56 protein-coding genes (1 of these 56 cut by a window edge) are annotated in these 57,671 nt (G+C 45.4%); 21 read left to right on the top strand and 35 right to left on the bottom strand.

Going from position 1 to position 57,671, the window contains the following annotated elements; translation table 11 throughout:
* The coding region (locus ASC49_RS19940; protein ID WP_211261998.1) for a hypothetical protein at nt 1-1,090 on the bottom strand (1,090 nt) is incomplete at its 3' end.
* A gap of 116 nt (nt 1,091-1,206) precedes the next feature.
* Between ASC49_RS19940 and ASC49_RS00930 the strand changes: the two genes are divergently transcribed.
* Nucleotides 1,207-1,557 (top strand): hypothetical protein, encoded by a 351-nt coding sequence (locus ASC49_RS00930; RefSeq protein WP_055461331.1) that lies wholly within the window; start codon nt 1,207-1,209, stop codon nt 1,555-1,557.
* 19 nt (nt 1,558-1,576) lie between these two features.
* On the opposite strand, the gene ASC49_RS00935 is transcribed toward ASC49_RS00930, so the two are convergent.
* The 5 genes from ASC49_RS00935 to ASC49_RS00955 are packed head-to-tail and all read right to left on the bottom strand — an operon-like array spanning nt 1,577 to nt 5,875.
* Nucleotides 1,577-3,526: an EAL domain-containing protein gene (locus ASC49_RS00935; RefSeq protein WP_055461332.1), complete on the bottom strand. Its 1,950-nt coding sequence runs from the start codon at nt 3,524-3,526 to the stop codon at nt 1,577-1,579.
* Between the two features lie 10 nt (nt 3,527-3,536).
* Nucleotides 3,537-4,235 carry a transglutaminase-like cysteine peptidase gene (locus ASC49_RS00940; protein ID WP_407067166.1) on the bottom strand — a complete coding sequence of 233 codons (699 nt, stop codon included), beginning with the start codon at nt 4,233-4,235 and terminating at the stop codon, nt 3,537-3,539.
* A gap of 7 nt (nt 4,236-4,242) precedes the next feature.
* Nucleotides 4,243-4,539 carry a DUF1244 domain-containing protein gene (locus ASC49_RS00945; RefSeq protein ID WP_055461333.1) on the bottom strand — a complete coding sequence of 99 codons (297 nt, stop codon included), beginning with the start codon at nt 4,537-4,539 and terminating at the stop codon, nt 4,243-4,245.
* An 11-nt stretch (nt 4,540-4,550) separates the two neighbouring features.
* The gene (locus ASC49_RS00950) at nt 4,551-5,153 is read right to left on the bottom strand and encodes a tRNA-uridine aminocarboxypropyltransferase (RefSeq protein ID WP_055461334.1); all 603 of its coding nucleotides are present in this window, start codon (nt 5,151-5,153) and stop codon (nt 4,551-4,553) included.
* Nucleotides 5,150-5,875, bottom strand: coding sequence for a pyridoxine 5'-phosphate synthase (locus ASC49_RS00955; RefSeq protein WP_055461335.1), 726 nt, complete (start codon nt 5,873-5,875; stop codon nt 5,150-5,152). Before ASC49_RS00955 ends, ASC49_RS00950 begins: the two co-directional genes overlap by 4 nt.
* Before the next feature lie 131 nt (nt 5,876-6,006).
* Here ASC49_RS00955 and ASC49_RS00960 point away from each other — a divergent pair, with 131 nt between their 5' ends.
* The 3 genes from ASC49_RS00960 (at nt 6,007) to ASC49_RS00970 (ending at nt 7,679) form a co-directional block, all read left to right on the top strand.
* The gene (locus ASC49_RS00960) at nt 6,007-6,681 is read left to right on the top strand and encodes a DNA-3-methyladenine glycosylase I (RefSeq protein WP_055461336.1); all 675 of its coding nucleotides are present in this window, start codon (nt 6,007-6,009) and stop codon (nt 6,679-6,681) included.
* A gap of 10 nt (nt 6,682-6,691) precedes the next feature.
* On the top strand, nt 6,692-7,336 hold the full coding sequence (locus tag ASC49_RS00965; RefSeq protein ID WP_055461337.1) for a DsbA family oxidoreductase: 645 nt from the start codon (nt 6,692-6,694) through the stop codon (nt 7,334-7,336).
* Nucleotides 7,337-7,481: 145 nt separating this feature from the next.
* Entirely contained in the window at nt 7,482-7,679 is a 198-nt protein-coding gene (locus tag ASC49_RS00970) for a (2Fe-2S)-binding protein (RefSeq protein WP_055461338.1), read from the top strand.
* On the opposite strand, the gene bfr (ASC49_RS00975) is transcribed toward ASC49_RS00970, so the two are convergent.
* The 3 genes from bfr (ASC49_RS00975) to parC all read right to left on the bottom strand — a co-directional run bounded on the left by bfr (ASC49_RS00975) (nt 7,676) and on the right by parC (nt 10,985).
* A complete protein-coding gene (gene bfr, locus ASC49_RS00975) occupies nt 7,676-8,158 on the bottom strand; it encodes a bacterioferritin (RefSeq protein ID WP_055461339.1) in 483 nt (160 codons plus the stop codon). The two genes, ASC49_RS00970 and bfr (ASC49_RS00975), sit on opposite strands and share 4 nt — an antisense overlap.
* A gap of 12 nt (nt 8,159-8,170) precedes the next feature.
* Complete coding sequence (gene bfr / locus ASC49_RS00980) at nt 8,171-8,638, bottom strand: bacterioferritin (protein WP_055461340.1); 468 nt, start codon at nt 8,636-8,638, stop codon at nt 8,171-8,173.
* A 76-nt stretch (nt 8,639-8,714) separates the two neighbouring features.
* A complete protein-coding gene (parC, locus tag ASC49_RS00985) occupies nt 8,715-10,985 on the bottom strand; it encodes a DNA topoisomerase IV subunit A (protein ID WP_055461341.1) in 2,271 nt (756 codons plus the stop codon).
* A gap of 188 nt (nt 10,986-11,173) precedes the next feature.
* Here parC and ASC49_RS00990 point away from each other — a divergent pair, with 188 nt between their 5' ends.
* On the top strand, nt 11,174-11,848 hold the full coding sequence (locus ASC49_RS00990) for a hypothetical protein (protein WP_055461342.1): 675 nt from the start codon (nt 11,174-11,176) through the stop codon (nt 11,846-11,848).
* A 1-nt stretch (nt 11,849) separates the two neighbouring features.
* On the opposite strand, the gene ASC49_RS00995 is transcribed toward ASC49_RS00990, so the two are convergent.
* The 13 genes from ASC49_RS00995 to ASC49_RS01055 all read right to left on the bottom strand — a co-directional run bounded on the left by ASC49_RS00995 (nt 11,850) and on the right by ASC49_RS01055 (nt 23,918).
* Nucleotides 11,850-12,728 carry a GNAT family N-acetyltransferase gene (locus tag ASC49_RS00995; RefSeq protein WP_055461343.1) on the bottom strand — a complete coding sequence of 293 codons (879 nt, stop codon included), beginning with the start codon at nt 12,726-12,728 and terminating at the stop codon, nt 11,850-11,852.
* 311 nt (nt 12,729-13,039) lie between these two features.
* Entirely contained in the window at nt 13,040-13,999 is a 960-nt protein-coding gene (gene lipA / locus ASC49_RS01000) for a lipoyl synthase (RefSeq protein WP_055461344.1), read from the bottom strand.
* Nucleotides 14,000-14,005: 6 nt separating this feature from the next.
* Complete coding sequence (gene lipB / locus ASC49_RS01005; protein WP_055461345.1) at nt 14,006-14,644, bottom strand: lipoyl(octanoyl) transferase LipB; 639 nt, start codon at nt 14,642-14,644, stop codon at nt 14,006-14,008.
* A 3-nt stretch (nt 14,645-14,647) separates the two neighbouring features.
* Nucleotides 14,648-14,953 (bottom strand): YbeD family protein, encoded by a 306-nt coding sequence (locus tag ASC49_RS19945; RefSeq protein ID WP_055461346.1) that lies wholly within the window; start codon nt 14,951-14,953, stop codon nt 14,648-14,650.
* 18 nt (nt 14,954-14,971) lie between these two features.
* Nucleotides 14,972-16,120 (bottom strand): D-alanyl-D-alanine carboxypeptidase family protein, encoded by a 1,149-nt coding sequence (locus tag ASC49_RS01015; protein WP_055461347.1) that lies wholly within the window; start codon nt 16,118-16,120, stop codon nt 14,972-14,974.
* Nucleotides 16,121-16,203: 83 nt separating this feature from the next.
* Nucleotides 16,204-17,136: a septal ring lytic transglycosylase RlpA family protein gene (locus tag ASC49_RS01020; protein ID WP_055461348.1), complete on the bottom strand. Its 933-nt coding sequence runs from the start codon at nt 17,134-17,136 to the stop codon at nt 16,204-16,206.
* A complete protein-coding gene (mltB, locus tag ASC49_RS01025; protein ID WP_055461349.1) occupies nt 17,123-18,160 on the bottom strand; it encodes a lytic murein transglycosylase B in 1,038 nt (345 codons plus the stop codon). The genes ASC49_RS01020 and mltB overlap by 14 nt, the downstream gene beginning before the upstream one ends.
* The gene (gene rodA, locus ASC49_RS01030) at nt 18,160-19,281 is read right to left on the bottom strand and encodes a rod shape-determining protein RodA (protein WP_055461350.1); all 1,122 of its coding nucleotides are present in this window, start codon (nt 19,279-19,281) and stop codon (nt 18,160-18,162) included. Before rodA ends, mltB begins: the two co-directional genes overlap by 1 nt.
* The gene (gene mrdA / locus ASC49_RS01035; RefSeq protein WP_055461351.1) at nt 19,278-21,155 is read right to left on the bottom strand and encodes a penicillin-binding protein 2; all 1,878 of its coding nucleotides are present in this window, start codon (nt 21,153-21,155) and stop codon (nt 19,278-19,280) included. The genes rodA and mrdA overlap by 4 nt, the downstream gene beginning before the upstream one ends.
* Nucleotides 21,156-21,164: 9 nt before the next feature.
* Entirely contained in the window at nt 21,165-21,632 is a 468-nt protein-coding gene (rlmH, locus tag ASC49_RS01040; protein WP_055461352.1) for a 23S rRNA (pseudouridine(1915)-N(3))-methyltransferase RlmH, read from the bottom strand.
* A 9-nt stretch (nt 21,633-21,641) separates the two neighbouring features.
* Entirely contained in the window at nt 21,642-21,995 is a 354-nt protein-coding gene (gene rsfS / locus ASC49_RS01045) for a ribosome silencing factor (RefSeq protein WP_055461353.1), read from the bottom strand.
* Nucleotides 21,996-22,009: 14 nt separating this feature from the next.
* Nucleotides 22,010-22,672: a nicotinate-nucleotide adenylyltransferase gene (gene nadD, locus ASC49_RS01050; RefSeq protein WP_245624597.1), complete on the bottom strand. Its 663-nt coding sequence runs from the start codon at nt 22,670-22,672 to the stop codon at nt 22,010-22,012.
* Complete coding sequence (locus ASC49_RS01055; RefSeq protein WP_055461355.1) at nt 22,662-23,918, bottom strand: glutamate-5-semialdehyde dehydrogenase; 1,257 nt, start codon at nt 23,916-23,918, stop codon at nt 22,662-22,664. The genes nadD and ASC49_RS01055 overlap by 11 nt, the downstream gene beginning before the upstream one ends.
* A 132-nt stretch (nt 23,919-24,050) precedes the next feature.
* Here ASC49_RS01055 and tsaA point away from each other — a divergent pair, with 132 nt between their 5' ends.
* Nucleotides 24,051-24,791 (top strand): tRNA (N6-threonylcarbamoyladenosine(37)-N6)-methyltransferase TrmO, encoded by a 741-nt coding sequence (tsaA, locus tag ASC49_RS01060; RefSeq protein WP_055461356.1) that lies wholly within the window; start codon nt 24,051-24,053, stop codon nt 24,789-24,791.
* The gene (locus tag ASC49_RS01065) at nt 24,769-25,029 is read left to right on the top strand and encodes a hypothetical protein (protein ID WP_055461357.1); all 261 of its coding nucleotides are present in this window, start codon (nt 24,769-24,771) and stop codon (nt 25,027-25,029) included. Before tsaA ends, ASC49_RS01065 begins: the two co-directional genes overlap by 23 nt.
* Before the next feature lie 142 nt (nt 25,030-25,171).
* Here the strand turns inward: ASC49_RS01065 and rpsA are convergent, their stop codons facing one another.
* The 6 genes from rpsA to gyrA form a co-directional block, all read right to left on the bottom strand.
* Complete coding sequence (rpsA, locus tag ASC49_RS01070) at nt 25,172-26,854, bottom strand: 30S ribosomal protein S1 (RefSeq protein ID WP_055461358.1); 1,683 nt, start codon at nt 26,852-26,854, stop codon at nt 25,172-25,174.
* Between the two features lie 156 nt (nt 26,855-27,010).
* A complete protein-coding gene (gene cmk / locus ASC49_RS01075; protein WP_055461359.1) occupies nt 27,011-27,700 on the bottom strand; it encodes a (d)CMP kinase in 690 nt (229 codons plus the stop codon).
* 15 nt (nt 27,701-27,715) lie between these two features.
* On the bottom strand, nt 27,716-29,920 hold the full coding sequence (locus tag ASC49_RS01080) for a prephenate dehydrogenase/arogenate dehydrogenase family protein (RefSeq protein ID WP_055461360.1): 2,205 nt from the start codon (nt 29,918-29,920) through the stop codon (nt 27,716-27,718).
* Between the two features lie 30 nt (nt 29,921-29,950).
* The gene (pheA, locus tag ASC49_RS01085; protein WP_055461361.1) at nt 29,951-31,072 is read right to left on the bottom strand and encodes a prephenate dehydratase; all 1,122 of its coding nucleotides are present in this window, start codon (nt 31,070-31,072) and stop codon (nt 29,951-29,953) included.
* 22 nt (nt 31,073-31,094) lie between these two features.
* On the bottom strand, nt 31,095-32,177 hold the full coding sequence (gene serC / locus ASC49_RS01090) for a 3-phosphoserine/phosphohydroxythreonine transaminase (protein WP_055461362.1): 1,083 nt from the start codon (nt 32,175-32,177) through the stop codon (nt 31,095-31,097).
* 72 nt (nt 32,178-32,249) lie between these two features.
* Nucleotides 32,250-34,937, bottom strand: a complete 2,688-nt coding sequence (gene gyrA, locus ASC49_RS01095) for a DNA gyrase subunit A (protein ID WP_055461363.1) — start codon at nt 34,935-34,937, stop codon at nt 32,250-32,252.
* A 335-nt stretch (nt 34,938-35,272) separates the two neighbouring features.
* On the opposite strand from gyrA, the gene ubiG reads away from it, so the two are divergent.
* From ubiG to ASC49_RS01110, 3 genes are read left to right on the top strand one after another with little or no spacing between them, the layout of a single operon-like run.
* A complete protein-coding gene (ubiG, locus tag ASC49_RS01100; RefSeq protein ID WP_055461364.1) occupies nt 35,273-36,001 on the top strand; it encodes a bifunctional 2-polyprenyl-6-hydroxyphenol methylase/3-demethylubiquinol 3-O-methyltransferase UbiG in 729 nt (242 codons plus the stop codon).
* Nucleotides 36,002-36,011: 10 nt separating this feature from the next.
* Nucleotides 36,012-36,758: a YciK family oxidoreductase gene (locus tag ASC49_RS01105; protein ID WP_055461365.1), complete on the top strand. Its 747-nt coding sequence runs from the start codon at nt 36,012-36,014 to the stop codon at nt 36,756-36,758.
* A gap of 45 nt (nt 36,759-36,803) precedes the next feature.
* Nucleotides 36,804-39,656, top strand: a complete 2,853-nt coding sequence (locus ASC49_RS01110; protein ID WP_082443654.1) for an insulinase family protein — start codon at nt 36,804-36,806, stop codon at nt 39,654-39,656.
* 9 nt (nt 39,657-39,665) lie between these two features.
* On the opposite strand, the gene ASC49_RS01115 is transcribed toward ASC49_RS01110, so the two are convergent.
* Together ASC49_RS01115 and fabV are read right to left on the bottom strand one after the other, a co-directional pair.
* The gene (locus ASC49_RS01115) at nt 39,666-40,274 is read right to left on the bottom strand and encodes a hypothetical protein (protein WP_055461367.1); all 609 of its coding nucleotides are present in this window, start codon (nt 40,272-40,274) and stop codon (nt 39,666-39,668) included.
* Nucleotides 40,275-40,371: 97 nt separating this feature from the next.
* Nucleotides 40,372-41,574 carry an enoyl-ACP reductase FabV gene (gene fabV / locus ASC49_RS01120; protein WP_055461368.1) on the bottom strand — a complete coding sequence of 401 codons (1,203 nt, stop codon included), beginning with the start codon at nt 41,572-41,574 and terminating at the stop codon, nt 40,372-40,374.
* Between the two features lie 143 nt (nt 41,575-41,717).
* On the opposite strand from fabV, the gene ASC49_RS01125 reads away from it, so the two are divergent.
* The gene (locus ASC49_RS01125; RefSeq protein WP_055461369.1) at nt 41,718-42,950 is read left to right on the top strand and encodes a glycosyltransferase; all 1,233 of its coding nucleotides are present in this window, start codon (nt 41,718-41,720) and stop codon (nt 42,948-42,950) included.
* A 9-nt stretch (nt 42,951-42,959) separates the two neighbouring features.
* Here ASC49_RS01125 and ASC49_RS01130 read toward each other — a convergent pair whose 3' ends face one another.
* The 3 genes from ASC49_RS01130 to ASC49_RS01140 form a co-directional block, all read right to left on the bottom strand.
* Entirely contained in the window at nt 42,960-43,175 is a 216-nt protein-coding gene (locus tag ASC49_RS01130; protein WP_055461370.1) for a DUF1289 domain-containing protein, read from the bottom strand.
* Nucleotides 43,156-43,338, bottom strand: a complete 183-nt coding sequence (locus ASC49_RS01135; RefSeq protein WP_055461371.1) for an oxidoreductase-like domain-containing protein — start codon at nt 43,336-43,338, stop codon at nt 43,156-43,158. The genes ASC49_RS01130 and ASC49_RS01135 overlap by 20 nt, the downstream gene beginning before the upstream one ends.
* Before the next feature lie 86 nt (nt 43,339-43,424).
* Nucleotides 43,425-44,141, bottom strand: a complete 717-nt coding sequence (locus ASC49_RS01140; RefSeq protein ID WP_055461372.1) for a YebC/PmpR family DNA-binding transcriptional regulator — start codon at nt 44,139-44,141, stop codon at nt 43,425-43,427.
* A 257-nt stretch (nt 44,142-44,398) separates the two neighbouring features.
* On the opposite strand from ASC49_RS01140, the gene ASC49_RS01145 reads away from it, so the two are divergent.
* The 8 genes from ASC49_RS01145 (at nt 44,399) to ASC49_RS01180 (ending at nt 53,493) form a co-directional block, all read left to right on the top strand.
* Nucleotides 44,399-46,183, top strand: a complete 1,785-nt coding sequence (locus ASC49_RS01145) for a SulP family inorganic anion transporter (RefSeq protein WP_055461373.1) — start codon at nt 44,399-44,401, stop codon at nt 46,181-46,183.
* A 118-nt stretch (nt 46,184-46,301) separates the two neighbouring features.
* Complete coding sequence (locus ASC49_RS01150) at nt 46,302-47,708, top strand: ATP-binding protein (protein ID WP_055461374.1); 1,407 nt, start codon at nt 46,302-46,304, stop codon at nt 47,706-47,708.
* Between the two features lie 16 nt (nt 47,709-47,724).
* Nucleotides 47,725-48,402, top strand: a complete 678-nt coding sequence (locus ASC49_RS01155) for a response regulator (protein WP_055461375.1) — start codon at nt 47,725-47,727, stop codon at nt 48,400-48,402.
* A gap of 50 nt (nt 48,403-48,452) precedes the next feature.
* On the top strand, nt 48,453-49,403 hold the full coding sequence (locus ASC49_RS01160; RefSeq protein ID WP_055461376.1) for an AEC family transporter: 951 nt from the start codon (nt 48,453-48,455) through the stop codon (nt 49,401-49,403).
* A gap of 94 nt (nt 49,404-49,497) precedes the next feature.
* A complete protein-coding gene (locus ASC49_RS01165) occupies nt 49,498-50,373 on the top strand; it encodes a hypothetical protein (RefSeq protein WP_055461377.1) in 876 nt (291 codons plus the stop codon).
* A gap of 13 nt (nt 50,374-50,386) precedes the next feature.
* Nucleotides 50,387-50,920, top strand: coding sequence for a flavodoxin FldB (gene fldB, locus ASC49_RS01170; protein WP_055461378.1), 534 nt, complete (start codon nt 50,387-50,389; stop codon nt 50,918-50,920).
* A gap of 218 nt (nt 50,921-51,138) precedes the next feature.
* Complete coding sequence (locus tag ASC49_RS01175) at nt 51,139-51,453, top strand: DUF3301 domain-containing protein (RefSeq protein ID WP_055461379.1); 315 nt, start codon at nt 51,139-51,141, stop codon at nt 51,451-51,453.
* Between the two features lie 150 nt (nt 51,454-51,603).
* On the top strand, nt 51,604-53,493 hold the full coding sequence (locus ASC49_RS01180; protein WP_055461380.1) for a methyl-accepting chemotaxis protein: 1,890 nt from the start codon (nt 51,604-51,606) through the stop codon (nt 53,491-53,493).
* A gap of 85 nt (nt 53,494-53,578) precedes the next feature.
* Here the strand turns inward: ASC49_RS01180 and gltX are convergent, their stop codons facing one another.
* Complete coding sequence (gene gltX / locus ASC49_RS01185) at nt 53,579-55,060, bottom strand: glutamate--tRNA ligase (RefSeq protein WP_055461381.1); 1,482 nt, start codon at nt 55,058-55,060, stop codon at nt 53,579-53,581.
* Nucleotides 55,061-55,433: 373 nt separating this feature from the next.
* On the opposite strand from gltX, the gene ASC49_RS01190 reads away from it, so the two are divergent.
* A complete protein-coding gene (locus tag ASC49_RS01190; RefSeq protein ID WP_055461382.1) occupies nt 55,434-56,588 on the top strand; it encodes a methyl-accepting chemotaxis protein in 1,155 nt (384 codons plus the stop codon).
* Between the two features lies 1 nt (nt 56,589).
* Nucleotides 56,590-57,411 (top strand): nitrate- and nitrite sensing domain-containing protein, encoded by an 822-nt coding sequence (locus ASC49_RS01195; RefSeq protein ID WP_055461383.1) that lies wholly within the window; start codon nt 56,590-56,592, stop codon nt 57,409-57,411.
* On the opposite strand, the gene xni is transcribed toward ASC49_RS01195, so the two are convergent.
* Nucleotides 57,401-57,671 carry the 3' portion of a flap endonuclease Xni gene (gene xni / locus ASC49_RS01200; RefSeq protein ID WP_055461625.1) on the bottom strand. It continues 509 nt past the right edge of the window, so only the last 271 of its 780 coding nucleotides appear in the window; the start codon falls outside the window, past its right edge; the stop codon is at nt 57,401-57,403. The genes ASC49_RS01195 and xni overlap by 11 nt on opposite strands.

Consider the following 57,671-nt stretch of genomic DNA (forward strand, 5'->3'; position numbering starts at 1 on the left):
CTGGCTCTGGCTCTGGCTCTGGCTCTGGCTCTGGCTCTGGCTCTGGCTCTGGCTCTGGCTCTGGCTCTGGCTCTGGCTCTAAGTGTGGGCGCTCTATTTCCAAATGCAATGGTTTTAATGCATCAAAATCTATTGCCCGACGCTCTGTTTTATCTTCATCAATAGATTGGTTTTTGTCTTCTTTAAACCAATCAATGACCTCGGACTGATTCTCACTTCCTTGGCGTCGGCCGCGGTCGGCAAAGCTATCACTAGCAAAGATTGATTCTTCTTCAGTGGAAATGTTTGATTTATTTTCTGTTGCAACAAGATCTGGAGCTGAAGATAAGTCTTTAGTAAACAAACTTTGTGACTCGTTTTCAGAGGACTCTTTATCCTGAGTTATATGTTTATCCTCTTGAGAAGCTTGGGAAAATAAAGAAGAAAAAGCTTGAAGCTCCTCCTGGGTGTCTTGTGATGACTCAACTTGCGGAGTATCACTGGCGACATCTTCATCAGACTCAAGCGGCTCTAACTCGCGCCCGTCATTTAACTCTGATGATGTCATTTCCAGCTTTTCAAACGCTTGCTTTTCCACATCACCATTCGAAAGCACTGTTTCTACAGATACTTCATCTGTATCAAAATGAGACCGATCCTCTCGATGGCGAGTAATATCCAAATTGTCTAATTCGTTAGTCACGTTTTCTGGGGAAGGTTCAACTTGATTCGCTGAAAAGTAGGAAAGAACAGATTGGCTTGACGGCTCATCATCAATCGCTTCAGGCGGTTCCGAAACGAGCTCTTTGATTTCTAATGATTGAGTATTTGACGCAAGTTCTGTTGTATTAGATTCTTCAGGTAAAGAGATTGTTTGATCCACAGTGGCATCAGAAGCTGTCTCTTGTGATGCTAATTCACTGTCAAGACGCTTTTCCATTGCCACCGCTTCAAGTTCTTCAGGGGCCTCTGAAGGCTCTTCGAGTTTGTGATCAACAAGTTTCTCACTTTCTAGCTGCAACCAACTACTGACATTTTCCCTAATACGGTCATCTCGTGACAATCCTTGATCACTGTCGTTACTGCGTTTTTTTTTCCAAAATAATGACATATAGAGAGACTCTAGTAGAAAGAAACGTTCAGAAATTCTGAACTAGATAAAAGAATAAAGAAATATAATACTATTATTAAACCGAGGCTAACGCATAACAACCTAAGGAAATAATTATGCTCTATGCAAAAGTCAACGAACAGGGAGCCATTATCGATGTAGCCCCCTTTCAAAATGAAGACTTCACTGTGCTGGTTTCTCCAAATGACCCTCATGTTGCGCAATTGCTAGCCTCCAAGCTAGACCAACAGTCTTCACAGGAACTCTTATCGTCATCTGATCAAGAAATGATGCGAATTCTAGAAGATTTAATCGATCTATTGACAGAAAAACACCTGATCCAATTCACTGAATTACCAATGGCAGCACAGAAGAAATTACTAAGTCGTAAGTTCGTCCGCGGTATTCATTCTGGTAACAACGACAATCTTATAGGTGATATTCGTGACGATGACGCTTTAATTTAAGCGCCATCGTCCTATAAAACTATTCAAAGGCTGTTGGACGTCCTACGCCATAACCTTGCACACCGCTTATATCAAATCGCTGCAACACTTCAACTTGTTTGTCTGTCTCAACACCCGTCGCAATGACATCTATATTTAAGCTGTTAAACATCTTACAAAGGGTATGCATGAAGAAGGATTCTGATTCCTTGCCAATTGCCAATTTAGTATAAGAAGGATCAACCTTGACATAATCAGGCATCAGCGTTTGTAAATATTGGAACGCAGAAAACTGTTTACCAACGTTATCAATACCAAACTTGACATCATGCCCCTTTAACGTTTGCGCCAATAAAAACGCATGATCTTCAGACGCTAACACACTTTGTTCAGAAACCTCAAAAGCCAGCAGCTGTTTCACTTTATCAGGTAAAGTAGTAAGTAATTTATCTAGCCAACTTACAAACGACATTTTGGCGTAAGCTGATGTTGACAGGTTGATAACAAAAGGCCCCTGGAGGTTAGTCGTCTTAACCATGTCGATAACATGCTCAATGATGACTTGGTCTACCCTTTCCCCCAAATCAAACTGCTCCGCCAAACCAATGAAGTAACCTGCATGATATTGCTTGCCTTCAAATTCTAAGCTGGCAAATAACTCTTGTTGTAACAATTTGTTACGATCATTCGCCGAGGCAACTGGCTGGCGTCGCAGCACAAAGCTGCGATGCTCAATGGCATATTCCAACATCTCTTTCCAAGCCATACGTCCAATCGCCATCTGTTGACCCATTTCCGAATCAAACACGCTAAACTGATTGGCGCCAGCTTGCTTCGCCGAACGCAACGCAGCATCCGCTTGCGCCATTGCATTGGAACGATCTACGGAATCATCGATAACAACGGCACCGATATTGGCCACGGATTCTGAATAACTGACACGCGATCCAGATAAGTCTTGCAAATCTAGCATGACTCCTGATACCAGCTCTTTTAAGCGCGCTATTTCAATATTCGGTACCAAGACAACAAAATCCGCCCCATTTAGACGGGCAAGTGTCGCGTTAGAGAAGCTGGACAAATGTGTTTCTAAAATATTTGCAGTACTGCGAATAAAGTTATCCGCCGCTTCATATCCCATTTCATTATTGATCTTAGCCAGGTCAATCAAACTCACCAACATCAAACCATCAGAAGTTCGGTCAGAGTCGGCAAAATGTGCAGATACCTGACTCTCAAAAAAGTTACGGTTTCCAAGACCGCTAACAGGGTCTTTAAAAGCCTTAGCTTGAAGCCACTGAGCCGTTTGTGCTTCAGCCGCAAATTCTCGTTCAAGCTTAGCCGCCATACGGTTCATTGATTCCACTACAGATTTCAGTTCGCGCGTTTTTGGTAACTTCTCCATCTGCACGAAACGACGTTGCTGAATCGCTTCCGCTTGTTTCTCTACTTCAGAAAGAGGTTTAAACAACCAGCGTAGTAATAGACCGCCTAGGGTGACCGCTGCAGCCCCGATAGCAAGAAAAGAGAGTAATAAGTCACGACTCGCCAACCAAAGCTGGTAGTAACCATACCCAGCACTTCCGGTGACATATACTTGTCCAAGCTCATTCCAGCCGTTAGAAATGACTGCATTCGCTGTTGGCACATCAAAGTCAATGGCATTGATAAACCAATTTGGTACGCCAGAAATCTTGGTAACATTAGAGCGCGCAATATCTTGATCCGTCGCGTAGGCATGGACACGGACCTCTGAAAAATAGCCACTGTCAAACACTGCGTTTACATAGCTTTCCACCGACACATAGTCATTTAATGCCATATAATCAGATACTTGCATACTTAGCGAGGTGGCGGAATCTTGCGTGGTCGAGCGTAACTGTTCAATCAAATAACTCTTGGTCGTTTGAAAGTTAATCGCCATAACGACCATAAGCATAAGAGACAGCAGCAAAACAATAGTCAAAAGTAATTGTCGAAAAAGTGTCACAGTAACTCTCCTAGCCATCTAAGTCCGTTAATCGATTGTTTAAGTCTGTCCATAAACTCAGACGAGACGAGCCTCCTACTAGCTGCCCTCGGCCTTTTTCTTTGGCCAACCATAAGTTCTCAGCGTTAAATGAATATATCGGCAATAAATCGTTACGCTGAATCGCAGGCTTGATGGTTTTATCAAGGTTATCCAGTAGCACAGGGACAGAGGTCGGGGTGTGATAGTAGGCAAGCACCATATGATGTTGGTTCAGTCTTAAGGCTTTAACGTATACTAACCTTAGCTTTGAATCAGGGACACCAAGCTCTCTTAATGCAAAATATTTGGCAATGGTAAAGTCTTCACAGTCACCGCCACCACTGCCAAGAAACTCAATGGGCGTAGCCCAGTAATCGTTTTTTCCCCAATGAACTTGGTCATCTACAAACTGCAACATATTAAAAAAGTTGTTTACATTTTGTAACTGTTGTCCGACGGTTAGCCCTCTAGATTCTTCAATGGTCCGGCGCCACGCCATAATGCGCAGCTCTGCCCGTGGTCCATATTGAGTTCCGATACGTTTGGCTAAATTAATGTATTTCTGAGAAATGTCAGCAATCAGCCAAGATGAAGCTCCCATCGCCGTCAGCAAAAGAGACAACGCCACCCCACAAGACAGCCAGCGAAGCACTCTCCGTAACATTAATAATGGAAACTTAATGGGCATGGTAGTATCAGTCAGCTGGAGCGTTTTTCGCAAAATCAGCCAATTGCTCTGAGGTTGCCTCATGCTGATACTTGGCTTTCCACTGCACATAAGGCTCTTTGTAGATCACTTCACGTGCTTGCTCGTAATCCATTTCAACACCACGTTCTTGAGCAGCCGCAGCATACCACTTACTTAAACAGTTACGACAGAAGCCTGCCAAATTCATTAGGTCGATGTTTTGCACATCTTTGCGCGCATCCAAATGCTCAACCAAACGACGAAAGGCTGCTGCTTGGACTTCTAATTCAGTTTGCTTATCCATAATGACCTCAATTAAGAGCGATGTTTATGCTCTTCTGGTTGCTTAGACCATTGTAGTGCGATTGCACTACTAAAGAAGTGTCTAATTTTAAAAATTTGTAAATCACCTAAACACTCCAATGCGTAAACGGCCGCTTCTAAGGTCGATAGCGCCTCGGAGTTAGGTGACTTTCGAATCTCGTAGTGTGAACTAGGCGCATGAGCAAACTTACCCACTCTAAACTGTGTTAGCCGCTCATCGACTAACAACATTTTCTTCGCCTTAGGCCAAGTACCATCCAGCAATACCAAATGCTTGATTGCTGAGGCTTCAGGCTGTTGCAATGCCTCCAACGCCACCGCCTGCTCACTTGGGTATAACAACAAAGTGTTGTCTAAGTTCACCATCGAGAAAAAAAACGACATTTGCTCGGCATCTGAAAAATTCACAATCCGAGTATTGGCATAGCATAAAGCAAATAAACGAGCACTGTTTTTAGCGTGCTTTGCTTCGTGCTTATCTTGGATAACCCATACCACTACGTCACCCGTCACCTTTTGAATAAGATGACAGACACACTGCCCTAATGGATAGTGACAGTGTGCGCAATGCAAGCGTTTCGTGGCTTGGCTCAAGCCAACTGCTCCAAGTATTTTTTCACTACCTTATCCCAGCCAAACTCCAGCGCTTCGACGGTCAATGCATGGCCAATGGATACTTCTGTGATACGCTTTTCACCACACAGTAAACCAACATTTTCAAGATCTAAATCGTGTCCGGCGTTTACACCCAGACCTGCATCAAGCGCTGCCTGAGCCGCTTCTTGATAAGTTGCATTCACTTGCTCTCGCTGATCCGTTGGATAAGCATTGGCATAGGCTTCAGTGTACAGCTCAACACGGTCCGCACCGACGCTTTTCGCCAGCGCCATATTTTCAGCGACAGGATCCATAAACAGCACTACACGAATGCCTTTTTCCTGCAGTTTAGCAATCACTGGACGCAATGCATCTTGGTCACGGCCAATGTTCCAGCCATGGTCAGAAGTGAGCTGATTTGGATCATCTGGCACCAAGGTGCATTGATCTGGCTCCACTTCTAACACCACTTCAAGAAACTTGGCATCTGGGAAGCCTTCAATGTTCAGCTCACGACCAGGATATTGCTTTAGTAGCTCTTTTAGATCGTAAGCATCGCGATAAGTAGCATGACGTTGATCTGGACGAGGATGAATGGTAATACCGAACGCACCGAGCTCCAGGGTACGTTGCGCCATGGTCAACATATTTGGGTAATCACGGCCGCGAGAATTACGTAACAGGCCGATCTTGTTTAGGTTTACACTTAGGTGGGTCATGGTACTTCCTATCAGTAAATTTACCCTCAAAGTATACGCGATAGCCCACGATAACTTTAAGAATTAAATTTTATGGATCAACCGCATAGCCACAGCTATGTTACAATTTCCCGCTACTTAAGGAGCTTATTGTGACCTACGAACCTTTTGACCATATTTATCAACGAGCGGTCACACGCTTTCAAAGCGAGTCACTGCTGCAAGCTAGCTTGGCTAACCCGAAAACACCTCAACAATTGCAAGACATCGGTGATGACCGCTGGCTCGCCGCATTCACACAAAAAGTCTTTCAGTCCGGTATGAACTGGCAGGTGGTGCGCAACAAATGGCCGAACTTTGAAACCACTTTCTTTGGTTTTGATATAGAGAAGATGCTCTTGATTCACGATGAGATGTGGGAAGAGAAGGCTAAAGACCCAAGCATTATTCGCCACCTTGGCAAAGTGATGACGATTCGTGATAACGCCATCATGATGTCTGAAGTTCAAGCCAAGCACGGTAGCTTTGCTAACTTCGTCGCCAACTTTCCGAGCGACAACATCATCGAACTTTGGCAGTACTTAAAAAAACATGGTGCACGTTTAGGTGGCAACACCGGCGCCTATACCTTACGTATTATGGGCAAAGATACTTTTCTATTGAGTAAAGATGTAGAAGGCTACCTTCGTCATCACGGTATTATGACGACTGGCCGCGATACTCAAACTGCCCTAAAAGCTGCCCAACAAGCCTTTAATCATTGGCACAAACAATCAGGCCTGCCCTACTGTCAGATCAGTCAGTGCATTGCCTACAGCGTTAACTAACGGAGACCTTATGGCTGACTTAACCATCGATATCGTTGCTGATCCCGTATGCCCTTGGTGTTACCTTGGCTACACTCGCTTAAAAGCTGCTATGGAGCATTTAGGTGATGACTTCCGCTTTGATATCCACTGGCTTCCTTTTGAACTACACCCAGACGTGCCAGCTTCAGGTGTTTCTCGATCACAATTTCTTGGTCAGAAGTTTGGTAGCCAAGAAAAACTCAACGAAGTCACCCATGCTCTACAAAATGTAGGCATTGAGGCAGGCCTTGAGTTTAACTTTTCTGATAAAGACGTGATCCCAAATACCAAGCTAGCCCATCAATTTATTGCCCAAGCTAGCCGCATGAGCCTTGCCACCCCGATGATGACGGCTCTGTTTTATGCCTACTTTACTAAAGGCGAAAACATTGGGGATCAAGAAATACTGATTCGTATTGCTAAAGAAGTAGGTTTGCAAGAAGAAGACATTGAAGACGCATTGTCGCGCGAAGCCGAACTATTGGTAGAAGAGAAAATGGAGCGCTTAGCACAATTGCAGATTCAATCGGTGCCTACCTACATCATTAACGAGAAATTTTTGGTACAAGGGGCTCACCCGCCTGAAACCTTTGCTGAGATACTCACCGATATTACCAAGGAAGATGGCGCTTAAGGCGCCATTTTTTATGTCTGATTCTCCCAATACACTCAAAGCAAAACTATCAAAAGAAAGATTTAGATAAATTATTTTTTATTGATAACAATTATCATCACGAATAAAATCACCCTTAAATAGTATTGAGAGTGATTTTCATTTTATGTACGTTTGTCTTTGCAATGCCGTATCAGATAAAGCGATTAAGAAGTCAATTGCTAATGGCGCGACCACTATGCGCGATCTTTACCGTGAGCATAATCTGGGTAACCAGTGCGGAAAATGCTGTAAAGATGTGAAAGGAATTCTAAACGAGGAGCTCCTGAAACTAGCAGACGAACTCCTCGTTCAAGTGGCTTAGTCGATCGACGACTCGCCCATTTGTGACTGTAGGTAGTTTTGCAGGCCTGCAGTCTTAATCAAGCTTTGCTGCGTTTCTAACCAATCAATCTGCTCTTCCTGCTCGTCTTGGATTTTCTCCAATACTTCACGACTGATAAAGTCTTTCTTCGCTTCACAGATTTTGATACCCGCCTGCAAATCAGGCAAAGTCGCCATCTCAAACACTAAGTTTGAATCAATCATTTCTTGAGCGTCTTCACCAATACGTAAACGACCTAAGTCTTGTAGATTGGGCAAACCTTCTAGAAACAAAATACGCTCAATCAAACGGTCAGCGTTTTTCATCTTTTGAATTGATGTTTTGTAATCCGCTTTATCGAGCAACTCAAAGCCTTGATCTTTAAACATACGTGCATGTAAAAAGTATTGATTAATGCCCACCAATTCATTCGCCAGCACCTTGTTTAAGCTGGCAACTACGTCACGATCACCTTTCATAACAACTCCTGCTTACATCTGCGATTGAATGTAGTTTTGCTCACCAATGGTATCCATCAGTCGTAGTTGTTTTTCCAACCAGTAAACGTGATCTTCTTCCGTATCAAACAGCAATTTCTCAAGCATCTCACGTGTTTGATAATCACCTTCTTGTTCACATGTCGCAATCACTTCACGTACAGCTTCCACTACTTCTAACTCAAGCGTTAGGTCATTCTGCATGATTGAACGAACATCCGTACCCACCAGCAAATCACGGCGTTTCGTTAGGCAAGGCGTACCTTCTAAGAACAAAATACGCTTAATCAACCAGTCACAGTGGTCTTTCTCTTCGTCCATCTCATGGTTTAAGCGCTCGTAAAGTTTGCTCAAGCCCATGTCTTCATACATACGTGAATGAATAAAGTATTGATCGATTGCCGCTAGCTCGTTTTCCAATAGCGCATTCATGCTATCGATGACTTTCTGACTACCTTTCATCCGAGTATTCCTCTTTTTGTAATCGCTACTTAAACGTAGCATGAATTTAATCTTGCGCGAGTGATGATTATAACCCTTACAACTCGCTAGATTTCCCTTCGCCCACTCTGACTTCTAATTGATCGATACGTTGGAAACCGCGTGGTAGTTTTAAACCGCGGCGGCCACGCTCACCAATATAATCTATCAACTCTTTTTCAGTAAAAGAGGTAAATCGTTTACCGCTGTGTGCTAGTAAGAGATCATCAGGCTGAATTGATGCCATTGCACAAACCCATTCTTCACGATCCTTCGCTCGCGTCGACGAGATGCTTAACATCTTATTCCCCTTACCTTTGGCCATTTGCGGTAAAGAAGCCACACTAAACGCTAACATACGCCCTTCATTTGAAACCACAACGGCACGGGCTGTTTCAGGATCCGCAATCTTCACCGGCGGTAAAACCTCAGCATTGGTCGGTAGGCTTAAAGTGGCTTTACCGGCTTTGTTCTTAGCATGCAAATCGCCTAGTTTAGAGACAAAGCCGTAACCCGCATCCGAGCCCACTAAGTAATAGGCATCATCATTATCCAGTGCTGCTGCGACAATATGTGTGTCTTTCTCTAAACTAATACGCCCAGTAATTGGCTCACCTTGGCCACGCGCAGAAGGCAACGTATGGGCTTTTAAAGAGTAAGTACGACCATTGGACGCAAACAACACCAAAGTCTGGTTTGAGCGGCCTTTTGTTGACAACAAAAACTCATCGCCGGATTTATAACTCAAGCCACGCTCATCGATATCATGACCTTTGGCTGCACGGATCCAACCTTGCTTCGACAGCACCACGGTAATCGGATCATTGGATAATAAATCTTCTTCGCTAAACGCTTGCGCTTCTCTACGCTCAATGATGGGCGTGCGTCGCTCATCACCGAAGTCATTAATAGCCCCTTCAATCTCACCGATGATCAATTTCTTCAACTTGGCATCAGATGCTAGGTAGGCTTCTAATTGCTGACGTTCTTTTTCAAGTTCATCTTGCTCTGCTCGAATGCGCATTTCTTCAAGCTTCGCCAAGTGACGCAATTTCAACTCAAGAATGGCTTCCGCCTGCGTGTCCGTTAGACTAAATCGCTCCATTAGCACCGGCTTTGGTTTATCCTCGTTACGGATAATTTCGATCACTTCATCGATATTCAGAAACGCGATCAATAAACCCTCAAGGATGTGTAGACGGTTTAGCACCTTATCCAAGCGGTACTGGATACGCTTACGTACTACCCCGATACGAAAACGTAGCCATTCACTGATAAAAGTCGTCAGTGGTTTAACCTGTGGCAAGCCATCGAGGCCAATCACGTTCATATTGACGCGATAGGATCTTTCTAAATCCGTGGTAGCAAACAAGTGCGTCATCACACCTTCTACATCGACACGGTTGGATTTTGGCACGATTACCAAGCGGGTTGGGTTTTCATGATCAGACTCGTCACGTAAATCCACCACCATCGGCAATTTCTTGGCCTGCATTTGCGCGGCGATTTGCTCTAGAATTTTGCTGCCCGAAACTTGGTGAGGCAGTTCATAAACAACGATCTCCCCCTCTTCTACTTGGTAACGGGCACGAGCCTTCACCTGCCCTTTACCGGTTTCGTAAAGTTTGCGGATGTCGCTACGAGGAGTGATGATTTCACCACCAGTAGGGAAATCTGGTCCTTGTACGTACTCTAATAGATCATCCAGTTCGGCTTTAGGATGCTTGAGCATGTGAATACATGCTTGGCCCACTTCACGCAGATTGTGTGGGGGAATATCCGTCGCCATACCAACAGCAATACCCGTTGTGCCGTTCAACAGCAAGTTGGGGAGACGAGCAGGCAGAACAGCAGGCTCATCCAACGTACCATCGAAATTGGGCATCCAATCGACTGTGCCTTGGTTTACTTCTTTTAGCAGCACGTCTGCGTACTTTGATAGACGTGACTCAGTGTAACGCATAGCGGCGAAGGATTTCGGATCATCTGGCGCGCCCCAGTTCCCCTGACCATCCACTAATGGATAGCGGTAAGAGAAAGGCTGCGCCATCAATACCATGGCTTCATAACAGGCACTGTCACCATGAGGGTGGAATTTACCTAATACATCCCCGACGGTACGCGCCGACTTCTTATATTTTGCGGTGGCTTTTAAACCCAGCTCACTCATGGCATACACAATACGGCGTTGTACCGGTTTCAATCCATCGCCTATATGCGGTAACGCTCGATCCAAAATGACGTACATGGAGTAGTTAAGATAAGCTTTCTCCGTGTAGTCTTTTAGAGAAAGCGTTTCATTGGCTTCAAAGTTAGTCATGTCACTCAAAAGCGTTGTCCTTTCTTAAACAGGGAAGTAGGCAAAAAGCCTAAACATTTCGATAACTTAAATATTGCCACCTACTATAATCAGGCACCATTTACCCTGCAACCGTTGTGCGATATGAAATGGAGATTAGTCGTTTTTTTATTTCCGATGTACACTGATTAACATCAGTGTTAAGACAGGGCCCGTCAATGAAAGCAACATTTGGTCAAGATAGCTGGCAAAACATTGTCCATCATTCAGATATCTTACGTGTCTATGAAGTACAGCTATCCATGAATGAGCATGCTAACCATAATTTTTGCTTTCCTTTTGACAGCTTATTGACCGTTGCGGATGGTCAAATTTTTCTCGAATCCCCGATTGAAGAAACCAGCCTAAAAGCCAATCAAGCCGTGTGGTTAAGTCATAACCAAGCTATTCGATGCGTTGCAGTGTCCCCGTTAGCCCGACTCTTTGTCGTTGTATTTAACGGTCAAAATACACGACACCAAGATCGCTTTGAGCGTTTTGCTAGCGGCACGGAGCATAAACATGAGCTCGCCAGCGGCGTCACCCATTGGCGAGTTGAGAATAAGGAATTTGGTAAAATTGAATGGGTCATGCTACCAGCTCTATATAAAGAGCCCATCCACTATTTGAAAGAGTCGGAAGAGTTTATTTTACCTTTAAATCACGATCATTCGCTTTGCGTTGCTTTTGAAGACCAAGACTTGTTGGCTATCGGGGAAAGCGGTTTGGTTATCTCTCCAGGTCAATGCCGAAGTCTTGTCAATAGCGCCAACAAGCCAATCACGTATCTAAGTATCATAACCCCCTACCCGAAACACAGCCGGATACTAAAGTTAAAGGCCCATCACTCTTAAATTAGCGCAGGGTAAGTGCCGTGAGGACATGATCTTCCCACTGACCATTAATTTTGAGGTAATTGCGCGCCATACCTTCTTTTTCAAAATTTAAACGCGCCAACACTGCCGCACTCTTTTGGTTACGAGGAATATAGCAAGCCTGTATGCGATCAATATTCAGCTCATTAGAAACATATTCAATGCCGGCTTTTAGACATTCCTGCATGTAACCTTGGCCTTGAAGATCTTGTGCCAAGCTGTAGCCTAAAAAGCATGACTGAGACACGCCTCGTACAAATTGCGAATAATTACTGTATGCCAACATGCGTTCCTGTTTTGGATCAAGCAAACACAGCACACACCCCCGATCTTCAATAAAATCACGACGCATTTCTTTGATACGTAAACGACAAGTGTCTTCTGTGTAAAATTCCTCCGTACGCAGCGGCTCCCATGCGGCAAGATGGTCACGCTGCTCATTGACATAGGCTTTCAACAGTCCCACGTCATCAAGGTCCAACAACTTTAACACTCCCCTAGGGGTTTTTATCGCAGGAAAGCGAGCGTTGTCGCGCCAACTTTGAGGATTCAAAACCACCTTCTCCTTACACACTTCTACCAACTTCAAACTGTAACGATCAAACCAAAATTGACTGCCAATTGACAAGGTTCGAGTCATCATGGTGTGGCTCATCCACGCCTCAGCTTGGGACTTTTCACGCCAATAAAATGCCAGCTTGGAGCCTTCTTCAATAGCCCATTCAGAATATAAAAAGCCGTCTTGCTCTGCTGCCAACTCAATGACTTTCTCAGTCATCACGCGATACATAATATCGTCACGCAAAGTCGAGGTATCAAGACAAACAGCGTAATATGGAGTCGCAAATTCATTGTCCATGTAGACTTCCTTTAGACATTTGATAAATGATGAACCGAGACTCACTCAGATTGACTATACTATAGCAAGCTGAGATTAAGGATGACGAGCTAAGTCTTGGCTAGGCTGATATCTCGTGGCGTATTGTTACAGCCTGATTACCGATTAGCTCCACATACATTTGGTACTTTTCCCCCTTAGCACCAGATACGGACAGCTTCTTTGCCCGCCAGCATAATAATGGCGGGCTTTTTATGCTTTCAATTCTAGAAGGCATAAAAAAAGCGAGGCGCATTACACTGCCTCGCTTTTTTCGTCACTGTGAAACAGACTTAAGAAACGCGCTCACCGTGGGCTTGTTTGTCCGCATGGTACGAAGAGCGTACCAATGGGCCACAGGCTGCGTGTTTAAAGCCAAGTTCTTTCGCCACTTGCTCGTAGCGTTCAAATTCTTCTGGATGCACAAAGCGATCCATTGGGAAGTGATGCTTTGAGGGTTGCAAGTACTGACCAATCGTTAGCATGTCAACGTTGTGAGCACGCAGGTCTTTCATCACTTCGACGATTTCTTCAAAGGTTTCACCCATACCGACCATCAAACCTGATTTAGTCGGTACGTCTGGGCAACGCTCTTTAAATTTCTTCAACAGATCTAGTGACCACTGGTAGTCCGAACCTGGGCGAACCTGACGGTACAAACGTGGGATCGACTCTAGGTTATGGTTGAAGACATCTGGTGGCGCAATTTCAAGAATATCCAATGCCACATCCATACGACCACGGAAATCTGGTACTAGGGTTTCAATCTCGATATTTGGGCTTTGCGCTCGGGTCTCGCGGATACAGTCAACAAAGTGTTGCGCACCACCATCACGAAGATCATCACGGTCAACTGAGGTGATGACCACGTATTTCAAACGCATATCACGGATCGCTACCGCCAGCTCTTTTGGCTCATCTTCGCTTAGAGCATTCGGACGACCATGTGCCACATCACAGAACGGACAACGACGAGTACAAATATCGCCCATGATCATAAAAGTCGCGGTGCCGTTAGAGAAACATTCACCAAGGTTCGGACAGTTCGCTTCTTCACACACGGACGCCAATTTATGCTCACGTAGTGTGCTCTTAATACGAGCAATCTCTGGAGAAGCAGGCATGCGTACGCGCAACCAGTCTGGCTTGCGTGGAATTTCTTCCGTTGGGATAACTTTTACAGGGATACGGGCCATTTTATCGGCACCGCGCAGTTTTTCACCCTGCACAACTCGCTTTTGCTGAGTAGTCATTCTTATTCACCCTTGTTGGATAATCGGATGAGAGTATCCGAGACGTTCAGCCAATACGTTTGCCAGCTGAACTTTAACTTGCGCCATCTTGGTTTCAGGCTGCAAGCGCTTCATATCAATCATCTGTAGACCTTGATAGCCACACGGATTAATGCGTAAAAATGGGGACAAATCCATATCAACATTTAATGCCACGCCATGGAACGAGCAGCCTCTTCGTACTCTCAACCCCAAAGAGGAAATCTTCATACCATTCACGTAAACACCCGGTGCATCCGGCTTGGGGTAAGACTCAATGCCATGCTGCTTGCAGACATCGACAATGGAGTTTTCGATAAGCGTGACCAGATCACGTACACCAATCCCTAAACGCTTTAGGTCAATCATGATGTAAGCGATCAACTGACCTGGGCCATGATAGGTCACTTGGCCTCCACGGTCAGCTTGGATTACTGGAATATCGCCAGCGGCCAGCAAGTGCTCTGCTTTACCTGCCTGCCCTTGGGTAAACACAGGAGGATGTTCCAATAACCAAATTTGATCAGGGTCTTCTTTGGTTCGGACTTGGGTGAAGTCTTTCATCTTCTCCCAAGTGGATTCATAAGGCACTAGGCCGAGATCGCGACAAAGGATAGCGTCTGGCATCAATTACATGACCATCTTAACGGCTTCGACCACCATAAGATCTTTGTGCAAGCGTGCCAATTGATCTTCGCTTTCAGCATTGATACGGAAGCTAAAGCTGACAAAGCGTCCTTTGGAAGAGACATTTTTGTTGATCGATGATTCATCAAAGTCAGGTGCGTGTTTTAGCACGCACTCAACCACTTGAATATGAGTATCATCACTGTCCATCGCGACAACTTTAATCAGGTAGTCAGCGCAAGGAAACTCGATTTTAGGGGCACCGGGAGCATCCTTGTCAACCACACCTTGTTTATTAATTAAAGCCATTTTTTGAATTACCGTATTTTAAAACAAGTTCATAAAGAACAATTTTACTTTGTCAAATAGACGCTTGAAGAAGCCACCCTCTGCAACTGGCTCTAGTGCCACTACATCGCGTTCAAGAAGGGTATTTTCAGGCGTCCCAACAATGATCTTACCTAGCACATCACCTGCAGAGATTGGGGCTTCGATCTCAGACTTCAACTCTAGCGATGCAGGAATTGAGTCGGCATTTTGACGCGGCATGGTCACAAGAACATCTTCAGCAAAACCAACTTTTACGCTGTCCACTTCACCGCCCCAAACACGGGCATCACTTAGCACTTGGCCAGCACTGTAAAGCTTACGAGTTTCGTAGTAACGGAAACCAAAGTTAAGAAGTTTTTGCGTTTCAGAAGCACGGGCTTCATCTGAGTTGGTTCCCATCACAACCGCAATCAAACGTGTACCATTACGTACCGCAGAAGCCGCTAAACAGTAGCCAGCCGCTTCCGTGTGGCCTGTTTTAAGACCATCAACGGTATCATCACGCCATAACAATCGGTTACGGTTTGGCTGACGAATGTCGTTGTAAGTGAAGTATTTCTCAGAATACATTTTGTAGTTTTCTGGAAAATGGATAATCGTCGCACGGGACAACAAAGCTAGATCATAAGCACTTGAGTAGTGATCTTGTGCTGGGAACCCTGTTGAGTTGACAAAATGCGAGTTATTCATACCAAGTAACTTCGCATGTTGGTTCATCAAATCCGCAAACGCCGCTTCGCCACCTGCAATGTGCTCGGCGACAGCAACACTGGCATCATTACCAGATTGGATGATAATGCCGCGCATCAAGTCTTCTAGAGCAACTTGCGTCCCTTCTCGAATAAACATTCGAGAGCCTTCCATACGCCACGCTTTTTCACTGATCGTTACTTTATCATCAAACGAAATGTTGCCTTTCGCCAATTCAAACTCTGTGATGTAAGCTGTCATCAGCTTAGTCAGGCTTGCTGGAGGTAACTCCTCACGACTATTATGTTCAACCAGCACATCGCCAGTATAAGCATCCATAAGTACGTAGCTGCTGGCTGAAAGCTGTGGTGGAGCCGGAATCAAGGAAGGTGCGGCATGCACCAATGAAGTCATTAAAGAAATGGTAAATATAAAAAGCGATAACAGTCGTTTCATAGTTTTAAACGTCTTAGTCAAATCCGTGAGGCCTGCATGATACTAAAGGGAGCTTTGAATCTCTAGCCTAGTTAAAGTTTACTCTAGGGAGCTAACGCGACTTTTACACTTTTGCCAAAGCCGGCTTGCTCCAATTTCTGTTGCCACGTTTGCAACATTTGGTCATTTTCATAAGGCCCAACCACCACCTTATAAAGTCCATCCGGTGCATGCACCACTTCGATACTGATCGCTGTATCAAAGCTTTCAAACAGTCGTTGCTTTAAATTACGCGCAGATTCTTGCTTTGAAAAAGCACCTAATTGTAAATGACTGAACAGCAGATCGTTAGCCGGAGCCGACTCTGGAACAGAGGCTTTAGAAATGGCCGGAACGGGTGCAGAGGCCGCTACAGGAGTGACGGCTACGGGTGTGCGTGCATTTGACACTTGATAACGCTCACCGAGCTTAGGCGTAATAGCCTCTACTCGTACTCGAGCTAACCCCTTTTTGTGGTATCCCAAACGTGCCGCCGCCGCATAGGATAAATCAATCAAACGATCGCCGTGAAATGGCCCGCGGTCATTCACGCGAACGATGACTGAGCGTTGGTTATCAAGGTTGGTAACTTTTAAATACGTTGGGAGTGGCAAAGATTTATGCGCAGCAGAAAAGGCATACATGTCATAAGTTTCCCCATTTGAGGTTCTATGTCCATGAAATTTCTGACCGTACCAAGATGCCGTTCCTTCTGCCTTATAGCCGGATGCGGAATCCATCACATAATATTTCTTACCCCACACTTCATAGGGTGACTTATTACCGCCACGGCTCTTTGGCTCGTATTTCGGAATCAAGTCCGGTAGATGATCGACCTTAATATCGCCGCTCGGTGCATGGTCTTGCAAAATACTGTAGCGACCACCGCCGGAAGCTTTCTCGTAATCAATCGAATCACGGCCATTAATATGATCAGTGCTGGCACAACCAGTCAAACCGACGGCTGTTATTAAACCCAGCCACTTAGTCACCTTCATGCTGTGCAATCCTATTTGCTAATTCTAAAACGGACATGGCGTAACGGCGACTAGGGTTGTAGTCCATGATGGTGAAGAAATTATCATAAGCCAGCCAATAATCCAGCTCTGTTTCACTTTCACGCAAACCAATCAAACCCGCTTTACCAGCAGTGTAGTTTGTTGTTGCCCACACGCCTTTAGCGCCCCATTCATTCATCGTATGTAACGGAGCACGGCCTTTATTCACCAATTCTTTAACATCCTCAGGCTTATCCACACGAGCAGTCACTGCTGCGATCTGTTTATATTTCCAGCCATGATGACGTAAGTAATTGGCTATACTGCCAATTGCATCGGCTTCGGACCCCCAAAGGTCTACCCGCCCATTTTGATCGTAGTCAACCGCTAGCTTCATATAGTTACTGGGCATAAACTGCACCATCCCTAACGCCCCGCTATAGGAGCCTTTAGTCTCCCCTAGTCGCCAGCCTTGGTTACGCGCCAGCAACAGATAGGCCTCTAATTCGCTCTTGAAATAACTTCCACGTCGTGGATAGTCAAACGACAAGGTGGTTAAAGAAGTAAACACATCGCGATTGCCAGTGACCTTACCATAGGCGGTTTCCACACCAATCAAAGCCACGATAATTTGCCAATCGACACCGTAATCCTTTTCCACTTTGTCTAACCATTGCTTATTACGCTTCGCAAAAGCAACCCCTTGTTGGACACGCACAGGGTCAATAAAGTTCGCTCTATACTTGTGATATGGCACCAATACTTCTGGTTGATTATCGGATTTGGTAATCACTTGCTCACGTTTATAAGTATTTGTGAACATTTGCGTAAGAAGTTCGCGATCGTAATTGTGCTTTGAGCCCATGTCGTCGATGAACTGACGTACCTCTGGAAGCTCAATATAGGGTAGCGTTTGAATTGTTTCCGTTGCCGTTGCCGTTGTCTTTGCTTCAACCTGATTGTTTACAGTTGAGCAACCATACAACCCCAACACTAAACTTAAGGCCAACACTCTTGAATACATTACCTTGCCCTTTTATGAGTTTGAATCGACATTAAAATCCCGAATGTCGCCATGATGGTAATGATTGAGGTACCACCATAGCTCACTAGAGGTAACGGTACACCGACAACCGGTAAGATCCCAGAGACCATGCCAATATTTACAAACATGTACACAAAGAAGGTTAAAGTAATACTGCCCGCCAATAATCGGGCATAGTTATCTTCCGCATTGGCGGCGATATATAAACCACGAGCAATCACCAGCAGATAGGCACACATCAGCAAAGCACAGCCCAACATGCCAAACTCTTCCGCCAACACGGCAATGATAAAGTCGGTATGACTTTCCGGCAGGAAGTTTAGCTGTGCCTGTGTACCTTCCAAATAGCCTTTGCCATAAAGACCACCAGAGCCAATAGCAGTTTTAGACTGAATAATATTCCAACCCGAACCTAGAGGATCACTTTCAGGATTTAGAAAGGTCAGCACTCGCTGTCTTTGGTAGTCATGCATCACATGCCACAAACTGTAGGCCGCTGCTGGGGCAACCGCTGCTGCTCCAAGAATATAACGCCAGCCGATACCCGCCAAAAACAGCGCAAAAATACCGGACACCCCTACCAACAAAGCAGTTCCCAAGTCAGGCTGCTTCGCCACCATCAAAGAAGGCACCGCGATGATCACTAACACCGTCACTATTTCTTTCAAGGAGGGAGGCAAGGGACGGTTAGCAAAATACCAAGCCACCATCATTGGCATAACAATTTTCATTAACTCGGAAGGCTGAAAACGTGGTCCTCCCGGAATCTGTAGCCAGCGTTGAGCACCTTTCGCACCGACACCAAACAACAAAACACCAACAAGTAAGGCGACGATAACAACAAATAAGAATGGCGAGGCTCGGCGCATATATTTGGGGGGCAACTGGGCAAGTATCAAACATATCACCATGCCGACCCCTAGACGAAAGATCTGGCGTTCTACCATCTCTACATCTTGTCCTGATGCCGAATAGAGGATAGTTAAACCTCCAGCCATGAGTAGCAATAGCGCCATCAAGAGCAATACATCGACGTGCGTTAATCGCCATAAGCGGGCATTGGTAAATGCAATGATGCGCTCATAATATGGCATATTCATCGGCCTTGCTCCTTGAAGTAATCATACTCAGCAGGATAGTTGTCGTATAAATAGGCATCGAACAATGCTTTGGTTAGATCGGCTGGCTTAGCACTACTTCCGCCGTTTTCAAAAATGGCGAATACCGCAATCTTAGGATCGTCTGCTGGGGCAAAACCAATAAACAAAGCATGGTCATGCAGACGTTTATCTAGACTATTGGCGTCGTACTCTTGGTCATCCGCCAAACTAAATACCTGGCCTGTCCCAGTTTTTCCGGCAATTTTATACTCAGTACCTTGCAAGCGGCGCCCAGTACCATGAGCATCGGTAACGACTTTTTCCATCGCTACAACCATACGCTCCCAGTTACGCTGATCCTTTAGGGTAATCTTATGCTCAACCCCTTCATTGTCTTCAAAGGTCGCAGGCATATCATTGATGGTTTGAACCATGCGTGGGTAATACATATGGCCACGGGCAGCCATGGCCGCGTTGGCCGTTGCAATTTGAATCGGCGTTGCCACCATAAAGCCCTGACCAATGCCCACGTTTACCGAATCCCCCGGATACCAAGGCTCTTTATAACGGGCTTTTTTCCATTCATTCGACGGCAGCAAACCTGAACTCGCACCATTAAGGTCCAGAATGGAAGATTGACCGAAACCGAACTTACTCAAAAAGGTGTGAATTGGGGTAATACCCATTTTATTAGCCAGTTGGTAATAATAAGTATCGACGGACTCGATAATAGATCGTTCTAGGTCTATCCAACCATGACCGCCGCGCTTCCAATCTCGATAACGGCGACCATTAGGGTTAATTTGATAATAGCCACGGGCATAGTATTGTTCCGTCCATGAAGCAAAACCGTACTCCAGACCTGCCAGTCCCATAAACGGTTTGATGGTGGAAGCTGGCGGATAACCGCCGCGCAACGCCCTATTAAAAAGAGGAAGACGCTTGTCATCACGTAGGTCTGCATATTGAGCCACAGAGATACCGCGAACAAAGAGGTTGGGATCAAAGCCAGGCTTTGACACCATGGCTAGTACCCCACCATTATTTGGATCAATGGCGACCACTGAGCCTTTATAATTGCCCAATAAATCGTAGGCATACTGCTGTAAGCGAGCATCCATATACAGATGCAAATTTTGCCCTGGCGTTGGGTTCTGCCGTTCAATTTCAGACATGATGCGCCCACGCGCATTCACTTCAACTTTTGAAATACCGGGCTTACCAAACAAAGTGGATTCGTAGTATTCCTCAACACCGGTTTTACCAATGAATAATGCACCTTGATAAGCTAAGCGATCCACACGCTCTAAATCCTTAGAGGTAATACGACCGACATAACCAATGGCGTGAGCAAACGCCTCTCCATACGGATAATAGCGAGTTAATTGGGCTTCAACTTGAACGCCATCTAGCTTGTACAAATCAACCGAAACACGTGACCATTCTTCGTCAGTCAGCTGCGTTTTCAGGGTAATCGATTGATACGGTCGCCGATAGTCCTTTAAGCGATCTTCGTAGTCGGCCCACTCCTCCTCCGTAATCTCGATCAGAGGATTGAGCAGAGCCTTTAATTCGGGAAGACGCGCAGCACGCTCTGGAATGACCGTTAAGCTGTGTATCGGGCGATTATCAGCTAACACCACACCATTGCGGTCATAAATAAGCCCCCTAGGCGGCGGCTCAGTGACAAGCATGACACGATTATCATCGGCTTTGGTTTGATAGAGTTCATACTCCATCACCTGTAGATAGAATAAGCGTGCCATCAAAACGCCAACCAATAACAACACAAAAATGGCAGCAACGATTACCCTACGCTTGGTTAGGGCATGTTCCTGACGGTAGTTACGAAAGACTTGTTGATGCTTGCCCAAAACAGAACCCTAGCGGTGGTATGGGTGATTATTCATAAGTGTCCAAGCACGGTAAATCTGCTCGGCCAATAGAATGCGTACCATAGGATGAGGCAAAGTAAGCTTGGACAGTGACCAAGCCTGATCGGCACGGGCAGTACAACGCGGATCTAAGCCATCTGGACCACCTACTAGCAAGGAAATATTGTGGCCATCCATGCGCCACTGTGCAGTTTGCTCCGCTAGCTGTTCAGTGCTCCAAGTCTTGCCCAGCACTTCAAGGGCGATAACTTTGTCACCAGCGGGAATCGCAGCTAACATTGCATCGCCTTCTTTTTGGATAGCTTTGGCAATGTCGGTATTTTTACCACGAGGTGACATCTGAAGCTCAACAAGCTCTAACGAGAAATCCTTGGGTAAACGCTTAGCGTACTCTTCGTAGCCTTCGATTACCCATTTTGGCATTTTCGTACCAACTGCAATCAATCTAACACGCATTTCTAAGCCTTAACGTTTCTCTGGTTTGATATCCCAAAGTTTTTCAAGGTCATAGAATGAACGCGCTTCTTCAGTCATTACGTGAACGACGACGTCATATAGATCAACAAGCACCCAATCGCTGCCCATATCACGACCTTCACTGCCTAGCGGCTGTAGTCCTTTGCTTTTCGCGTGTTCAACCACGTTTTGACCTAAAGAATTCACGTGACGCTTAGATGTACCCGTACAGATGACCATGTAATCCATCATGTCGGTTAGTTCGCTAACGTTAAGTACCGTGATGTTATCGCCTTTAATATCCTCTAGTGATTCGACAGCAATTTCGAGAATTTGATCGGCAGATAATTGAGTTTGGCTCATAGTTTCGGATAACCCTATTTATATAAAGAATTCGCTTCAATGAAGCGTTGTATTGTTTCTGGAACCAAGTAGGCTATAGACGCTTTTTTGCGACAAAGGTTTCGTACTTGGCTAGATGAAATCGCAAGAGGCGTAAAGCTTTGCATCCAAATTTTACCAGCGGGCGCGCATTGTAACTCAGCCGCGCTCTCCGCTCGATGTTTTTCATAAAAAGACTCTAAGGCTGAGATAAAATCTGGCTCCCAGCCCGGTCTTGAGATCACTAATATGTGAGCAACGTCGATCAACTCTTGCCAACGCGCCCATGTGGGTAAAGACAAGAAACTATCCATCCCCACCACCATAATCAGTGGCTCCTCTTGACCCAGTTCTTCACGCAACTGGATTAAGGTATCAATGCTATAACTGCGCCCTTCACGAAGAATCTCCCGTGCATCCACATGTAAACGTGAATCCGCCTGAATACCAAGCTCGACCATTTTCAGACGTTGCTCAGCGCTCACACTAGGCTCCCCTTTATGCACTGGTTGGTAACAAGGGATTAAACGCAACGTTTTAAATTGGAAGGCATCGAGAATATCGACCGCAGAACGCAAATGGCCGTGGTGAATGGGATCAAATGTCCCACCCATCACGACCGTTCCTTTTTGTATTGCATTAGGTAAATCAGTTGTCACGGGTGTGACCATCCCCTAATACCACATATTTTTGGCTGGTTAGACCGATCAGACCCACCGGACCACGGGCATGAATTTTATCAGTAGAAATACCAATCTCAGCACCTAATCCGTATTCGAAACCATCCGCAAACGCGGTTGACGCGTTTACCATCACAGACGAGGAATCCACTTCAGCCATGAAAGATCGTGTCTTAGAATAGTTTTGCGACACAATCGCATCAGAGTGATGCGATCCATATTTATTGATATGGGCAATCGCCTCATCCATATCAGTAACAATCTTAATAGAAAGCTTTGGCGCTAGATATTCTGTGTACCAGTCTTCTTCCGTTGCCGGAGCCGTTTCGATGATTGCACGAGTTTGCTCACAGCCCACAAGTTCAACACCTTTTTCAGCTAACGCATCGGCTAAGCGAGGCAGAATCTCTTTCGCTACTGCAGCATTTACCAACAAAGACTCCATGGCATTACATACGCCATAACGACGAGTTTTCGCATTCATGGCGATTTTGAAGGCTTTATCTAAATCCGCTTCATCATCAATGTACACATGGCAATTACCATCAAGGTGCTTGATAACTGGAACGCGGGCATCTTTACTGATGCGTTCGATCAGACCTTTACCACCACGTGGCACAATTACATCGACAAATTCTGGCATCGAAATCAATAGACCGACAGCCTCACGATCAACCGTATTGATCACCTGTACCGCATCTTCAGGCAAGCCTGCCGTTGTAAGGCCAGACTGAACCGCGTCGGCAATGGCTTGGTTTGAGTAAAACGCTTCACTACCGCCACGAAGAATGGTCGCATTACCTGACTTCAAGCAAAGGCTAGCGGCATCAATGGTGACATTCGGACGTGATTCATAAATGATACCAATCACACCTAGCGGCACACGCATTTTGCCAAGTTGAATGCCAGATGGGCGATACACCATATCAGTAATTTCACCCACTGGATCAGGCAACGAAGCTACTTGCTTCAAGCCTTCAATCATGCCATCGATACGAGCATCATTTAGCTCTAAACGATCAAGTAGCGCAGCCTCAAGACCTTTTAGTTTACCGTTTTCCAGATCCTTAGCATTCTCTTCTTTCAATCGAGGTCGTGCGTGCTCCAAAGCATCAGCCATTGCAAACAAGGCTTTGTTTTTTTGCTCTGTGGTAGCACGAGTCAATTGGCGTGACGCAGCACGAGCCTTTTGACCAACTTCGTTCATGTAAGATTCTAAGGACATTATTTGCTCTCTTCTTTATCCAGCGATGTCTTTTCCCTTAATGGGACGCTATAAAAATAGATAAACGGTATACTAACACATCTTATTCAATCTGATTCTCAAATATTCAACGTCATAACGATTAATTTAACCATGACCAGTACATTTCAATTCCAGCAAGTCGGCGTCGTTCACTCGTGTTACAAACAAAAATTTGGCATACCTCGTCAGCCAGGTCTGGTCACCGAAGCATCCGGCTCAATTGAGCTATTGCCACCCTTTAACCGCCTTGATGTATTAGATGGCCTAGATGGCTTTTCTCATATCTGGGTACATTTCATCTTTCATGAGTGTATGACCGATAACTGGAAAGCAAAAATTCGCCCTCCACGTCTAGGCGGCAAAGAAAAAATGGGCATTTTTGCCACAAGAGCTACCCATCGCCCCAACCCATTAGGATTGTCTGTAGTGGAAGTAAAAGCTGTACGCAAAGAAGGCAATCGTGTCTTTATTGACATTATTGGCGCCGACCTTTTAGATCAAACACCAGTGGTAGATATTAAACCTTACCTACCCTATGCGGATGCACTGCCGGAAGCCAAAGGCGGCTTCGCCCCACTGCCAACCACCTTAAAAACCGTCAAGTTTTCAGAACTGGCAATTCAGCAAGCGAACCACTATAAAGAAACCTATCATAGAGATTTAATTACACTAATTGAGCAAGTCATTGGACAAGATCCGCGCCCATCCTATTTGGTAGGATCAGAAGGTCGCAACCATGGAAACCAATTGTGGAATGCTAATATCAAGTGGACGGCAAAAACGGATCACTTCCTCGTCATCCAAATAGAATTTCCCGTAGGTGAGCCCCATGAACAAGTCAAAGATGCTTAATGCTTACAAGACTGTGAATAACTTAAAAAAACCTCAGACAACTGAGGCCCACTCAGATCAAAGCACCGCTAGGCTTTATCGCTCAGAATACGATGAAAAGTTGATAAAAGACTACCATTTCGCCAAGTTTCAGAAGAATTTGGACCAGATTCAGAACAACCCTGAAGTAGCGAAATTATTAGAAAAACCTGAGTGGAATGAAGAAGATATAAAAACACTATTGGCCTCATTTCGCTAACGAAAGAGCTATACCCACGTTTATCCACATCTTCTGTGTATAGTTTATTTGTCAATCTGATCTTCAAAAAAACATAAAAAAAGCGGACCCAAGTGGGTCCGCTTTTTTAAACATATTTTACTAAGCTAACGCTCAATAAAAATTAGTTTTGGTTCTCAAGTTGAGCTTTGATTAGGTCACCGATTGTAGTCGGACCGCTAACTTCAGCCTGTTGCTTCTCAGCGTGAGATTTAAGAGCAGCTTTCTCTTCAGAAGCGTCTTTCGCCTTAACAGAGATAGCGATTGTGCGAGCTTTACGATCTACGTTAGTGATCGCAGCTTCAACAGAGTCGCCTTCTTTAAGAACTGTAGAAGCATCTTCTACGCGCTCACGGCTGATTTCAGAAACTTTCAAGTAAGCTTCAACGCCTTCAGCTAGAGTCACAGTTGCGCCTTTAGCATCAACTTCAGCAACAGTACCAGTTACGATAGCGCCTTTGTCGTTTTCAGCAACGAATGCAACGAAAGGATCTTGCTCAAGCTGTTTAACACCTAGAGAGATACGCTCGCGCTCAGCATCGATAGAAAGAACAACTGTTTCTAGAACGTCACCTTTCTTGTACTTACGTACTGCTTCTTCACCAGTTTCATCCCAAGATAGGTCAGATAGGTGAACAAGACCGTCGATACCACCGTCAAGACCGATGAATACGCCGAAGTCAGTGATAGACTTGATTGCGCCAGAGATCTTGTCGTTCTTGTTGAATGACGTTGCGAACTCTTCCCATGGGTTTGGAGTGCACTGCTTGATACCTAGAGAAATACGACGACGTTCTTCGTCGATGTCTAGAATCATAACTTCTACTTCGTCGCCGATTTGAACAACTTTAGAAGGGTGGATGTTTTTGTTAGTCCAGTCCATTTCTGAAACGTGAACTAGACCTTCAACACCTTCTTCAAGCTCAGCGAAGCAGCCGTAGTCAGTTAGGTTTGTTACGCGTGCAGTAACTTTAGTACCTTCTGGGTAACGAGCTTTGATTGCTACCCATGGATCTTCACCTAGTTGCTTAAGACCTAGAGATACGCGGTTACGCTCACGATCAAACTTAAGAACTTTAACGTCGATCTCGTCACCTACAGCGATGATTTCGCTTGGGTGTTTGATACGTTTCCAAGACATGTCAGTGATGTGTAGAAGACCATCAACACCACCCAAGTCAACGAACGCACCGTAGTCAGTAAGGTTCTTAACGATACCTTTAACTTCTTGACCTTCTTCAAGGTTAGCAAGAAGAGTTTCGCGCTCTGCACTGTTAGTAGCTTCCATAACAGCACGACGAGAAACAACAACGTTGTTACGTTTTTGATCAAGCTTGATAAGTTTGAACTCAAGTTCAACACCTTCAAGGTGAGATGTGTCACGGATAGGACGAACATCTACCAAAGAACCTGGCAAGAAAGCACGGATGTTAGCGATATCAACAGTGAAGCCACCTTTAACTTTACCGTTGATGATACCTTTAACGATTTCACCTTCTTCGTATGCTTTTTCAAGCACAGACCAAGTTTCAGCGCGCTTAGCTTTCTCACGAGAAAGTTTAGTTTCACCGAAACCGTCTTCTACAGCGTCAAGCGCAACTTTAACTTCGTCGCCAATAGCTAGAGTGAATTCGCCGCTCTCGTTTAGGAATTGAGAACGTGGGATAACGCCTTCAGATTTAAGACCTGCGTGAACAGTTACCCAGTCGCTATCGATGTCAACAACGATACCAGTAACAATCGAGCCTGGCGCCATTTCTACGCTTTTTAGGCTTTCTTCAAACAGTTCTGCGAAGCTTTGAGTCATTGTGATTCCTATATACACGGAACAACTAAATGTTCCCTACCACATCGCCAGCTTATGTGGGGTTAATTTTCATTGTTTGCGACTTGGTTTGAGCTGGCACCAAATCGACTTGTTTAATCGATCTATTTTAGCACAAAGTTTGAACATAAATACAGATCAAACTGCAATGTATGATGCTTTTGCCGCTTCCACCATGATTACGTCGACGACTTGATCAATAGTCATATCGGTACTATCGATCACTAACGCACCAACAGCCGGAACCAATGGAGCAACCGGACGGTTGGCGTCGCGCTCGTCACGCTCTTTGATGGTTTTTACCAGCTCATCTAGCTTCACCTCATCACCTTTTTGCTGCAATTGCATAAGGCGACGTTGAGCACGCTCTTCTGGGCTAGCAGTTAAAAAAACTTTGATGCTCGCTTCAGGGAACACCACCGTACCCATATCACGGCCATCGGCCACTAATCCAGGCTCCTGAACAAAAGCACGCTGACGTAATAAAAGCCCTTCACGTACACTGGGAATAGCAGCGAGCTTTGAAGCTTGATTTCCAATAATTTCGGTACGGATCGCTTGGGTAACAACCTCCCCCTCCAACACGATCTCAATTGCGTTGTCATCTGCTTGCTGGAATTGGATATCTAAGTGCTCAGCCAACACTTTAAGCGCCTCCACATCATCAGTCTCAATACCGTGATGGGAAGCCGCCAAAGCCAATAAACGATAAAGCGCACCACTATCAAGCAAATGCCATCCCAGCTTCTCCGCGACCAATTGACTAACTGTGCCTTTACCAGCACCACTTGGGCCATCAATCGTAATAACTGGGGCTTGATTCATCATAACTGTTCCTCTTATTTAGCTGTGCACTGAACACTTGAGGCCCAGTGCCGTAGCAATTTCTTCTAAGTTTGGAATTTGCGCTAACAATTTTTGACAATCCCTGACTGTCGCACCATTGCGGCAACGTGCAGCGAGCAATAGGAAAGCTAACGCCACTAACTCGTTTCCTGCACTGTCCAAGTCCCCACCCTGTGGGGGACATCCCTGTATTATTAGTGTTCCGGCGTGCCACTCAATGGCACCACCAATATGATTCACGCCATCCATTAAAGTGGTGATGCGATCCTCATAGAAATACGGCAGCTGAGGAATCCCCTCAAACTGACTTTGACCTTCCGCATATACCGCCAAAGCGGCTAATAAAGAAACGAACTCGCGGAGCTCATAAGACTGCTCAACCGTTAATATGAAGGCTTTTAATGGTGCAAAGACCACACGCAAAGTTTGAGTATTAAAAACCCCTAAAGGTTCACCTAACCACACAAACTTCGCCCCCGCCTGCTGCAACACCTCCAGCAACACATTCATGCGACCATGCCGAGCAACACCTTCTAACTGCAAAGCAGAACCAGGTAAAATGGTTGCTAACAAGACACTCCACAAAGCCTGTTGCATATCCGCGGGTAATTCTAGATTAGCCCCTGAAACACTTTCACATTGAACGGTAAAGCTTTTCTCACCTTTAACGGAGACTCCGAACGAAGCGAATAATGCTCGCACCTGCTCATCAAAAGCCAGCGCTGATTCAAAATAACCATCGCACTCAGAGAACAGGCTCAAAATCACTGCCGAAGACATTAAGCGTGATGACGCAGGGCCAGGTAAGGCGGTTGATAACGGTGATAATTGAGCAGGCGTAAACTTGAATGGCAAACAATCCGCCGTCGCCGAAATTACATCTGCATCGACACTCTTTAGTAATGCCAATAGATGAGTAAACGGGGTATTGAGTAGAGCATCCTCACACACCACCTCTACCGGAAAGGCTTGCCCTGCCAAGACAGGCGCCAACAGGTATAAACTTGTCGCAGAGTTATGGACATTAATTGGCGCAATCGGCGCACGCAACCCTTTGCGACCTACGCCATGAACTCGTACCGAGCCATAGCCAAACTCTTCGATCACCACCCCCATATCCCTTAGGGCCTGCATGGTCACTTTTACATCACCCGCCAGATCGACATTCACTAGCTCACTGACACCCTGTGCTAGGGCTGCCATTATAAGAGCTCTATGTGACAAAGATTTGTCACCGATCAACTTAACATCACCATTGATCGCTGAAGCCGGACTAACCGAGATCGAAACCTGCTTTTCTTGCGGCTTGCCTAATGTTCTCTGCTCAAGCAAACGCAAAAAGTGATCACGAGCCGACTTTGCACGAGTAAATACCCCATACATTGAAGCCCCATCACCATCTACGATGGCTTGGCGCATTTCTGCTAGACGATCCGTAAATAAATCAAGAGTGGTTAGCGTTGCCTCTTTGTTTGCCAAGAAAACATCACGCCACATCACCGGATCACTGGAGGCAATACGAGTAAAATCGCGGAAACCGCCAGCCGCAAAACGGAAGATATCTTGACTGCGCTCCGCATTCGCCAAGGCATCTACCAAGGTGTAAGCCAACAAGTGCGGCAAGTGACTGGACGCAGCTAATACATGATCATGGTGCTCTACATCCATACTCACCACGTCCGCTCCGACTGCACGCCACAAACGATGAAGGCGATCAAGCAATGTAGGATCTGAGTAAGGCAACGGTGTAATAATGGCCATGTGCTTTTCAAACAAGTGAGGATTGGCTGCTAGTACACCACTTTTCTCAGCCCCTGCAATAGGGTGACCAGGTATAAAATTAGCAGGCGCCTCACCAAAAACTTTGACGGCAGCAGCCACGACACTCCCCTTGGTAGACCCCACATCAGTTACCAAAGTCGTTGGCTTAATAAATGGCTTAATTTCAGTTAAAACAGACTCCATCGCGCGCACTGGCGTCGCTAGGATAATAATGTCCATGTTTGAAATCGTTGCTTCATCAAGCTGAGCAGGATGATCGATGACACCGGTTGACACGCCGAGGGTCAGCTCGCCAGCACGACGATCCGCACCATACAAAGTGGCCAACCCTTGCTGCTTCAAGCTTTTTGCGAACGAGCCACCGATCATACCTAATCCGACGATCAGAACGTTACCAAACTCTTTTTTTGTGTCTTGCATAGTAAGCGCCTTATAACAAAAACTTAGCGCCTACAGCACTGCAACGGGGTATGAACCAAGGACTTTCACTTCCGAAGCACGCTCACGCAACTCTTCAATGACTGCCTTGCAGGCATCCTCTTCACAATGCCCCCAAAAGTCGATGTAAAACACATAGCCCCATTTACTAATCAAGGAAGGACGCGTTTCAAGACGTGTCATATCTACCCCGTGACGTTCAAAAGATTCAAGCAAACGATACAAAGCACCCGGCTCGTTTTTCGCACTGACTAACAAAGATGTTTTATCTTTACCGCTTGGCGGTACTTTTTCATTACCGATAATTAGGAAGCGCGTCGTGTTTTCTGGATGATCTTCAATATTGGCGGAAACCACTTGCAAATCGTATAGCTGACCGGCAATCTCACCCGCAATGGCCGCAACCGCTTTACCATTGCGCCCCGCTTCAGCCGCTAGACGCGCACCTTCCGCATTCGAGCTCACAGCAACGCGCTCAGCGTGTGGCCAGTAACGATCCAACCAAGCACGACATTGCGCCAAAGACTGCTGGTGTGAGTAAATATGAGTCACATCGTCTGGGTTGATATTCGGTGCTACCAATAGGTTATGGTGGATACGCACTTCCACTTCACCGCAAATTTTTAAGCGCGAACCACGGAAACTATCTAGGGTATGATTCACCACACCTTCCGTTGAGTTTTCCACAGGCACTACGCCATAGTTAGCCGCCCCGGACTCCACTTCACGGAACACCTCATCAATCGCTGCCATGGGCGCACTGACAATAGACTGTCCAAAGTGCTTCAAGGCTGCCTGCTGTGTAAAAGTGCCTTCAGGACCTAAGAATGCAATGCGCATTGGGCGCTCAAGCGCTAAGCAAGAAGACATAACTTGACGAAAGATTTTCGCCATTTCTTCATTGCCTAGCGGGCCTTTATTACGCTCCATCACACGACGCAATACTTGGGCTTCACGCTCCGGACGATAAAACACGACTTTCTCATCACCTTGCTCGGCCAATTTGACCTCTGCCACCTTTTGCGCACAAGCTGCACGCTCATTTATCAAATCTTGAATCTGCGCATCAATCGCATCGATTCGATCACGTAGCAGCGGCAACGTCATCGGGATAGTATCGTTTTTTGTCGTCATAGAGCGTGTGTCCTAATTACAATTAACCGTAGCGTTTTTCGAATGCATGCATGAAATCTACCAATGCTTGCACACCTGCAAGAGGCATAGCATTGTAGATACTCGCACGCATACCACCGACTGAACGGTGACCCGCAAGGGTACGAAGCCCGGCTTCTTCTGACTCTGTTAAGAAGGTTTTTTCTAGTGATTCGTCAGCCAACACAAATGGCACATTCATTCGTGAACGGTAACGAACATCGATAGGGTTAGAGTAAAAACCACTGTTATCAATCGCGCCGTATAACAGATCAGCTTTTTCAATATTTAGTTTTTCCATAGCTGGCACGCCACCTTGCGCTTCCAGCCATTCAAATACCAAGTCCGCCAAGTAGATCGCAAACGTTGGAGGCGTATTGATCATGGAATCATTTTTGGCAAGGTTTTCAAAAGACCAAATACTTGGCAGCGCATCATTATTACTGCGCGCCAATAAGTCTTTACGAATGATATTAATCACGACCCCTGCAGGCCCTACATTCTTTTGAGCACCAGCATAGATCAAGCCATATTTTGACACGTCAATTTGACGAGACAGAATCGTAGAAGACAAATCTGCCACAATAGGTAGATTTGTTTCTGGCAGATCAGCAAACTCCAAGCCACCGATAGTCTCATTAGGCGTAAGGTGCAAGTAGGCTGCCTTTTCATCCAAATTCAAAGAAGAAAAATCAGGTACAGTAGTGTAGTTCACATCTTTTGAAGAGCCCGCCACCACAACACGAGTATATTTCTGCGCTTCTTTGAGTGCTTTACTCGACCATGCCCCCGTATCAAGATAGCAAGCCGATGCAAAACCATTAGTCAAATTGGCTGGAATTTGTGCAAAGGACGCGGAAGCACCACCTTGAGTGAAGACAATTTCGTAATCATCAGAGATGTTCAGCAGCTTGCTTAGACGCGTTTTAGCCGATGCTAAGATCGACATAAACTCATCGCTACGGTGACTCATTTCCATCACTGACACACCCGTTCCGTGCCAATCAAGAAGTTCTGCTTGCGCTTTTGCTAGTACAGCTTCTGGGAGCGCGGCGGGACCAGAACAAAAATTGTAAACTCGGCTCATTCTGCCTTAAACCTCATTTAAAAATGTGTCTTGCAACACAAAAGAAGGCGCACTCAAGGTGCGCCTAGGATTTTACTCTTCAGAGCTTGGGGGATTGCTCTTCAGTTCATCCGCTGTGTCGACCTGCTCTACATCCACATCAACCAGTTCGGCCTCTGCCTGAGCATCATCGTCTTCCACAACGCGTTCAACACCTACCAAACGTTCATCATTTGATAGACGAATCAATGTCACACCCTGAGTGTTTCGACCTTGGCATGAAATCTCCGCAACACGCGTACGCACCAGTGTGCCCATATCGGTAATTAAGATCACTTCGTCCGACTCTTCAACTTGCGTCGCACCCACTACTGGGCCGTTACGCTCGGACACTTGGATACCGATGACACCTTGACCACCACGACCGTAAACTGGGAATTCACTGATCATAGTACGTTTACCGTAGCCGTTTTCACAAGCCATCAACACCGCAGTCTCTTGGTCGGCACTCGGCACGATTAAAGAGACCACTTTTGCGTCCTCAGCCAATTTGATACCGCGCACACCCGCTGCCGTCCGCCCCATAGAACGCACGTCCGTTTCCTTAAAGCGGATGGTCTTACCAGAGCTAGATACCAACATAATGTCGTCGTTGCCAGATGTTTGTGCCACACCCACTAGGGCATCGCTTTCATCTAATTTCAACGCAATCAAACCACTTGAACGAGGGCGAGCAAAGTGCTCCATGGCTGTTTTCTTGACAGTACCATTTGCAGTTGCCATAAAGATGTAACTGCTTGCAGCAATGTCTTCACCATCTTCTACATCGACATCCACATCACTGTCTGCATCGGTTTTCTCAGGCGCAGTCAATGGCAATAGAGCAGAGATATGCTCGCCCTCTGCCAATGGCAATAGGTTAACAATTGGTCGACCTTTCGAGGCACGGCTACCCACAGGGATTTCAAACACGCGCAACCAGTACACTTTACCGAAGTTACTAAACAGCATCACGGTATCGTGACTGCTGGTCACCAGCAAATGACTAATATGATCTTCGTCTTTCATGCCCGATGCAGACTTACCACGACCACCACGGCGCTGCGCCTTGTACTCTTCAAGCGGTTGCGTTTTTGCATAACCGGTATCAGAGATCGTCACGACCATTGGCGCTTCATCAATCAAGTCTGCAATAGTTAGATCTTGTTTCGAGGTTAAGATCTCTGTACGACGCACGTCACCAAATTGATCGCGAGCCTCTTCAAGCTCCTCACGAATCACTTCCATCAAGCGATCTGGATTACCTAGAATTTCTAGTAATTCCGCAATCAAGTCGATCAAAGACTTGTATTCGCCCAGCAGTTTTTCATGCTCAAGACCCGTAAGACGGTGAAGACGAAGATCAAGAATCGCTTGCGCTTGCTCTGGAGACAAACGGTAAACACCGTTATTGAAACCATAGGCGGCATCCAAATCATCTGGACGACAAGCATCTGCTCCGGCGCGCTCAAGCATCGCCATAACATTGCCGGGTTCCCATGTTTCAGAAATCAGCTTTTCTTTCGCTTCGGCCGATGTAGGCGACTGACGAATCAGCTCAATCACACGATCGATGTTAGCCAGAGCCACCGCCAAACCTTCTAATACATGGCCACGTTCACGGGCTTTGCGTAGTTCAAAGATAGTTCGACGGGTTACCACTTCACGGCGGTGCTTTACGAAGCACTCAAGTACCTGTTTCAGGTTCAACAATTCTGGACGACCATCAACCAAGGCCACCATATTGATACCGAAAACAGACTGCAGCTGTGTCTGCGTGAAGATATTATTCACAACAACGTCAGGGTTTTCACCACGACGCAGCTCGATGACGATACGCATACCATCTTTATCAGATTCGTCGCGCAGCTCGCTAATACCTTCAAGTTTTTTCTCTTTTACCAACTCCGCAATCTTTTCGATCACTTTCGCTTTGTTTAGCTGGTAAGGAATTTCAGTAAAGACGATCGCTTGGCGATTGCCTTTTTCCATGTCTTCCACATGGTGACGAGCGCGCATGTAGATGCGACCACGGCCAGTCTTGTAGGCTTCAACAATGCCTGCACGACCATTAATAAAGGCACCCGTTGGGAAATCTGGCCCTGGGATATGCTCCATCAACTCGTCGATGGTTACATCCGGATTATCGATAACATTTAAACAACCATCGATAACCTCACCTAGATTATGAGGAGGAATGTTAGTTGCCATACCTACCGCAATACCGGCCGAGCCATTGACTAGCAAGCCTGGGATGCGTGTTGGCAATACTTCCGGCATAAACTCTGTACCATCATAGTTTGGTACAAAATCCACCGTTTCCTTTTCCAAATCCATCAGCATATGGTGCGATATACGCGCCATACGAATCTCGGTATAACGCATTGCTGCCGCGCTGTCGCCGTCAACCGAACCAAAGTTACCTTGGCCGTCTACCAGCATGTAACGCATTGAAAATGGCTGCGCCATACGGACGATGGTTTCGTATACAGCAGAGTCACCATGAGGGTGATATTTACCGATCACATCACCAACGATACGAGCGGATTTTTTGTAGGGCTTATTCCAATCGTTCTTAAGTTCGTTCATCGCGTATAGCACGCGACGGTGAACAGGCTTCAAACCATCTCGAACATCAGGCAAGGCGCGCCCAACAATTACGCTCATTGCGTAATCAAGATAAGAACCTTTCAGCTCATCTTCGATACTGACGGGAATAATTTCTTTGGCTAATTCACCCATAGATACTACCGTTCCTTATGTTTGGAGCGAGGCAACAAAACAACACGCTCCGGCCATCTTTTTGTAAGCGCGGCATTATACCACAAGCAAATCGCGAACACCCATTATCTATCGCGCTTTTATTTCACCTTAGCCCCCTACTTAGGGACGCAAAACACAAGCCCTCTGCTGGCCATGATCAAAATCACTGAAAAAGCGACTCTGCATTGCAGTTCCGAGTTTGTCGCCACCCACAGAATAGCTATAATGCTCTGATCCAAATAGCGGCGATCGCTCGAATACTAGGAATCGACCTAATCGTTAACGCAGTAGCCACGATACAATAGGAAAAAGAGATGACCTCAAACCAGAACACCACCACCAATGTAGATTTAGATGAAGTCGCTAAATTTGAAGCCCTAGCAAGCCGCTGGTGGGACAAGAACAGTGAGTTCAAACCTCTTCATGATATCAACCCTCTGCGCGCTAACTACATCAATGATCGCGCACCACTGACTGGCAAAAAGGCCATTGATATTGGCTGCGGCGGCGGCATCTTATCCGAAGCATTAGCACAGATGGGCGCCACCGTTAAAGGTATCGATATGGGGGAAGCCCCGCTTGCTGTTGCTAAACTTCACTTGGAAGAAAGCGGTTTAGAAATCGACTATGAACGCATCACTGCAGAAGAAATTGCCGAGCGTGAGGCCGAGCAGTACGATGTGGTAACGTGCCTTGAAATGCTAGAACACGTTCCCGATCCAGCTTCTGTTATCAAAGCCTGTATGAAGCTTTGCAAACCAGGTGGTCACGTCTTTTTCTCGACTATTAACCGCAACCCAAAAGCTTACCTATTTGCCATCGTCGGCGCCGAATACATTTTAAAAATGCTACCCAAAGGCACTCACGACTACGCCAAATTCATTCAGCCTGCAGAGCTTAGCAACTTCGCACGCCAAGCTGGCTTAGATGTCACACACATGACTGGCATGACCTATAATCCATTGACTAAGGTCTATAAATTAAATGACCGTGATGTGTCTGTTAACTACTTGATGCATACACAAAAGCCGACACAAAACTAGGAGGTCTCCGATGCTGGACTACCAAGCGCCGAACGATCTATTGCAAGATAAAGTTATCCTAGTCACTGGCGCCGGAGACGGTATTGGCAAACAAGCGGCACTGAGTTATGCCGCTTGCGGTGCCACAGTGATTTTATTGGGACGCACAACCAAAAAACTAGAACAAGTGTATGATGAAATCGAAAAACTAGGCTATCCACAAGCTGCCATTGTACCGCTTAACTTGGATACCGCGGTAGAACACGACTACATTGAGCTAGCCAACACCATCGAAACAGAATTTGGCCGACTTGATGGCATCCTACACAACGCCAGCCTACTCGGCGCTCGCACTCCTCTAGCCAACTTTGAACCAAGCACCTTTGAGCAAGTCATGCGCGTGAACGTCACCGCTGCATTTCTATTAAATCAGGCATTGATTCCTCTACTGCAAAAAGCCCCTCACGCATCGATTATTTTCACCAGCTCAAGCGTCGGCCGCAAAGCCAAAGCCTACTGGGGCGCATACGCGGTATCCAAGTTTGCAACAGAAGCCATGATGCAACTTTTGGCAGACGAGCTTGAAAATATCTCAAACATTCGCGTGAATGCTATCAACCCAGGCGCCACTCGCACCAATATGCGAGCCCACGCCTACCCAGCGGAAGACCCTAACACACTTAAAACACCACAAGACATCATGCCACTTTATCTGTACTTAATGGGTGAAGACAGTGCAAAAGTGAACGGCCAATCACTTGATGCGCAAATCAAATAATTAAAGGGCTTGCACTTCATCATGGGAACAGGCTAACCTGTGCCCATGATCAAATTTCGACCAATTCTTCGCCCCTCATTTGTCGCGCAGATTTTCTTAATCTGCTCGGTTTTCACTAGTTTTTCATCCATAGCCGCCTCAATGCATTTTATCCAAGGTAAAGGTCAATCAGACCAACATGAATACGCACATCTAACACTAGATAACGGCCTAACCGTCATTCTCGTGTCTGACCCGATGGCTGAACGCTCAGCCGCTTCACTCGCGATCAAAGCAGGCAGTTACCAAGATCCTGCACAACATTTAGGCCTAGCGCACCTACTCGAGCACATGCTATTTCTAGGCACAGAAAAATACCCTGAAGCCGGCGCTTATCAAGAATTCATTCGCCAAAGCGGTGGCTCACACAACGCCTACACTGGTGCAGAGATCACCAACTACTACTTTGACACCTTGCCCGCTTCATACCCTGAAGCACTGGACCGTTTTGCACAGTTCTTCATTGCGCCAACCTTAGACCCAAAGTACATCGAACGTGAAATCAATGCTGTGGACTCGGAATATAGAGCTAAACTGGACGACGAAAGCCGTCGCAGCAATGAGGCCATCAAAACACTTTACTCTGAGCACCACCCTGCCGCTCGCTTCACCGTCGGCAACAAAGAGACCCTAGGCAACATCACTGCGGAGCAACTGCAAGATCTTCTGCAGGGCTTTTACCATCGCTATTACACACCTGAAAACATGGCTTTGACCCTAGTAGCCAATCAGCCACTTGAAACTCTAGCAGCCTATGCACGTAATTACTTTGATGCTATTGAAAAGCGCACAACTACCAACAAGCCTCCTTTACCAAGCATCGTAGAGCACACAGGCAAGGTGCAACTTTTCAAAACCAAGACTGAGAAGAGCATTGTTAAATTTTCATTTGAGATTCCTAGTCAGACGTTAAACTACGCTACCCAACCAGCACGATACTTATCTTATGTCCTTGGAGACGAATCGGAAAATTCCCTGTTCGCTAATTTGAAACAGCAGCATTGGGTGCAGTCTTTGCACGCAGGCACAAATTTAGACGATGGCCAGCACGCCTTTTTCACCATCACCATGTCATTGACAGAAGATGGCGTGGAGCATCGTTCAGAAATTGTGGAACGCTTATTCAAAACCATTGATAACTTACTGCGCAGCCCTATTTCCCAGCAGTACCTTGCAGAAACCAAAACACTAAGCGCACTTAACTTTGAATATCATGACTACCTTCAGCCTGTGAAGCTGTCACAAATTCTTTCTAGTCGCGCACTCGACATCCCTGCTGAACAATTGATGGCAAGTTTCCATATCTCAGAACACGCCAGCGAGCAAAATATTCGCAATCTGATGAATTACCTGCAGCAAGACAATCTAATCGTGCAATGGCAAAGCAATAAAGACTTCCCAAATGACTGGATTAAGGGCGAGGTCACTTGGGCAACTGAACCACTGTATGACAGCCAATATGCCAATGGCGACCTTGCCTTTCAGCAAACAGACCTGATTGCGCAAAGCACTCTGCCTTCTGATTTTGGCCTACCCAACGCGAACCCATTCATGCCAGAAAAGCTAGATCTTGTCGCACAAAATTTAACGATAGACCCGAGCATCATCGATGCTAAAAAAGGTTACGATTTCTGGTACAAGCCGAACACGCAATTCAACAAACCTACAGGTATGATCTTTGGCTACTTTGGCTTCTTAAAGAATCCAGACACTCGCGACCGCCTACTCTTACAACTTTGGGCTCGACTCTTCAATGACGCTGCAGGCGAAAGCACCTACCAGCCTTACATGGCTGGACTGGGCTACGAATTGTATACCCATAGTAACGGCCTAACCCTACGCACCAGCGGCTACAACGATAAACAAAGCGACTATTTCTATTCACTGGTTGAGCAAATAATGGCTTTTCGCGCTTCAGGCAAGCGCCTTGAGATTGCTAAACAAGATGTACTGAAAGGCTTGAATAATCTGGAAAGCCAGCCTCCGTATGCCTTGGCACGCCACTATTTCAGTCAAACAGCAATCAAAGGCAATGCACCAGTAAACGTTTTGCAAGAATTGATTGGCAAGATCACAGTGGAAGATGTTAACCACTTTATCGATCAACATGTACAACGCTTCCAATACGTGGGGTACATGACTGGCAATTTCCGTAGAAGCGATGCTGAACAACTATCCGCAAGACTCAACGACAAAATTGATACCTGCCTGCACACTCACGCCTATCGCCCTGTGGAACTGAAAAACTTTGGCCCACAGCAAAACTATCTGTACAACTTTGATACTAGCAGTGCTGACAGCACAGTACTTTATAGCCTGATAGCAACCGATAATAACAACGCGACCTATACACAAAGGGCTTATGTCAGAATCTTGGCGCAATTACTTGGGGCAAAGTTCTATAATGAATTTCGCACCGAAAAACAGTATGGCTACATCGTCGCAGTGACCAACCAAACCATTGAACGAACACCGGCCATTGGCTTCTTAGTGCAATCACCAAATACCAGCACTCAAGTCCTAGTAAACGAGATCGAGCGTTTTATTCAATCCACTAAATGGGGCGAAAAAGACGTTAGTGATAAGGAGTTTGAGCAAGCGCGTCAGGCAGTGTTAGCCGCCTACATGAAGCAGCCAACCAACTTAAAGGAAGAGGCATTAGAAGAGTGGCCACACATCGTTGAACCAAACCATAATTTTAATGACCGCAAAGAATGGATCACGGCTCTCGAAGAATTGAATAAATTAGATTTCTTAGCATTTATGCGCGAAAAGATTGAACAGAATCAAGCAGCACGTCTATTGATAACCAATAACTGGCAAAACACTGAAGCTTGGACTGCACTACATATTGAGTAGAACTAAACTCTAACCACCGATGAGCTGCTCTAATTTCTGCTCATTGGTGAGTTCCGCTTGATTTGCAGGAACGGATTCTGCGGGAGCTTGCGATTTTTCAGCAGTTGGCTGAATACGGGTACCTGGAACCACTTCAGTAAATTCCCCCTCATCCAATGTAGGGTTATCCTCTGGATGAAGTGCAGCTTGATCCTGTTCAAGCTTAGCCTTTTGATCTCCAAAAATACCGATCTCAGGCATCATACTTAAACGCTTCTGCTGAATCTCTTCCGGGATATGCCCAGTAAACAACACTGTAAATGGTGAATCCTTGGTGCGCTGATTAACTTCTCGATAGATTTCTTGCTCGCGCTTGGCAATGGCAGACTCCTCGAGATAAGACAGCTTGTTGGGATTAGCTGACACCACCAGATTCGCCAACATATTATTCTTTGGCTGCTCAGCAGGGATGATGGTGACATCTTCTGGACTACTCAATACGACTTGATGTTCGCCATGAAAAATCTGATTACCGTACATCACCTCTACTGGCTCAATACGTATGGTTTGCGCATAAAGCGGAATGGTAGCGGATGTGACAGTCAGCAAACTAAAAGTCGTAATTTTTTTCAAGAACATTCAAGCACTCCTCAGACACCCACCACTATAGAAGAAACTTTAAACAAAAAAAAGGAGACCAAGGTCTCCTTTGTTTATCGTCATGTAAACGAATGTCTTAAAGTGTAATAACGTCAAATTCCACTTGAGGCTCAACCTCAGCTTCATAATCAACGCCGTCCACACCGAAACCAAACAGTTTCAAGAACTCATCTTTGTACAGTTGGTAATCTGTCTCAGCAAATAAATTCTCATCTGTGATTTGAGGCCATAGATCACGGCAAGCCTGCTGAACGTCTTCACGAAGCTCCCAATCGTCTAGACGAAGACGGTTATTATCATCTACCAACTCAGCAGGATTATTGTCGTTGTACAAACGCTCTGCAAACATGCGGTAAATTTGATCCATACAACCTTCATGCAGACCTTTTTCACGCATCACTTTGAAGACCATTGATAGGTAAAGTGGCATTACAGGGATCGCAGAAGACGCTTGTGTCACGACAGATTTAAGGACCGCAACATTCGCACCACCGCCATTTTTAGCAAGCTCCGCATTGATAGCATGCGACGCACGATCTAGATCTTCTTTCGCTTTACCTAGCGCTCCGTGCCAGTAGATAGGCCAAGTGATATCAGAACCGATGTATGAGTAGGCGACTGTACGCGCACCCTCAGCCAACACACCTGCATCAGACAGCGCAGACATCCAAAGTTCCCAATCCTGACCACCCATTACAGTAACCGTTTGCTCCACTTCTTCTTGTGTAGCAGGTTCGATTTCAGCATCGATGATCACATCGCGGTTAGTATCAATTGCTGTTGAGCGGTATGTTTCGCCAATCGGCTTAAGAACTGAACGAATCACTTCACCTGACTCAGGCATTTTACGAACAGGAGATGCCAATGAGTAAACTACTAAATCGATTTCACCCAAGTCTTCTTTAATTAGCTCAATCACTTTGTCACGGGCTTCATTTGAGAAGGCGTCACCATTGATGCTTTTCGCATATAGACCCGCTTCGTGGGCTGCTTTATCAAATGCAGCCGCGTTGTACCAACCCGCAGTCCCTGGCTTTTTCTCCGTAGCCGGCTTTTCAAAGAACACACCAATGGTTGCCGCGCCAGAACCAAACGCTGCTGCGACACGAGAAGAAAGGCCGTAACCGCTTGATGAACCAATCACCAATACTTTTTTTGGGCCGTTTTTGATTTCGCCGTTAGCTTTCGTTTTAGCAATCTGATCTAAAACGTTTTTCTCACAACCAGTTGGGTGAGTAGTCGTACAAATAAATCCACGAATTTTCGGCTTAATGATCATAGTTAAGTCTCAACGTCATGTTTCCATAGCATGCTGTTGCATCCGGTAAATGGGCAACAACACAAAGTTGGCGCACATGATACAATACCCAGCAATACTTGTCCCTTTTCTTTATTTCACTGTAGATCAATCACCCACCTTCTATGAATATTTTAATTATTGGTTACGTCTGGCCTGAACCAAATTCTTCCGCTGCGGGAAGCCGTATGATGCAGCTCATCAAAACTTTTCGCGCCCAAGACTGGCAGGTTGAGTTTGCCTCTCCAGCTCAAATCAGCGAACACATGGAAGACTTATCTCAATACGGCGTGAGCACTGCAGCGATTGAACTCAACAGTGATAGTTTTAATAAGTACATTGCTGCATTGAAGCCAGATATGGTGATATTTGATCGTTTTATGATGGAAGAACAGTTTGGCTGGCGCGTTGAGAAATACGCGCCTGATGCCCTACGCGTACTCAACACCGAAGACTTACACTCTCTACGCGATGCTCGACACAGCGCTGTGAAGCAAAACCGCGCCTTTGTACAGGTCGATATGTACAGTGATTTAGGTGTTCGTGAAATCGCCGCCATCTATCGCAGCGATTTAACGCTAATGATCTCCGAGTATGAAACCGAACTTTTGCAGCAAGCGTTTAACGTGCCCGAGACCCACGTTATGCACCTACCGTTTATGCTCGACACTGATGCGTTAACAGCTAGGCCCTTCGAACAACGGCAGGACTTTGTCATCATTGGCAACTTCCGCCATGCGCCAAATTGGGATGCGGTATTACAGTTAAAACAAGTGTACTGGCCGATAATTCGTAAGCGCCTACCTGAAGCCAAGCTCAATATTTATGGCGCTTACCCACCTCCTAAAGCGACGCAACTACATAACGAAAAGGAAGGTTTTCTAATAAAAGGCTGGGCCGAAGACGCTTTGGAAGTGATTGAAAATGCACGCATTATGCTTAGCCCGATTCGCTTTGGTGCTGGCATTAAGGGCAAGCTGGTCGAAGCCATGCAAATGGGAACGCCAAGCATCACGACGTCAATAGGCGCAGAAGCCATGCACGGAAACATGCCTTGGAACGGTGTTATCACTGATGATATAGAAGAGTTTGTTAACGCAGCCGTTAGCCTTTATCAAGACCAAGCAAGCTTTGAACTTATGCAAAAAAATGGTCATGCCATCATCAGACAACGCTACAACCAAACTGAATGGCAAGAAAAGCTGATTACTCGCTTAAAAATTCAACAACAGCTAAAACAACGGCTACGGGAACATTTTTTCTTAGGCAAGCTAGCGCGCCATCATTCCATGAAAAGCACCCAGTATATGTCGCAATGGATTACTTTAAAAAATGGCCTAAGCCATGATCAATCTTAACAATAAGTGCTAGTTAATAAATTGACTTTCACTTTCGCGCTGGTGGACTTTTTTCATGACCGCCAGCTGCTCTTCTGGTGTCATCTTGCCCCAACGACTGATTTCTTGACCTGTGCGATAACAACCAATGCATACATTGTCTTCATTCAGCTCACAAATGTTAATACAAGGCGAACGAACCGCTTTTTGCTTAGCAGAGGCTTTTTTACGATTGGTGTTTTTCATCGGCATCCTGATCTGTTGCTTGCGAGCTTTCCGACTTTTCTTTTAACGCCTTCTGTTGAACATTCCACTCACGTAACGCTTCGTAGTAAGTATCCCAAACACAAGGACTGCATTCGCTTTCACAACACTCCCAGTCTTCTGGCGGAGTTGGCTTTTCATTCATTTAAAGTCTCCTAAAATAAAAAATCCCTCGAGTACACATGCGCGCCATCATAGCATCGCCAGCAAACACGAGGGATTGGTCGAATATTAGAATTCAGCGTTATGGTAAACGCGCTGAACGTCGTCTAGATCGTTCAGTAGATCAAGGAAACGTTCAAATTGATCAACGTCTTCGCCTGAAATCTCAGTCGTCATTTGAGGAATGAATTGGATTTCATCCACTTCAAAATCTACATCGCCAAATGCGTCGATAATGGCTTGACGAGCTTTAGCGTACTCCGTGTTTGGTGTGAATACGGTTACTTTACCTTCTTCAGACTCAATGTCAGACACATCAACATCGGCTTCAAGTAGCGCTTCCATCACCGCATCTTCGTCTTCTGCAGAGAAAACAAAAATAGCAGAGTGGTCAAACATGTGTGACACACTGCCTTGCGTACCGATTTTACACTTAACCTTGTTGAAACAAGTGCGCACATCACCGAATGTACGGTTTGGGTTATCAGACAAACAGTCAACGATAACCATAGTGTTACCTGGGCCAAAACCTTCATAACGTGCGGTATCAAAGTCTTCGCCACCGCCACCTTTGGCTTTGTCGATTGCTTTTTCGATAACGTGCGTTGGTACTTGGTCCTTTTTAGCGCGTTCGATCAAGCTACGTAGTGCTAGGTTACCGGCTGGATCTATGCCGCCAGATTTCGCACATACATAAATTTCACGTCCGTATTTACTGTAAACCTTGGCTTTTTGATCCGAGGTTTTCGCCATGGACTCTTTTCGGTTCTGAAAGGCTCTGCCCATTAGATATTCCTACTCTATTAAAGTCGTTTAGAAAGCAGAAATTCTAACGCTTAGTGCACTCTTAGGAAACTCCCTAAACTCTATTTCACCAACATTTACCTTGATTACTTCACCATTTAAGCTAGCAAAGGCTTACAATAGAGCCCGCGAAGAAACTTTCTTTGCCTGATGATCTGAAATAATTTTTCATGCTATGATGTTTTTATTAAATAATCATTTAATAAAAACTTTTTAAACCTGCATATCGGAGACGTGCCATGTCCCAAGCCCTGCATAAATGGTTGCCTTGGCTTACTTTTGTGAACAGCTCAACAGTCAAGGCAGATTTCATTGCAGGAATTACATGCGCCTCCATGTCAATTCCCCAAGGGATTGCATTCGCTGCAATCGCCGGCCTACCAGCAGAATATGGTTTTTACAGCGCCATGGTCGCACCGATTATTGCCGTATTGTTTGGCTCTTCTTGGCATATGGTTTGTGGGCCTGCGACTGCCATTTCTGCATTGCTGTTTTCATCACTGTCTGGTTTGTACGCACCGGGGTCAGCGGAGTTTATCCAAGCCGCGCTGGCCATCACCTTTCTAGCGGGGTTAATACAATTGGCTTTGGGGTTGGCCAAGCTGGGCAATCTCACCAACTTTGTCTCTCATGCTGTAATGGTCGGCTTTATTACTGGGGCAGCGTTTTTGATCATGTTAAGTCAAGTTCAGCATGCCTTGACCGCCGATTTACCGCGTCCTGAAAACCTCCTGAACTTTATTAGTGCGCTTCTGCGTGCGGGCCCGCAAATAAACCTATACTCACTGTCGATCTGTGCCGTCACTATCATAAGTGCCATGGTGATTCGCAAGATCTCAAACAAGCTCCCCCATTACCTATTGGCCTTAATTGTAGGCAGTGTCTTCGGTTACCTAATGCAAGCTGGGGCAAATGGCGTACCACTCGTGGGCAAATTGAATGAAGCCATTCCTCCTTTTGCGCTGATTGAACTATCTGGCTCTACCTTACGAGAATTAGCGCCGGGGGCGGTAGTATTGGCTCTTATTGGCCTTTTGGAAGCTGCGTCCATATCCAAAGCGATAGCCCTTAAAACTCATCAAGAAATCGACACCAACCGCGAGTTTATCGGTCAAGGGATGTCCAATATAGTAGGCAGTCTCTTTTCCAATTATATGAGCTCTGGCTCCTTTACTCGTAGTGGTATCAACGTTGAAGCTGGGGCACGCACACCTTTGGCAATCATTTTTTCGAGTGTCTTCTTACTCCTAATTTTAAGCCTGATTGCCCCACTCTTTTCACATCTCCCAATTCCTGCAATGGCAGGCATTATCATGTTAGTGGGTTGGCGTTTAATTGAATTTAAAGAATTGCTGCACTACGCCAAGACCAGCCGTTCTGAGCTAAGTATCGCATTGGTCACTTTAACCAGCACCATTGGCATTAGTCTAGAGTTCGGTATTTTGGTTGGTGTGGGGCTAAGCTTGGCATTGTTCCTAAGTCAGACCGCCAAACCGAACGTACGCATTTTGGCGCCAATGGATACCGATGAAGGCCGCTACTTTCATAACATTATGCACTTCGACTTGGAAACTTGCCCTCAGATCCACTTCATCCGTTTGGATGGCCCTCTTTACTTTGGTTCAGTGGACTACATGGCCAAGCAATTCCAGAGCATCGAGCACGATTTACCTCATAAAGATCATTGGATCATTTTATGTCGCGGCTTATCGGCCATCGACATGCAAGGCGCACACTTTCTCAAACAACTAGTGGATCAGCGTCGTGAATCAAACACGCAGGTACATTTGGTCGTTCGCTACCTATGGCAATTAGAGTTACTCAAACAGTTTGGTGTGTTAGACAAAGTAGGAGCAAACCATAACTACCCAGCAAAAGGTGTTGCCATCGAAAAAATAGAGCGGGATATGGATATGAAACAATGTGCTCAATGTGACAAGAATGTCTTTAGAGAATGCTCAAATCGTAAGCAAAAAGGCTTGGCTATCATTGCCAAAGAACCCCTATCAACTGAAGGGAATTAATAGTTACTCCTCATTATTTACTAAGGTAATGAATAGTCATCAAGTGGTTATCATTATACTATTATCAAACGATAGGTTAGTTTTTGCATGATTCTTATAACGTTTACGACTAGAACTTATGATTGGCATTAAAGGTTTTCAAATTCGTCACAAATTGTTCCTAGTGTTCGTGCTGAGCAACATTTTGTTGATTGTCTCCATGTGGCAAGTGTTCCAATGGAGCTTTGACCGTGGTTTCGTGACCTATGCGACAGAACGTGACCGAGACTTTTTGCAACAAATGGCAAACCGCACTGCCAATCTTTATATCTATTACGATGATTGGTATTTCTTGGTTCAAGAAAGTCGCTTAGAAAAACAATGGCAGCAGGCCAAGCTTGAAAATATTCGAGATTTAATACCGCCTCCAAGCACGCCTAATTTGGACTTAATTTACCCTTCCCAATATTACCGTCAACGCTTCTTACTTTTCAGTAAAGACAAACTGCCACTAATTGGCGATATTAAGTTTGATGACGCCGAAACTCATGCGGTCGTGGTAGACGATAAACTGGTTGGTTATGTCGGCTTGCGCTCAATGCGGGCACTGGTCCAAGACCAGACTTTGCGGTTTGTGCGCCAGCAAGGTGAAGCTTTCCTCTTGATTTCAGCATTTATGCTGACCATTGCCGCTCTGCTAACTTGGCCATTAGCGCAATGGTTAAGTCGCCCTATTTGTACGGTACGCCAAGCGACCAAACGACTTGCTGCTGGAGAATTTGAAACTCGTATTAAAATCAAAGGCACGGACGAGCTTGCCGACTTAGGTCGAGACTTCAATAATCTAGCTTCAACACTTGAACGAATGCGTGACGCTCGCAAAAAGTGGGTCGCTGACACCGCCCATGAACTGCGTACGCCAGTCGCGATCCTGCGTGGCGAGATTGAAGCCATGCAGGACGGTATTATTAAGGTTAATGACAATTCACTTGCTTCCCTGCAACAAGAAATCGTGCATATTGCGCGATTAATTGATGACCTCAATCAACTATCCATGCATGATATGGGCAGTTTGAGTTACCGTATGGAAGAAGCAAGTCTTAATGAAATTTTAGAACAGACAGTCTCTTCAATGCAGCTTCCTTATGATGAGGCAGGTTTAGAACTAGAGCTTGTAATCGTGAAAAAAGCACCAATTATAATCACTGGTGATGACGATCGATTACATCAGTTGTTTGCCAACCTTATGAATAACACACTGAAATACACCAACGCACCAGGTAAACTAACAGTCACCCTGACTCGCGAAAACAAAACGGCTGTTGTGCTATTAGAAGATACGCCGCCGGGTGTCAGTGATGAAGATATCAAACATATATTTGAGCAATTTTTCCGCGTGGAAAACTCACGCAACCGTGCGACTGGCGGGCGTGGCCTTGGCCTTGCCATCTGTACGAATATTGTCGATGGACATCAAGGCTCTATTTCCGCTTACCACTCTCCATTTGGTGGGTTGGGAATACGTGTGGAATTCCCTTTAAATTGATATGGAATCGATAGCTATGAGCAAAGTACTGATTGTAGAAGACGAACCGAAATTAGCTGAGTTGATGGCGGCTTACCTAGAGCAAGCTGGTTATGAACACCACCATATTGATCGTGGTGATCAGGTAATTGATTACTTAAAAAACAACCAAGCTGATTTAATGCTATTAGACCTTATGCTTCCAGGTCTTGATGGCGTTGAAGTCTGTAAACAAGTGCGTCAGTTTAGTGGCATGCCAATTATCATGGTAACCGCTAAGGCTGAAGAAATTGACCGTCTAATCGGTCTAGAAATGGGCGCGGATGATTATGTATGTAAACCATTTAGCCCACGTGAAATCGTAGCACGTGTTAAAGCCAACCTTCGTCGTGTTGAACTAGACCAAACAGAAGCGCCAAAGACCGATGGCTTCGACCTTGATGCTGACCGTCTACGCGCAACCTACAAGGGCGAGTTGATAGACTTAACGACGGTAGAGTTCCAGTTGCTACAACTATTGATCAAAGAACCAGGTCGTGTATTTGGTCGTGATTTGATCATGAAGAGCATTTACACTGACAGCCGCGTGGTAAGTGACCGTACTATCGATAGCCATATCAAGAAGCTACGCAAGAAAATTGCAGCTGTGGCACCTGAATTAAACGTAATTCATTCGGTTTACGGCGCTGGTTACCGCTTCGAAAATAACGACTAATTTTTATTAGTCGTTACGTAATACCTTTATTTGAAAATTAGGCAGTTCACATGGGCGACTTTTTAGCAGTAGTGGAGTTCTCGATCTCCGTTACTGCCCCCATCTTTCTAGTACTCATTGTTGGAGTGGTATTAGAGCGGATCGGAATGATTAATGACAACTTCGTAGAGGTTGCCTCCAAGATCATTTTTAACGTTGCCATGCCTGCCTTAATTTTCATCAATATGACGCAGCAAAGCACAGATCCAGGTAATCATCTGTCGCTAATGCTGTATGGCTTAGTTGCCACTTTTATTTCCTATCTCATACTGGAAATAATCGCAGCAAAACTCATCAAAAAGAAAAGTGACCGCGGCATCGTCATTCAAGGAGCGTTTCGCTCAAATATGGCCATTGTTGGCCTTGCTTATGCCGTAAATGCCTATGGCGATGAAGCACTTGTTGTTGCTTCGATGTATTTAGGTGGTGTGATGGTGCTCTATAACATACTAGCCGTAATCACTATCAACCGCTCAATGAATGCTAACAAAAGCATTGGCGACTCATTAAAATCCATCGCTAAAAATCCACTTATTATTGCGATTGTCGTGGCATGGATTGCGAATCAAATCAATCTTCAACTGCCTGAAATTGTAACCCAAGCAGGCAACTACTTTGCACGTATGACACTCCCCTTAGCACTCTTGTGTGCTGGTGCATCATTGCGCTTCAAGGAGCTCAAGCAAGACCTATCCCCCTCTCTGTACGCAACCATCGGTAAGTTAGTTGTCATTCCCTTTGCCCTTACTTTGGGCGGGTATTTATTAGGTTTTCGCGGTATTGAACTAGGGATTCTTTTCCTAATGTCTTCGGCGCCATCCGCTTCGGCTGGCTATATTATGGCTCGTGCAATGCATGGAAATGCAGTCTTAGCTGCCAACATCATTGTTTTAACCACACTTTTCTCGCTACTCACCACAAGCCTAGGTGTCACCATTCTGCGTGGACTCAATCTCATTTAAAAATAATTTAACTTTTTAAATGAGAAGCACTTGCATTTAATGTTAATTAGCTTTTAAATAGTAATCATTCTCATGACAGAACGGATGATTACACATGATCGTACAAGCAAGCCAGCTTTTTGAGGCCAATGGTGAAACCAACCAGAGCTATGCTTATTGGTTGTCTGGTCATCAGCACGTACAAAAGCCACTTAGTGGTCTTCATCTTATTCAACAGCAGCTGCATGTTTTTGAGCCAGTAACCGTTCAAGAGCAAGTACGAGCAGGCGTATACATCACGTTCAATACATCAGGCGCCCTAGGAAAACTTCAAAACGCTTCCCCGATCCAAGTTTTAGCCGTGTATGAGAATGCACAGGTGGATTGGGAGGTAACTCATGAAGCGCAATTTAACTGGACTCAGCTATACATTAGCTGGCAACAGCTTAGCAACATTACCGGTGAAGGCGTGCAACAAGTGCAAGCTTTCTTTATTCGCCATGTAAGCAAAGAAACAGGAACACCGCTTAACCTAACATTGACCAGCACACTTAATACCGAGTTTAACCGCCTGCTGGAGCGTGAAGGTAAGCAGCTTGCCTTAGTCGGCAAACTCTATAACTTAATTTTGCAGACCATTGAACATGTGCAGATTCAGCAGCACATCAATCAATGTGACGAATGCCACAAGAAGCTTTATGCCTGCCAAAATGCAATTGAGGCAGAGCAATTTAATACTGCCGATAATTTGGCAAAACAAGTCGGACTAACACAAACAGCCTTGGAACTCGGCTTCACCGTGATCACAGGGATGAGCATTGGAGAATATCAAATTGAAGTGGCTTTTCGTCGCGCATTAGCTCAGCCACACAATGGACAGACCTTAGCCAATCGCCTCACAGCCGATACAGGCTGGAACAAGCATGAAATTGAGAAGGCTTGCCTTAAGCGCTTTGGGGTGATGAGCCACCAGCTTGGCAGTATGCAGTAATATCGAGGAAGTTATGAGCAACACGATCGGCCTATTTTATGGTACGGACACCTCCAATACAGAAATGGTTGGACAGAAAATCCAGCAGCAGTTCGCTGAGCTAGGAAGCACAGTGGAGCTGCATGATGTCAAAGACACAGACATTGAAACTATGCTGAATTACGACTTTTTAATTCTTGGCATTCCAACGTGGGATTTTGGTGGTATTCAAAGTGACTGGGAGGATATCGGTGATGCACTTTCAGCGTTAGACCTGAGCGGTAAAACCGTTGCGCTTTATGGTCTTGGAGACCAATTTGGTTACGGCGATTTCTTTGTTGATGCCATGGGTTGGTTGCATGAAAAATTACTGAATACTGGAGCAACATTTGTTGGCCAGTGGTCAACCGAAGGCTATGACTTTGAAGCTTCTCGCGCAGCGAATGCCGATAAGTCTGAATTCATTGGCTTAGCCATCGACGAGGACCAACAATTTGACCTTACTGATCAACGTGTTGAACAGTGGGTGATACAGCTTTATGCAGAGCAGGCACTGGCAGCCGCCTAAGGTTAGATAGACTGGCTCACGATTTTGCACACGACTCGTTTGGCTTCCACTCATTCGCTGCCTCGAATGACCAAATTCGTGCAAATAGTGATTAACCAAAGGTTATTTTCTGCATAAAACGCGCTTCCCCTTTCTCTCTCCTGCTTTTGGGGAAGCGTGTTTTCTTTTTTTTTCATCCTTTTGTAAGCTTGCTGCTTCACCCACGATAATTGAACAGCATGAACCTGACACTCCTCGACATTTGTCTTATTTTTGCCTTGTCTATTTTGGCTCTATTGATTTGGCAAAACTTTAAGGTGCGTGAATTTGCTCTTAGACGCGTCAAACAAGAATGCGAAAAGATAGAGCTACAAATACTCGACGACTCTATCTATGGTAGTCATTGGCGCCCTACATTTGAGCATGGCCAACTCAAGATAAGACGCCGTTATCGCTTTTATTTTACCGCCACAGGTACAAATCGTTACCAAGGGGAAATCGAAATGCTTGGCATGCAGCAAACGCATATTTATTTTGAGCCTCATGCTTTCTAGTTAATTACCATTTAAAGGACTAGATCAAAACGCTATGGCTTATCTGCACTCAGCTATTTACAAAAGTGAGATTAAGTTAAATACTCTAAGGTAACAATAAGGGTATTACCCAAAATAACTACAACTATAAATAATCATAGGTGGAATAACATGCTGGCGAATCTAAGTTTTAGAGCCAAATTATCGATATTGCTTATTTGTAGCATATTAGGTTTTGTAATAGTAACCATCGTTGCTCTGAATGGCATGAGTGCGCAGACTTCAGCGTCTGAACGCTTTGAGGTTATGTCAAAAGTACAAAATGACCTCTCCTCTCTTGTCATTTCCAATATGTCACTCTACGAAAAGCTTGATCGGCTAAGTAACGAGTCTTATGACACTTTTGTCAGCGATCTCAATAAGAACCAAGAAGACTTTTCTAGTTTGCTTCAAAAAGACTTGGAACTGGTTGATCAAGCCGAAATTGAAGCCGCTCTATCCAATATCAACACACTGTTAGAGCAGTATTCTTCGGACCTACTAGAGCTTGTTTCGCTCAATCAAACGTTAGGCTTCACCGCAAGCTCAGGCCTAAAAGCCGATATTGCGCTACTGGGTGAAGACGTAATAGAAAAGGTCTCTTTCTTAAGTCTGGTAAAACAAGAATTTTTGCCTGTACGTGAAGCTGAAAAGAACTTTTTATTTGAACCGACCGCTGAAAATAAAGCCTTCTTTGAAGAACGCTATAACAAGTTTTACAAACGTGTGGTGAACTTCGGTTTAGAAGAGCGCTTCGCGGATGTCATAAAGGCTTACTACGACAAAGTACAAGAGTACGACGTGGTGGTCGCCAACCTCATCACCAAGCAACAAAGTTTTGATGCCCTTCGCACAAATTATAATGTTGCGACCAATGATACTCAGCAATTACTGAAACAAGCTGTTACCGATGCGCGTCAGCAAGCTTCCAGCCAATCTCAGAAAGCCAGTGTTAGTGTGATTGTTGTAAGCATTATTGTTGCGGTCATTGCTGCTTTGATGATGATGTGGATTGGCCGCAACGTAAACACAACCCTAAACCAAATCATACGTGACCTCAGCAAAGTAAAAAGTGGTGACTTAACAGCGCGCCTATCGATCAATCACAAGCGTAATGACGAATTCGATGCTTTATGTGGATCAGTGAACGAAATGACCACAGGATTGGGTTCTGTAATTGGTGACGTGGTTCATACCACTAATGACGTTAGCAATATGGTGAGCCAACTTAACAGTGCCGTGGTCAACATTGCCGACAGTAACCGCTCAGTCAGTGAACAGACCAACTCTCTGGCGGCAGCCACCGAAGAAATTTCAACAACTATTAGTAGCATTTCTCACACGACAGAAGAGTTAAGTGAGCAATCAAAAAATACCTACGAGTCTGCTCGTATTGGTGCCGATACCATTAAGGGCGCCCTGTCAAATTTAGGGCAAACTATCGAAGTGGTAAATCAAACAGGTCGCCAGCTTAACGAACTAGGGCAATTGTCGAAAGACATCGATAACGTTATCGGTATGATCAACGACTTGGCAAACCAAACCAATCTTTTAGCCTTGAACGCGGCGATCGAAGCTGCCCGAGCTGGAGAAGCTGGCCGCGGTTTCTCAGTCGTGGCAGATGAAGTGCGTTCATTAGCAGAGAAAACGGTGGATGCGACAGCCAAGATTACCGACATCGTAGGCACCATTCAAAGCTCAACACAATCCGCTATCTCAACCATGAACAGTGGGCAAGAGAACTTACGCTCGATCGAGGAATACAGTGAGAAAGCCGAGCTGGCTATCCGTGAAATCGAGCAAAATGCACGCACTAGCTCAGCGTCTTCAGTCGATATGGCCCGTTCCATTCAAGAAGTTGCCAAAACTGCGATTCATATGAGTGAAGAAATGGACCGTATTGCTCAGCAATTACAACGAGACAGTTCTGACATCGGCAGTATTGAAGGCAATACACGTCACATTCATGATCAAGTATCGTCACTTGAAAAGAAAACAAGCGTGTTTACTACACGAGTTTAATACCACTAGTTATAAAAAAACCGGCGCATTGCGCCGTTTTTTTTGTATTTTCTGAAAGCCTAGAGATGGCATTCATTCTGAATGATTAGAGCTCAGCGAACTCTTTTTCCCAACGCTTCGCTTCTTTCTTAGAAGGACCACCCACTTCATTCACTGCGTGACGAAGACGAGCACGGGTCATATCGGGACCAAGAATGCTCATCGAATCAAACACTGATACAGACGCAGTTGTTCCCGCTACCGCAACAAACAATGGCGCAAAGAAATCTTTTGGTTTGATGTCCATTGCTTGCGCAAGAGACTTCATTTCAGCAAAGATCTTGTCTTTTTCCCAAGAGCGAAGAGCTTCCAGTTTCCACAGAGCAAACTGCAGCGCTTTACGAAGAGTTTCCTCTTCCATCTTGATCTCAGAGAACGATGCAGCGGTCACGTTTAACTGACCTTTGAAGAAAAAGCCTGCCACGTCTGCGACATCTGAGAAAGTATCAATACGTGGAATAATCAATGGCAAGATTGCATTCACGTATTCGCTGTTTAGACCCCACTCGGCAAACTTCTGAGCAAAATCAGCAACCGATAGATCTTCACGAATCCAAACGCCGTTCAGCCATTTCAGTTTTTCAACATCGAATACTGGACCACCCAAGGAGACACGTTGGATGTCAAAATGCTCGATCATTTCAGACAGAGCAAACTTTTCACGCTCATCAGGCATCGACCACCCCATACGACCTAGGTAGTTGATCACTGCTTCTGGCAAGAATCCCATGCGCTGATAGTACAAAATCGATGTTGGGTTCTTACGTTTAGACAGTTTAGATTTGTCTGGGTTACGCAACAGCGGCATATGGCACAGTGTTGGCATTTCCCAACCAAAGTATTGGTACAACAAAATGTGCTTCGGCGCTGAGTTGATCCACTCTTCACCACGAATGACGTGAGTGATTTTCATTAGATGATCATCGACTACGTTCGCTAGGTGGTATGTTGGTAGACCGTCTGCTTTTAACAGTACTTGCTGGTCGATTTGCGCCCAATCAATTTCGATCGTGCCACGCAGCATATCCTGTACCACGCACGTACCTTCTTCAGGCACCTTCATACGAATAACGTATGGCACGCCCGCTTCAAGCTTAGCTTGCACTTCCTCTTGAGTAAGCTTGAGCGCACGGCCGTCGTATTTCTGCGGCAAGCCCTGCTCTTTTTGCTCAGCACGCATTTGATCTAGCTCTTCTGGCGTTTCAAAGGCATAGAATGCATGGCCTTTTTCAACCAATTCTAGAGCGTAATCTTTATATATATGACCTCGCTCACTTTGGCGGTATGGACCGTGTGGACCGCCAACATCTGGACCTTCAGACCATTCCAATCCCAACCAGCGCAGGGCATCAAGGATCATTTTCTCCGATTCAGGGGTACTGCGTGTTTGGTCAGTATCTTCGATACGTAGAATAAATTCACCGCCCATTTTTTTGGCAAAAGCCATGTTAAACAGTGCGATGTATGCAGTACCAACGTGAGGGTCGCCAGTTGGAGAAGGCGCAATACGAGTTCTAACCTCAGACATATCCTATCTCATTAATCGGGTGAATAATGGTGCGTATTATATGCCTGTTAACCAGTATCGGTAAGGGTTATTCACGATCTTTTCTACGTTAGCATGCAACTAATAAGATTTTCTGTCCCTGCACCAATTCAACTCACAACAACCACAAAACATGCACACAATATGCACAAAGAAACAAAACGACGCTTCTCTAAATACTCATCCGAAGCCCACAAAATGACCGGTATACCCTTAAAACTCATTGACTTAATTAACTATATGACACGTTAACGAAGCCTTACATTGCTACTACCGACTCTGGCCTAATTGTTGCTAATTCATTGAAAACACTAATAACAACACTAGCTTTGCCAACCCATAGAGGACAAATCGGATGTTACTAATACCTGGAACCTTGCTGATTTCAGCTCTGCCCTATCTCGCTCGTTTAGCCTTGTTTCTAATACTTGGAAGCATCGGCCTTATTAGCCTATTTAGCTTGCACAACTCACCACTTATGCCCCTGATTGTCAGCAGCTGCTTAATACTACTGTCCTATTTGAGTCTGTCTCATATTGCCCTGACCAAACTTCGCATTGAAGAAATACTAACCATCGAAGCGACGAACCAAAGCACTAATCTGAGCCTGTCTTACAGCGATCAAGAGTTTAATCAAGTCGCGACCTTGATTAATTCATTAAAACGCGCCATTGGCGTCAAAGATGAACTGTTAAGAAGCTGTGCCACCGAAGCTCAGTTCACCGCAACGGAACTATTGAGTTCTTCCAATGACGTGGCGCAAGGTGCAATGAAAGAAGCCGCAGCATTAGATGAACTCGCTTCAACTAGTGAAGAAATAAGCGTCACCATCAATGATATTGCCAACCGTTTAGGCATTACCACAAAGATGGCAATACAAACGTTAGAACGTTCCGATACTGGCTCTAAAGCCCTTTCAGAGCTTGCTTCCAAAATTGAGCAGATGAATCGCTCCGTATTAAACAATCAAACACAAATGCAAACGCTCCAGCAAGCATCCAGCAACATTTCAACTTTTGTGTTACGCATCGATGACATCACTGAACAAATCAATCTATTAGCTTTAAATGCTGCCATTGAATCGGCTCGAGCGGGTGATGCTGGGCGAGGCTTTGCCGTCGTCGCTAACGAGGTTCGAACCCTAGCGTCTAATACGGAATCGGTGACCCAAGAAATCTCCATTTTAGTAAAAACAATGAACGAGCAAGTCAGCCTTTCTAGCAGAAACAGCGACACTATGATCGAACAAGCTCACATGGCACATGCTTCGTTAGAGAACGCTCAAGAAATGCTGAACGAAATTCGCGACGCAGCCAAACAAACTCAAGCGCAAATGGAACAATCTCGCACAACTGTGTTTGAATTTCAGTCCGCCAACGAGGGTCTCTGCCAACGTTTACAAGAAATCGCCAATGTCAGCGAGAAGCAAAATCAAAACAGTCAAAATGCCAAAGATATGGTGCGTTACTTAGAATGGCTTTCAACTCGATTAGCATCACAGGAGGTGTAACATGTTGATGATAGTGACCTGCGTTGGACTTTGCCTTGCGTTATCTGGTGCAGCGACCCTCCGCTACTATATGTCTCTGAGAGCAACCAAAACATTAACAGTTCAAGGATTAGATGGTTTACGCCAGCTAATAGAGATTATTAAACTGATTCAGCAACACCGAGCGCTTCATGGAGGGTACATAAATGGCAACCGTGAATTTGGACAAAAACTCACCTTGCTCGAGGCGGATTTGAATCATCGCTTTGATCAATTAGAGCAACTACAAGAGCGGTCCAAGCTACCATACGAACTTGGCACAAAGTCCCTGCATGCGAAATGGCAACACCTTCTAAACAGATCGTTTCAATCCAGCGAACACAGCTTTGCAACGCATTCCACCTTGATTAGCCGTGCTCTTGACGGCTTATGGGAAATCGCTGACAAATTCTCTTTAACTACTAGCCAAGATGCCGAAGTGAGGAACCTAGCGAACAAAATGGTCAAAGCTTTGCCAGAATTAACAGAGTCCTTAGCCCAAATCCGAGGATTGTCTGTTCAGGTTGCCGCACGCCACGCAATCAGTGCCGATAAAAAACTTCAGCTCATGTATATCTTAGCACGCATTGATGAGCGCTTATCAACGCTCACCCCATACTTCCCCGAGCCTCATCAACAGCAACTTAAAGCGTTTTTACAGATCATTCGTAGTGGCACTGAAAACGCTAATTTAGGTGAACAAGATCCAGATTATTTGTTCAAAGAATCTACGCAGGTCATTGATAAGCTTTATGACTGTATCTTAGAAGGATTTCAAAGCATTAATCAAAAAGTTAGCGCTTAAGACGGAGTTGCGGCAAACGAATACCGATCTCTACATCCGTTCTTAAAGTCACCATTGTACGGGCAAACTGGCAATGCTCCAGTTGCCCGTCGAGCAGTTTTTGAAACTTGTCTGGATAAATGGATAAGTCTGCATAAACCTCTTCTAAACTGCATTTCTCTTTAAGGATTTCCACAGAAGATTTCGGACCAATGCCTTTGACACCAGGAATATGGTTCGTGGTATCCCCGACCAAGGCCCAGTAATCGGGCAACAATTCA

This window comes from Marinomonas fungiae, assembly GCF_001418205.1.
In the GTDB taxonomy this organism is placed as follows: domain Bacteria; phylum Pseudomonadota; class Gammaproteobacteria; order Pseudomonadales; family Marinomonadaceae; genus Marinomonas; species Marinomonas fungiae.

Excerpts from the sequence above, each read along its gene's own strand:
- gyrA (WP_055461363.1), bottom strand. The coding sequence starts at position 34,937 with ATGGGTGAATTAGCCAAAGAAATTATTCCCGTCAGTATCGAAGATGAG.
- ASC49_RS01110 (WP_082443654.1), top strand. The coding sequence starts at position 36,804 with ATGATCAAATTTCGACCAATTCTTCGCCCCTCATTTGTCGCGCAGATT.
- fldB (WP_055461378.1), top strand. The coding sequence starts at position 50,387 with ATGAGCAACACGATCGGCCTATTTTATGGTACGGACACCTCCAATACA.
- ASC49_RS01105 (WP_055461365.1), top strand. The coding sequence starts at position 36,012 with ATGCTGGACTACCAAGCGCCGAACGATCTATTGCAAGATAAAGTTATC.
- serC (WP_055461362.1), bottom strand. The coding sequence starts at position 32,177 with ATGAGCCGAGTTTACAATTTTTGTTCTGGTCCCGCCGCGCTCCCAGAA.
- bfr (WP_055461339.1), bottom strand. The coding sequence starts at position 8,158 with ATGAAAGGTGATCGTGACGTAGTTGCCAGCTTAAACAAGGTGCTGGCG.
- ASC49_RS00940 (WP_407067166.1), bottom strand. The coding sequence starts at position 4,235 with ATGCCCATTAAGTTTCCATTATTAATGTTACGGAGAGTGCTTCGCTGG.
- mltB (WP_055461349.1), bottom strand. The coding sequence starts at position 18,160 with ATGTATTCAAGAGTGTTGGCCTTAAGTTTAGTGTTGGGGTTGTATGGT.
- ASC49_RS01190 (WP_055461382.1), top strand. The coding sequence starts at position 55,434 with ATGTTACTAATACCTGGAACCTTGCTGATTTCAGCTCTGCCCTATCTC.
- ASC49_RS01175 (WP_055461379.1), top strand. The coding sequence starts at position 51,139 with ATGAACCTGACACTCCTCGACATTTGTCTTATTTTTGCCTTGTCTATT.
- ASC49_RS01020 (WP_055461348.1), bottom strand. The coding sequence starts at position 17,136 with ATGAAGGTGACTAAGTGGCTGGGTTTAATAACAGCCGTCGGTTTGACT.
- ASC49_RS01140 (WP_055461372.1), bottom strand. The coding sequence starts at position 44,141 with ATGGGCAGAGCCTTTCAGAACCGAAAAGAGTCCATGGCGAAAACCTCG.
- rsfS (WP_055461353.1), bottom strand. The coding sequence starts at position 21,995 with ATGAGCCAAACTCAATTATCTGCCGATCAAATTCTCGAAATTGCTGTC.
- rodA (WP_055461350.1), bottom strand. The coding sequence starts at position 19,281 with ATGAATATGCCATATTATGAGCGCATCATTGCATTTACCAATGCCCGC.
- ASC49_RS00955 (WP_055461335.1), bottom strand. The coding sequence starts at position 5,875 with ATGACCCACCTAAGTGTAAACCTAAACAAGATCGGCCTGTTACGTAAT.
- rlmH (WP_055461352.1), bottom strand. The coding sequence starts at position 21,632 with ATGCGTGTTAGATTGATTGCAGTTGGTACGAAAATGCCAAAATGGGTA.
- ASC49_RS01180 (WP_055461380.1), top strand. The coding sequence starts at position 51,604 with ATGCTGGCGAATCTAAGTTTTAGAGCCAAATTATCGATATTGCTTATT.
- tsaA (WP_055461356.1), top strand. The coding sequence starts at position 24,051 with ATGACCAGTACATTTCAATTCCAGCAAGTCGGCGTCGTTCACTCGTGT.
- ASC49_RS01065 (WP_055461357.1), top strand. The coding sequence starts at position 24,769 with ATGAACAAGTCAAAGATGCTTAATGCTTACAAGACTGTGAATAACTTA.
- ASC49_RS01165 (WP_055461377.1), top strand. The coding sequence starts at position 49,498 with ATGATCGTACAAGCAAGCCAGCTTTTTGAGGCCAATGGTGAAACCAAC.
- ASC49_RS01135 (WP_055461371.1), bottom strand. The coding sequence starts at position 43,338 with ATGAATGAAAAGCCAACTCCGCCAGAAGACTGGGAGTGTTGTGAAAGC.
- cmk (WP_055461359.1), bottom strand. The coding sequence starts at position 27,700 with ATGATGAATCAAGCCCCAGTTATTACGATTGATGGCCCAAGTGGTGCT.
- ASC49_RS00930 (WP_055461331.1), top strand. The coding sequence starts at position 1,207 with ATGCTCTATGCAAAAGTCAACGAACAGGGAGCCATTATCGATGTAGCC.
- ASC49_RS01195 (WP_055461383.1), top strand. The coding sequence starts at position 56,590 with ATGTTGATGATAGTGACCTGCGTTGGACTTTGCCTTGCGTTATCTGGT.
- bfr (WP_055461340.1), bottom strand. The coding sequence starts at position 8,638 with ATGAAAGGTAGTCAGAAAGTCATCGATAGCATGAATGCGCTATTGGAA.
- ASC49_RS00970 (WP_055461338.1), top strand. The coding sequence starts at position 7,482 with ATGTACGTTTGTCTTTGCAATGCCGTATCAGATAAAGCGATTAAGAAG.
- lipB (WP_055461345.1), bottom strand. The coding sequence starts at position 14,644 with ATGCCAGACGCTATCCTTTGTCGCGATCTCGGCCTAGTGCCTTATGAA.
- ASC49_RS01145 (WP_055461373.1), top strand. The coding sequence starts at position 44,399 with ATGTCCCAAGCCCTGCATAAATGGTTGCCTTGGCTTACTTTTGTGAAC.
- ASC49_RS01155 (WP_055461375.1), top strand. The coding sequence starts at position 47,725 with ATGAGCAAAGTACTGATTGTAGAAGACGAACCGAAATTAGCTGAGTTG.
- ASC49_RS01115 (WP_055461367.1), bottom strand. The coding sequence starts at position 40,274 with ATGTTCTTGAAAAAAATTACGACTTTTAGTTTGCTGACTGTCACATCC.
- ASC49_RS19945 (WP_055461346.1), bottom strand. The coding sequence starts at position 14,953 with ATGGCTTTAATTAATAAACAAGGTGTGGTTGACAAGGATGCTCCCGGT.
- ASC49_RS01160 (WP_055461376.1), top strand. The coding sequence starts at position 48,453 with ATGGGCGACTTTTTAGCAGTAGTGGAGTTCTCGATCTCCGTTACTGCC.
- ASC49_RS00945 (WP_055461333.1), bottom strand. The coding sequence starts at position 4,539 with ATGGATAAGCAAACTGAATTAGAAGTCCAAGCAGCAGCCTTTCGTCGT.
- ASC49_RS00990 (WP_055461342.1), top strand. The coding sequence starts at position 11,174 with ATGAAAGCAACATTTGGTCAAGATAGCTGGCAAAACATTGTCCATCAT.
- ubiG (WP_055461364.1), top strand. The coding sequence starts at position 35,273 with ATGACCTCAAACCAGAACACCACCACCAATGTAGATTTAGATGAAGTC.
- ASC49_RS01150 (WP_055461374.1), top strand. The coding sequence starts at position 46,302 with ATGATTGGCATTAAAGGTTTTCAAATTCGTCACAAATTGTTCCTAGTG.
- ASC49_RS00995 (WP_055461343.1), bottom strand. The coding sequence starts at position 12,728 with ATGGACAATGAATTTGCGACTCCATATTACGCTGTTTGTCTTGATACC.
- ASC49_RS01055 (WP_055461355.1), bottom strand. The coding sequence starts at position 23,918 with ATGTCCTTAGAATCTTACATGAACGAAGTTGGTCAAAAGGCTCGTGCT.
- ASC49_RS01130 (WP_055461370.1), bottom strand. The coding sequence starts at position 43,175 with ATGAAAAACACCAATCGTAAAAAAGCCTCTGCTAAGCAAAAAGCGGTT.
- pheA (WP_055461361.1), bottom strand. The coding sequence starts at position 31,072 with ATGACGACAAAAAACGATACTATCCCGATGACGTTGCCGCTGCTACGT.
- gltX (WP_055461381.1), bottom strand. The coding sequence starts at position 55,060 with ATGTCTGAGGTTAGAACTCGTATTGCGCCTTCTCCAACTGGCGACCCT.
- ASC49_RS01015 (WP_055461347.1), bottom strand. The coding sequence starts at position 16,120 with ATGAAACGACTGTTATCGCTTTTTATATTTACCATTTCTTTAATGACT.
- rpsA (WP_055461358.1), bottom strand. The coding sequence starts at position 26,854 with ATGACTCAAAGCTTCGCAGAACTGTTTGAAGAAAGCCTAAAAAGCGTA.
- ASC49_RS01125 (WP_055461369.1), top strand. The coding sequence starts at position 41,718 with ATGAATATTTTAATTATTGGTTACGTCTGGCCTGAACCAAATTCTTCC.
- lipA (WP_055461344.1), bottom strand. The coding sequence starts at position 13,999 with ATGACTACTCAGCAAAAGCGAGTTGTGCAGGGTGAAAAACTGCGCGGT.
- ASC49_RS00965 (WP_055461337.1), top strand. The coding sequence starts at position 6,692 with ATGGCTGACTTAACCATCGATATCGTTGCTGATCCCGTATGCCCTTGG.
- ASC49_RS01080 (WP_055461360.1), bottom strand. The coding sequence starts at position 29,920 with ATGCAAGACACAAAAAAAGAGTTTGGTAACGTTCTGATCGTCGGATTA.
- fabV (WP_055461368.1), bottom strand. The coding sequence starts at position 41,574 with ATGATCATTAAGCCGAAAATTCGTGGATTTATTTGTACGACTACTCAC.